We start from the raw sequence: 57,671 nt of genomic DNA on the forward strand, positions 1-57,671 counted from the left end.
GTTACGGGGTCTCAAAAGGGATGGGGATCGGCGGGCCCGGGAAAGGTTCTGGAAGGGATCATTGCCTCTCAGATTGCGAATCCTGTGGTCGTGGTCGACGAGATCGAGAAAGCAGGGGATGTACAATCAATAGGCGGTCAGCGGTATTCTTTGACCGAGGGTTTGCTGCCCCTACTTGAGAGGTCCACCGCGCGTCGTTGGTCATGCCCGTACTTCCGTATTGGCTTCGACATGTCCTGGATCACTTGGGTTCTGACAGCCAATAGCCTGCGCGGTCTGTCAGCCCCTTTCCTTAGCCGATGCCCTCCCACAGTTCTGACGGCTCTGACGCGAGAACACCTGATCGGATTCGCCGAGCGCGAAGGGGCGCGTCGTGACCTTCCCCAAGATGCGGTCGATGCGGTCAAAGAAGTCATCGAAGCGATCCGGACCCCGCATCACGTCAGCCTGCGATCAATTATACGAATGCTCGATGCCGTGGATCAGGCGATGAACCGGCCTGTGTTGCATTGAGTAGATGTCGGCTGGGTTGCGGAGCATCTCGTCCCGCCGGTCTCTCTGTCTTTCCTTCAATCACATCATTAACTTTACTTTGGAGTTCCCCATGACCAATAAAGCCCTTTGGGCCCAGAAATTACGTTCCGCCATCAAAGCTGCCGATGCCGGACCCACCGAAACCGACCTGGTCGACGCACCAATGCTGACATATTGGCGACCGCATGTATCCCGCCTTGGCGCGCCCATCCTGTGGGGGATCGCGTCCGGTCACCCAAGGCTGACCGGCGGCTGGATCACGACCTCGCAGCTTGTCGCGATTGACGTCGACCAAGGCTGGGCGCGCTCGGCATCACGGTGGTATGCGCTGGGTCGTCCATTCGCCGACTATGAGAGGACCATAGCCAAGGATCTCGGGCTGGAAGAGGCACCTTCCGGGTTCGTGCAGATGGACGTACCTGGGTATCGGCCGCTGAACAACTTGTCTTTGCTGGATGAACTTTTGGCAGCTTGGCGGGCACGTATGACGCTCGACCATAAAGGGGAGGGCTGACATGTCCGAAGAAGAAGGCCCCAAGTACTTCGATTTCGAGGAACGGCAGCGGCAGAAAGCGCGGTCACGTCAACGCGATGAAGAGAGGCTGGCGCGGGGGGAGATATCGCCGCGGGAACTCCAGGAGGAGAACATGCCATTTCGGAAGCTGCGACGTGACAAGGTAGCGATCTACCGAGACCGCAAAACCGGGGAGTTCAAGCACATTTCTTTCGAGCGGAAACGTCGTCCGAAAGGTGGCAGTGAGGATTGACGCCCCAGAAGAAGGCCTGCCGCCGCTCGGCGTGTGACAGGCCTTCGGGCCCATGGTGTAGCAGGTGCCAGTTCCACAGTGGCTTGTGTGCTACGGCAAGGGGCGGGGGGAATAACCGCTCTTTGCGGGATTCCGTCGAACTTTGAATCTCTAAACAGGAGACTTCCCGATGTGGACATTAGCTGGAGCCAATCGTTGCCTTCGCAATTAAGGAAAGAGTGCAGGGATAGATATCCTGCGGTGTATTACTCATGAATTACCAATGGAGGAGCCACTGTTTCAATTTCAGGAATTCATCGAAAGATGCGGATACAGCCCTCGGAGCACACGCCTCCTGCGCCATGATGCACGTGGTGGCTTGGCTTGGAGGCGAGGGAAAGGTGTCTTTCTCTGTTTCGCGTCGTTTCAGACACAAGAGAACTCACCCTATAATGGGGCACCATCTCACGCATGTCATTTTGTTCCCATGGTGGAAACCGAAAGTTGATGAATCTCGATCGCAATTTACGGGACTATCAAGTCTCTATTCTCGAAGTAGCCTCCCCTGAGATGTCAGCCGCCGAAATCATCGTAAATGAGGATGCATGGAAAGAAAAACTCGGTGCCCGCGCACATGGCTTGAACGCAAACTGAGTGTTTCGGTGTTCGTTTTCACGTCGGATTGACCCCACTTTTTCATTTGGCGCTGACCCATCTGATAGATGGCAATCTCATGAAAAATAAACACAATTATTGACATCGGCGGGTCTTGGCGTTTCGAAAGGCTGGGTCGATTTTTTGCAGAATTCGACATCCAAAGCGGACTTTTCTCGAAAGCGCAGCATTTTCACGCGACAGGATCTTGAGATTGCGAATGCAGCTGATTTCGGTTTGATTGAAATGTGAAGTTTCAATAGATCGGAAATCTAGCTGTGAGTCTCTTTGACCAAAAAATTGAAGGCGTTCCACAATTTGTGACCTATTTCTCGCCTATTCTCGAAGTACTACGTGATGTTGGTGGGAAGGCGAAGCCACGGGACGTAATGGCCGAAATTGCGCAACGCTACGATATTCCCGAAGAAGACCTTGAAAAAACCAACAGAAACGGGCAGCCAAAATTCTTTAATCGCGTAGCTTGGGCGCGGTTCTATCTAGTAAAAGGCGGCTTCTTATTCTCACCCAAGCGCGGTGTTTGGGCCCTAACAGACAACGGGAAATCAGTGCAGATGACAGATGAACTGGCCGTTGATATTTTCAAACGTGAACACTTGGCGCTGAAAGACGAGGATGACGATCAAGCACCGGAGGGAGAGATCGTCCCTGATGGTATGAACTATTGGTTTGTCGGCGCTGGCTGGAACGATGGCGACCAGACGGCGCGTTTCCTAGATGAGGGTATCTGGGAAAACGGATATGATGAAAAATTCGGGCATCTGGTTAAACAGATGAAGCAGGGAGACCGGATCGCTATCAAGGCGACGTATACCCGTAAGCACGATGTGCCTTTCGAGAACCGTGGCCGGACAGTCAGCGCGATGCGTATCAAGGCAATTGGTACAATCACCGGCAATCATGGTGACGGGAAAATTGTCAAAGTCGCCTGGGAAGAAATCGACCCGCCGCGCGAGTGGTTCTTTTACACCTATCGCACAACCATCGCCCGCGCACGGTTTGAGGATGATGAAATGGCGCGGCAGCTTGTTTCTTTCGCGTTTGATGGTCACGAGCAGGACGTTGATGGCTTTCTTGCGCATCCATATTGGGCTGAAAAGTTCGCCAAAGATGTGGCACCACTCACCGCGATTGAAGACGAAGAGCAGTCGGACAGTGAGACCGAAGCGCCGCCAAATGAGCCCTATGATGTCGAGGGCATCGTCGCGGATGGTGGTTTCCTGCCGCACTCATCGTTGTCCAATATGATCGACCGGCTTGAGATCAAAAAGAACCTTATTCTGCAGGGCGCGCCCGGCACTGGTAAGACGTGGTTGGCCAAACGTCTCGGCAAAGCGTTAATAGGGCGACGAACCCCTAAACCCGAGCAACTGCGATCAGTCCAGTTTCATCCTTCGCTGTCCTATGAGGATTTTGTGCGGGGCTATCGCCCCAGTTCAAATGGCCTGAAACTTACCGATGGTGTGTTCTTGCAGGCAGTCGAGGCTGCGCGTGCGCAACCCGACGTCGCACATGTGCTCATCATTGAAGAGATCAACCGTGGCAACCCTGCGCAGGTCTTTGGTGAGATGCTGACTTTGCTTGAGAACACAAAGCGCAGCCGTGCCGACGCTATAGAACTGGCTTATAGAAAACAGCCAGGCGAACGTGTGCATGTTCCCGATAATCTCTACGTTATCGGAACCATGAATATTGCCGACCGCTCACTAGCATTGGTCGATCTAGCACTCCGTCGTCGGTTCGCCTTTGTCTCGCTTGCGCCTGAACTGAATGATTCCTGGGCGGCTTGGTGCTTGGATCGCGGGTTTGACCAAGAGATGGTGACACTGGTGCGCGCTCGGATGATGGCGCTTAATGAAGAAATTTCGGCGGATAGAACGCTAGGCACACAATTCCGCGTCGGTCATTCCTACGTCACGCCGACCACGCCGCTGGATGACCCGATGAGTTGGTTTAGCGACGTGATAAACACAGAAATCGGACCTCTTTTGGAAGAATATTGGTTCGATGCACCCGAGCGCGCTGCTGAAGCAATGACTCGCTTACGAAACGGTCTTTGATGTCGACCAAGATTCCACTGCGCAATATTTGGATATTGTTTCTATATGCTGCTGATCTTGTGCAACTGCGCGATAGGTTCGAACGCGACGTTGAGAACGCGCGGGATCTGCCTGATCTGGTAGGCCGATTACTTGCCCATGTCGTCGAAGATCGCTTGCGCCGCAATCTGAGCCGGGGGTATCGGACACGTGTCGCAGTCCTGCCACGCGTGCGCGGCCGCATTGACATGCTGGTAACAGAGGCGGGGCAGCTCATGGAACGGGGGCACATCGCCTGCCGATTTGAAGAGCACGTAATGGATACGTCCCGCAATCGACTGGTCCGTGCAGCCCTGGAAAGGCTGGCTGCGTGCGTTTCATCCAAGGAAACGGCGCATCGGTGCCGCGGGCTTGCCGCTGACTTCTCCCGCTCCGGCGTCTCGGCGGGGCGGCCGTCACGAGCTGAACTTGGCGTCGATCAAATCGGGCGCAACGAAAGCGCTGACCGGATGATGGTCGCACTTTCCCAGATGATCTTTGACGGAACAATCCCTACAGAAACGCAAGGGACAGTACTGCAACCAGGTGACGAAACGGGCACACACCTGATCCGACGTCTATTTGAGCGTGCCGTCGGCAATGCACTCCGGATCAAGCTTGAGCCATTGGGTTGGCATATCGCGCAAGGACGAAGGAGTGCCTGGCCCGTGGCGATGGCGACTTCTGGCATATTCGAGATACTTCCAGGCATGCAGACAGACATTGAAATGAACCACGCTGTTTCGCGAAGGCGTATCGTGATTGACACGAAATTCGCGAACATTTTTACGTCCTCAAATTATCGCGAGAATATTTTGAAAAGCGGATACCTCTACCAGATGTACACCTACCTAAGAACACAGGAAAACATATCCGAAACGGCGAGCATGACCGCTGAAGGTCTTTTTCTTCACCCTCAAGTTGGCGGAAGAGTAAATGAAACGATGATCGTTCAAGGGCATCCAATTTCGTTTAGGACAGTCAACCTGACGGCGTCTGCAACTGAATTTGAAAAGCAACTGTGTTCCTCAACCACTATCGAAGAAGAGTTTTCACGTTAAGAACGGCCCAAAGCATGCGTAATTGGGCTGCCCTCTGTTTTGAGGTCGAGCTCCCGATAAGATCACAGGATGACTGTGAACAAGGGAGATGAGAAATGGAATATTTTGCCGGAATAGACGTGTCGCTGCGATCCTGTGCGCTTTGCATTGTTGATGGCAAGGGAACCGTGCTGCTTGAGCGCGAACTACCATGCGAGGTCAGCGACATCGCTGAGTATCTTGGAACGTTTCCCCATCCGATTGAACGGGTTGGTTTTGAAGCGGGCACCATGAGCCAGCATCTGTTCCATGGCCTGAAAGCGAAAGGTTTTGACGTTGTCTGCATGGAAGCGCGTCAGGTGAATGCAGCGCTGTCGGCAATGCGTAACAAGACAGACAAGAATGACGCACGCGGCATCGCTCAAGTCCTGCGCACTGGTTGGTTCAGCCCAGTTCACATGAAGAGCCGCGAAGCGCATGGCGTCCGTGCTTTGCTGAGCACCCGCAAAGCGCTCCTGAAGAAGACGATGGATCTCGCCAACGAGGTACGTGGGCTGTTGAAGATCTTTGGCAGTAGCCTGCCCATGACTGTGAAGCACGGCAGTTTTGACGGTGTTGTTCGACCGTTGATCGAGATGGATGAAGTTTTGGCCCATGCTTTGGTGCCGCTGCTGGATGCACGCGTGGTTTTGTATCAGCACTTTTTGGAACTGGATCGCAGGGTCAAACGCGCTGCCAGCCAAGACGAGGTGTGCATGCGCATGATGACAGTTCCAGGCGTTGGTCCGATTGCATCCCTGACTTTCAAAGCCGCCGTCGATGATCCGACGCGCTTCAAACGGTCACGAACTGTTGGCGCGCATTTTGGCCTGACGCCGAGACGATACCAGTCTGGTGAGCACGACAATCCTGGCCGCATATCGAAAGCAGGTGACAGGGATGTCCGCGCAATTTTGTACGCAGCCGCCAACGCTTTGCTGATGCGAACGATGGCGGGGTCTCAGATCAAATCTTGGGGCATGCGACTGATGCGCACCAAGGGTCGTCGTCGCGCCGTTGTCGCTGTCGCACGCAAACTCGCCGTCTTGCTCCACCGGATGTGGATTGATGGCACGGAATTCCGTCAGGACCAGGTGGGAGGCATGGCATGATCTAAAACGCCAACCACCAATCCTAACGGGGTCGTCCCTCACCGGACGAGGTTCGTGGAGAAAGCCGAAAGTGTCTGCTGCGCAATGTGAAGCGCGTCTCAAAGCAAGGCTCTCCACGTCCGATCCGACATATGCGTGCAGCGGTGCCATCACGGCATCAACCAGACTGCGAAGAGAAGCGTGACCCGGATGAGTGACATTGACCGAAAAGAAAGAAGGAAAACGAGCTTGACCCAAACACCCAATTAGAGAAGCCGACCTTCGTCGCCAAAGAAAACGCTGCTGCGCAGCGCCGCCTAAGCAGACGTTGCCGATAAACTTGTATGGTGCTTTGATTTCGCCTGTGGGCGGGCGCAAATATACCGTCACCTGTAAGGAAACAATTGAAAGCAGATCACCTCTTGTGCAACTCGCCTCCAAAGCTCACACTATCTACCGGTGAGGATCGATAGTAATGAGTGGTGACAGCTGCCGAATTTTGAGTTTGGACGGTGGGGGAGCGAAAGGCTTTTATTCGCTCGGTATATTACGAGAAGTAGAGGCCATATTACCGCAGCCGATCCATGAGACCTTCGATCTCATCTTTGGCACCAGTACCGGTTCCATCATTGCCGCGCTTCTTGCAACTGGTCATTCTGTCGATGAAATCCATGAACTGTATTGCAAGCATGTACCGCCTATAATGCGAGTTTCCGGCAAGGCAGCAAAATCTTCAAAACTGCGTGAGACTGGCGCGACTGTCTTCGGTGACGCGGACTTCGACACAGTTCTGACTGGCCTCGGTATCGTGTCGACTAAGTGGCAACTCGAGACGCCGATGATTTTCAAGAGCAGGGAGACCCAAGCGCACGGACGTCGAGCCACTTTTATGCCTGGGTTCGGATGTAAATTGGCAGATGCGATTGAAGCGTCATGTTCGGCATACCCGTTCTTTGAAATCAAAACCCTGGAAACAAGTTCTGGTGACCTCGTTGAATTGTTTGACGGCGGATATTGCGCCAACAACCCATCACTTTACGCAATTGCCGATGCGACGGTTGCACTCGGGTATGCACCCGAGAAATGTCGGCTACTATCTTTGGGCTGCGGCCAGTATCCGGAACCAGAGCGTGGCTTTATTGCGCGCCGGATCAACAGCTTCCTTCCGGTTCAGTTGCTCCAAAAAACACTTGAAGTGAATACTGCCTCAATGGATCAACTTAGGCGGCTGCTCTACTCAAACGTGCCGACAGTCCGGATCAGCGACTCCTTCGATAAACCAGAAATGGCGACGGACATGTTTGAACATGATCTGAAGAAACTAAACCTCCTACGTCAGCAAGGAGGGGAGTCATTTGCGCGACGTGAAGAAGACATCCGCCAACTACTTTTTGACTAAGGAATAGCAATGGCAATTACTGAGAACCAACTTGATACGTGGTCCCATGTTGGGTCCCAGCAGCAGTCCGCTGCAACTTACCAAGCGATACGCTCCGTCCTGGAGCATCGTGACGCCCCGTATGCCGGTCGGGATTTTGAGATTTTTCTCCAGGGTTCATATGGAAATGACACGAATGTTCGAGGTTCGGAGAGCGATGTAGACGTGGTGATCTGCCTGACGGACGTGTTCAATAGCGACATATCCGGTCTCGATCCGGCGGATAAACAAGCCTATGAAGCAAACCGCTCGCCCGCGAGCTATGGATTTTCGGAATTTAAGGCTGAAGTGTTAGCTTGGCTGGGGGCGAACTTTGGGAGCGGCGTGACGCCTGGAAGGAAGGCAATAGCTGTTCCGGGAGAAGGAAATCGCCGTGATGCAGATGTCCTGGCGTGTATTGAACATCACCGCTACACCTCTTACCGAACCCCTTTGAACAATAGGTATCATGTGGGGGTTAACTTCTTTTCCAGCGACGGCGATCGGATTGTTAACTTTCCGAAGCAGCATAAGAAGAATTGCACCTCCAAGCATCAGGCCACCAACGGCCGCTTCAAGTCAAACGTTCGGGTATTGAAGAACCTGCGCAACGCTATGGTCAACGACGGCTATCTAAAGAAGGGTATCGCGCCATCATACTTCTTGGAAGGAATGCTCTGGAACGTACCAAACCAGAATTTCGTAGCAGGGTACCAACAGAGCTTTGAGAACTACATATGTTGGCTTGAACGCTGCAACGTAAGCGACCTCTCCTGTGCGAACGATCTCCATTGGCTCATCCGAGAGAACTCGAACATATGCTGGAGTTTGCAAGGCTTTCAGACATTCCTCACGGCTGCACGGCAGTATTGGAATAGCTCTGGTCGCTAAGCTTGGCTCTGAGGAATCGCCTTCAAGTTTGCAGCTTGACCATCGACGAAGAAGACAACTTTTTCTGGCGATAGAATGCAGCAGGCATCAACGGTCGTAGACATCGAAAGTGCGAGGGTGCTGTTATATGCCGAACCCATGTTCGGCTCAGAAAACACCGGCTTATGTTGGCTAACGATGCGCATAGACCATGCAGACAGATAGTATACTTCATCTTGTCGGCTTCGTTGAAACAGTATCGCTCCATCATGGATGCTTGAGTTCACTTTGAGGGCATCCTCTAAGTCTTGCACTAAAGCCTTGCCAAACTGCTGCCCGATCTCTGGCGCTGGATCTCTGGGCATGGGTATACAATCTACGTCTGAAAGTTGGCCAGTTGCGAAGACCAGAATCGTTGGGTGGAACGGTCCACCGTTTTGATGTATCCGAAGCAAGGTTCGTTTTAGTTTCTCAAACATGGGTAACGCATTGCTGAATAGGACGACAGTTTCAATACTTCTTATCATCGCCATCGTAGTTTGGGGAGGGTTCCTATGGGTGCTTGGTATCGAGCTGACATGGGATCATGTGCAACCTTACTCCTTCACCCTGGCGGCAATCACTACGTGTTTATGGCTGTTCGATCGGTACATTTGGAGAATTAGGCCTGTATGCAAATTAGTTCGGCGTCCGGACTTAAACGGAACTTGGCGGGTTTCTCTACAATCTTCTTACAAGGTTCCAGGTTTGGATGAACCTGTTGCCGCAGTCGGCGGCTTTGCGGTCATTCGACAGACATTCAGTTCTATGTCGATCAGGTTAATGACAGAACATGCCGAGTCGTTCTTAGTTGCGTCAAGCTTTGACATTCACGCTGACGGTACAACCTTCGTCTATGGTGCCTATCAAAGTGACCCAATTATCCACCTAAGATCCGGTATCAGTGAAATTCACTACGGGAGTTTCCGGTACAAAGTAATTGGCCGACCGCCAGGCCAACTCAGTGGCCACTATTGGACTGACCGCAACACGAATGGTTCAATTTCGCTTTCCGATCGCAAGAACGCTTTGTTCGACAGCTATGTTGATTGTCACTGAGAGCTGACCCGGTAGCCCCATAAATTGTCACTGAGAATTGACCCATGTGAACACACTGCCCCGACGGTTTTGGTTGGGGGGATTTGGAGTGATCGACATGGGATTTTTGAGTGTCATCAGACGCTGGGCATTGCGTGACAAAATGCCGATACGCGAGATCGCCCGGCGGACGGGTTTGTCTCGAAATACGATCAGGAAGTATCGTAAACCTCCGCCGAGGGCCGTCTGGCTGCTGAGCTGTGAGATCGTTTATCGAGTGTCCTTATGGACGCACACGAAGACACCCCCCGCATTCAAGTTTTGTCAGTCTCTGATACCGGCCGCCGCCGGCGTTGGTCTGATGACGAAAAAATCCGTATCGTTGAGGAAAGCTTTGGCGACGGCGTGACAGTGGCGGAGGTAGCACGACGCCATGAGGTATCGCGGTCTCAGCTTTATGATTGGCGTTATCGCCATAAGAATGGATTGCTTGGTTCTGGCCCGCAATTTTTGCGCGTTATGAAGATCGAAGATGCTTCTGATGGGTCTGACACTGCGCCAGCGCCCCAAGCTCCTGTCATGACTATTGATCTTGGCCCGCGGTGTCGTGTGGCGATCCCGTCAGGTTTTGACATGGAAGCTGCTGCGCAGCTGCTTAACGGCTTGATGGTGCGGTCATGATCGCGTTTCCGGCTGGAACGAAGGTGTGGATTGCAGGTGGTGTGACGGATATGCGCCGAGGCATGAATACTTTGGCGCTGACAGTGCAACAGGGGCTTGGGCGTGATCCGCATGCGGGCGAGATCTTTTGCTTCAGAGGTCGAAAGGGTGACCTGGTGAAGCTGCTCTGGCATGACGGGGTGGGCATGTCGTTATATTTGAAGCGTCTTGAGGCGGGGAAGTTCATCTGGCCGGTGAGCCAAGACGGGACGGCTGTTGCGATATCTGCGGCGCAGTTGGGCTATCTTCTTGAGGGGATCGATTGGCGCAATCCACGCTGGACGCAAAGGCCCAACGCGGCTGGATAATTTGTGTTGAAGCGCCTGTTTTTATTGGTATTTAGCGGCTTCTGTGGTAAATATTTGCCATGTCCGACGCCGCTTCCGAAATTGCCAGATTAAGCGCTGCACTTGCCGCGCAGACCGCCCGTGCGCAGGCTGCGGAAACCGAATTGGCGCAGGCTCGCGCTCTGGCCTCCTGCACAGACGCAATGATCCAAGAATTGAAGCTGGAGATCGCCAAGCTTCGGCGTGACAAATATGGCATCACCTCCGAGCGTCGCACGCGGCTGATTGATCAGCTGGAATTGCAGCTTGAGGAATTGGAAGCGGCCGCAACCGAGGATGCGCTGGCAGCTGAGCATGCTGCGGACAAGGCGAACGCCGTGCGTGTCTTCACGCGACGCAAGCCCGTGCGCAAACCGTTCCCCGATCATTTGCCTCGCGAGCGGGTCGTCGTCGAAGCACCTGCCGCCTGCACCTGCTGTGGCTCGGACCGGATCGTAAAGATGGGTGAAGATGTCACCGAGACGCTGGAGGTGATCCCCCGCCAGTGGAAGGTGATCCAAACGGTCCGCGAGAAGTTCACTTGCCGAGCTTGCGAGAAGATCAGCCAACCGCCGGCCCCGTTCCACGCCATTCCGCGCGGTTGGGCAGGGCCGCAACTGATCGCGATGATCGCCTTCGACAAGTATGGACAACATCAACCTTTGAACCGGCAATCCGAGCGCATTGCACGGGAGGGGATTGATCTGAGCCTGTCCACCTTGGCTGATCTGATCGGCCATACCTGTGTGGCGCTGACCCCCATTCATGCGTTAATCGCGCGCCACGTGCTGGATGCTGGCCGTTTGCATGGTGACGATACCACCGTGCCGCTACTGGCGCGTGGTGGCGCAAAAACGGCGCGACTGTGGACCTATGTGCGCGACGATCGACCGTGGGGTGGGGGTGCGCCACCTGCCGCACTCTTCCACTTCTCAACAGATCGCCGGAAAGAACACCCGACACGGCATCTGGCCGAATGGCACGGTGTTCTTCAGTCGGACGTCTATGGCGGCTACAATGATTTGTATCTCGCAGATCGTAGCCCGGGCCCGGTCCGTAGTGCGCTGTGTTGGAGCCACGCAAGACGCAAGTTCTTTGAACTGGCCGACATCAAGGCCATAGCCCGCAAGGGTAAAAAGGTAGCAAAAGAAATCTCGCCCATCGCGCTGGACGCTGTGACGCGGATCGATGCGATCTTTGCGGCCGAGCGTAACATCACCGGCCTGTCAGATGCAGCGCGTCGTGAAGCTCGCCAGCAGTGGGTAGCGCCGATGGTCAATGATCTGCATGATTGGATGCTGGCCGAGCGGGCCCGGATGTCAAAGCACAACCCAGTTGCCAAGGCGATGAACTACATGCTCGAGGGGACAGGTCGCTGGGAAGCCTTCACCGCATTTCTTGACGACGGGCGCCTCTGCCTTACGAACAATGCCGCCGAACGGGCGCTCAGAGGGATCGCATTGGGCAGAAAGTCATGGCTTTTTGCAGGGTCTGAACGCGGTGGCGACAGGGCAGCCTTCATGTATACCCTCATTGTCACAGCAAAGATGAACGACATCGACCCGCAGGTATGGATGGCAGACGTATTGGCACGGCTGCCCGATATGCCTGTGTCACGCTTACCAGAACTGTTGCCCTGGAATTGGAAGGCCGCCATGGAATTGAAGAGGATTGCTGCATGACGCTGGTCGCGCGCATCAAGGTCACATTGTCCGATGTCGAGCCTCAGGTGCTTCGACGCTTTGATGTGCCCCTCATGATCAAGCTGAACCGCCTGCATGATGTGATCCAGGCTGCCATGGGATGGACTGACAGTCACTTGTATGAGTTCAGAGCCGGTGGCAGCGGCTGGGGCGTGCCAGACCCAGATGGTTTTTACGATGGCCCGATGCCCGCCAGCAAAACCAGCCTGCTTGACGTGATCGAAGATGTGGGAACCAAGACCATCCATTACATCTATGACTTTGGCGACAACTGGCACCACGTGATCAAGATCGAGAAAATCGATGGATCTATCGCGGGCGCCGCATATCCACGCCTGGTCAGGGCTATCGGTGCTTGCCCTCCGGAGGATGTGGGTGGCTTCTCCGGCTACGCTGACTTCCTCGATGCCATAGCCGACCCCAAGCACGAAGAACACAGCCAGATGCTGGAATGGTATGGGGGGCAGTTCGACCCGGATGAGGCAGAGATCGGCCGCATCCTCGATAACTTCGAGCGTCTTGCAAAGAAATGGGCCCCGAAACCGCGCAAACCAAAAGCCGCACCCAAACGCCTCTGATCAATACGGCGCGCCCACGGCCTTCGCCGAATGCTTACGAAGTATCTGCGCGAAGGCGCGGTAGAGCCACAGTTCAAGACGCCCAAGCGTCCAAGCAGGCTGGATCCCTACGCGGATCGGCTATCAGCCTGGCTTCTGATCCAGACGCGGAAGTCGCGCAAGGAGCGGCGTACGATCAAGCAAATGCACGCTGATCTTGTGAAGTTAGGCTACGATGGTTCCTATGAACGCGTTGCCGCTTTTGCTCGGGCTTGGCGTGAAGATCGGCATCAAGCGGAGCAGACGACGGGGCGCGGCACCTACGTGCCTTTGGTGTTCGCGCCCGGCGAAGCCTTCCAATTCGATTGGAGCGAGGACTGGGCCAACATCGGCGGTGAGCGCGTCAAACTTCAGGTTGCGCATATCAAACTGTCACACAGCCGCGCCTTCTTGGTGCGGGCCTACCCGCTGCAAACGCACGAGATGCTGTTTGACGCCCACTGGCATGCATTCCGCGTGTTCGGCGGTGTGCCTGGTCGCGGGATCTATGACAATATGAAGACCGCCGTTGATCGTGTGGGCAAAGGCAAGCAGCGGGATGTCAATGCACGCTTCAAGGCTATGGCCAGCCACTACGTATTTGAGCCCGAGTTCTGCAATCCGGCAGCCGGTTGGGAGAAAGGCCAGGTTGAGAAGAACGTGCAGGATGCGCGCAACCGCATGTGGCAGGTCATGCCGGTCTGCGCCGATCTGGCAGAGCTGAACCAATGGCTTGAAGACCGCTGTATCGCCCTTTGGACAGAGACACCGCACAAGGCATTGCCGGGGTCCATCGCTGACGTGTGGGAGGCCGAGAAGCCAACGCTGATGGCACTGCCGCCGGCATTCGATGGCTTTATCGAACACAGTAAGCGTGTGTCACCCACTTGCCTGATCACGTTCGAACGCAATCGCTACAGCGTTCCCGCCAGCTTTGCGAACCGCCGTGTCAGTTTGCATGTCTATCCCGAACGGCTGGTCGTGGTCGCTGAAGGGCAAGCGGTTTGCAAGCATGCGCGGATCATCGAGCGATCTCATCGCAAGCCCGGCAAGGTCATCTATGATTGGCGCCACTATCTCGCTGTTATCCAACGCAAACCGGGCGCACTTCGGAATGGCGCGCCGTTCACGGAGATGCCGGATGCCTTCCGTCAATTGCAGGATCACATGCTGCGTAAAGAAGGCGGTGACCGAGAGATGGTCGACATTCTGTCTTTGGTTCTTCAGCACAACGAAGAGGACGTTTTGCGTGCAGTGGAACTGGCACTTGAAGCAGGCGTCCCCACCAAGACGCACATCCTGAACCTGTTGCATCGATTGATCGACCGCAGACCGACAGATCACCCAGAGGTCGATCCGCCGGACGCACTGGCACTGCAGACAACGCCAGAGGCCAACGTCGGTCGCTATGACGGGTTGCGAAAGACTGAGGAGAAGCGCCATGCGTCATGACCCAGCAGGAGCCTCTATCGTCATCATGCTGCGCAGTCTCAAGCTATACGGCATGGCAAATGCGATTGAAGACTTGGTCGCCCAGGGCGCGCCAGCGTTCGAAGCTGCCACACCAATGCTGTCACAGCTGCTCAAGGCCGAGATCGCCGAACGCGAGGTGCGGTCCATCGCCTACCACACGAAGGTTGCCCGCTTCCCCGCATACAAGGATCTGACGGGCTTCGACTTTGCATCGAGTGAGATCAACGAAGCGACAGTGCGGCAGCTACACCGATGCGAGTTTATCGAAGCGGCCGAGAATGTTGTTTTGATCGGCGGTCCCGGAACGGGCAAGAGCCATACAGCCACGGCAATCGGCGTCCAAGCCATCGAACATCACCGGCGTAAGGTGCGCTTCTTCTCGACCGTGGAATTGGTCAACGCGCTGGAACAGGAGAAGGCACTTGGTAAAGCAGGGAAGCTGGCCGAGATGCTGACGAAGGTCGACTTGGTCATCTTGGACGAACTCGGCTACCTGCCGTTCAGTTCAACGGGCGGGGCGCTGCTCTTCCATCTGCTCAGCAAGCTCTACGAGCGCACCAGCGTCATCATAACCACAAACCTCAGCTTCTCAGAATGGGCACAGGTCTTCGGGGATGCAAAGATGACAACCGCACTCCTCGATAGGCTGACCCACCGCTGCCACATCCTCGAAACCGGAAACGACAGCTACCGCTTCAAGGCCAGCGCTGAGGCTGCAAAGAAAACACGAAAGGAGCCAAAACATTGACCGCGTCATAAACCACGACGCATAACTGAGGGTGGGTCAAATCTCGGTGAAAATACCGGGTCAGCTCTCAGTGACAATCAACACGACAGCTACACCGAAGCACAGGCCTCTTGGGATGCTAACTAACTTTGTTTTGCCAAGAATATTGCAGCTCACCTCCCGGCTACTAATGTCCGCTTTGAAAGAAAGCCACTTTTTCACTCTGGACTGCAGCGAATGTTCGGTTCCCGCCCATTGTGTTGAAAAACTATTTGCTGCAACTGCAAATTTCTAAAAAATGGGAAGCTGTTCTCCGACAAGCTACTTGCGCCCCGAGGTGCCGCCGAAACTCCCATAGTTTGGAATTTTTTTCTGCCGAATTTGGCTTCAGCGCGCTGTAGGAGAGTTTTTCAACACAATCCGCCCTTCTGTCAAAGACCCTCGCAACCGCAGAGCAAACTGATTGGCCGCACCGAACGCGTGGCGCCTGGCCAGGAAACTTCTCGAAAGTATTTTCGGCTCCTCAATCTGTCTCATAGATGTCCGACACGCCGCATCCCTTCCCCGCTCTGTACTTTTGCTCCAGGTTAAAGATCTGAATGAACAGGATTTTGGTTGGATAGCATGTTTAGGAATATATTAGCATCTATAATCAGGGCGTTTAGTGCCACTCTTGGAACAGTCCGCGTAATTCTGATCTTGCTCTTTCTCGGGTTTTTCGTTGCCAGTCACACAATCACAGCTCTGGCTGCTATAACAAGCACTGCAATTTCAGCGGTAGCAGGGACGGCATCTACCGTTCTGGGCCGTTCAAACGCCAAGACCGTAGATCTCGCTTCTGATAATGCGCAGCTAAGGAAGGACCTCGATCGAGAGAGGCGCCGCGCCTCCAGTCACGTCGCGGAGAATGCGCGCCTTCGAAAAGCTGCCGCTGTAAATTTTCGAGGGAAATCAATGACAGTTAAACAGGCTACACAATCAGTCATAGACCGCACTATGATGCGAACGACGCGATCAACCCTCGCGAACGTATCCAGCATCCCAGGAGAAAGCCTGCCATTCTTTGGCATTGCGATTGTCCTTGCAGCAACAACATATGAGCTCAAGACTGCGTGCGATAACATGGTTGATCTCTACGACCTCCAAGTCGCCCTTGATCCTGACACTGCTCGCTCCGATGACAGAAATGCCGTCTGCGCCTTGGAGGTTCCGACACAACAGGAGGTTTGGAGCGGTATTAAAAAATCACCTAAAGAAGCGTGGGAGGGAAGCATCTCCACACTCGAGAGTATCGCTGGCAGAATGAAAAAGATCGAAACGCCCGACTTCGGTGGGGCATGGCACCGCTTTGCCAGTTGGATTGGGGATCGGCTATAAAGGTCGCCGTGGGCACGGTTCCTGCAAGCCGAAAAACCTGAACAGAGCGAACTAAAGAACGCGGAATCAAATGGGAGCAGGTAAATAAGTTAGATGGCCACGCGAATGTATCCACTGTCAGTTGAGAACCCCGACGAAGACGAACATCTACAGGACTTGCGGTTTTAACCGACGCCGCGCCGGTCTAAGTACTCGACAGCACGGAAGCAACTAGCGCTAGAGCATTGTGCCAGCCTTGGGACCGGTACGCGCTCCCAGGGCGTTACTCTTTTACGCCGCTTTACCAGCTCCACGAACCGCCCGCTGGAACATCAACCCCATAAGCATATCCCGTGCCTCCTGATCCTGCATAAAGGCATTACGCATCGCGTTGTCGCGCTGGAAAGCCCGGATTGCACGGCGCATGAATTCTGCATCGAACCGGGGTCGCACATCACGTGGGTCGTTGTTCCGCAGCATCTCTGCCCAGACGTCATCATCGAGAATGTCATTATTCACGGCCTCGAAACGGATATAATCTTCCTCAGAAAACTCAGTGCCATGGCGTGCGTTGAAAGACGTAATGATTTCGGTGAGGGTTTTGGACTCCTCCTCGGTGTAGGGGTTGGCGCCGAAACGGTCGATTGGGGTCAGGTCTTGATGGTCATCCTTACCCAGAGAGGCATTCTGTTCATCACCTTCCTTCTGAAGACGGAAGGCGGCCATTTCGAGCATGTCGTCGGTGACATCTTCACCCTGAGGCGCCTGACGGGACGGAAGAACCTTCTTTAACCATGACCCATAGAGGTGCAGTTTTTCGAGATCGGTGTCCGCCAAGTCGACCACCTGGGCGATAAAGGAGTAGAAGCGCAGGAAGGAAGCAAGCACCTGCCGGAATTCTTCCTGGTCGTCCTCATTCAAGTTCAAATCGAACCGTGGCACCACTTGGCGGACGATCCCTTCGAGAACGGGGCGCTCATCGGCTCGTTTCTTAGCCTCCATGAAGCGGGTGACAAAGCGGTTAATCTCTGCCTCATCAAGAATACCAAATGCTTTGAGGCGAGCCTCCAGATTGTAGACTTGGTTAGGGTCCGAGATATCCTCGAGCCGGGTCACGTTGTAGTAAGGTTTGAAGGAGTCCCGGATTTCTTCGACCGTGTTGCGGAAGTCGAGAATGAAGGTGCGCTCCTTGCTGGGGTAAGTACGGTTCAGTCGTGCCAGGGTCTGAACAGCTTGCAACCCACTCAACCTGCGGTCGATATACATGGCCACCAGCTTTGGTTGGTCAAAGCCGGTCTGGTATTTTTCTGCCACTACCAGGACATTGTAGCTGTCGCCATCGAACTGCCGTGGCAGCTCTGTTTCAGCGAAGCCATTCATGCCGGGTTCTGTATAGGGCTGGCCGTCGATCGTGATCTCCCCGGAGAAGGCCACCAGGGAGGTTACATCCGTATAGCCGTTGTCGGTGATGTATTTCATGATCGCCTGATGCGTCTTGATCGCATGTTCCCGGCTCGAGGTGACAACCATGGCTTTGGCATTTCCATGAAGCTCAGGGAGCGCATGACGCCGGAAATGCTCGACAATCACCTCGGCTTTCTGGATCATCGCCGTCTCATGAAAATCGATGAAGCGGGCTACTTTGCGGGATGATTTCCGCTCAAGGAGCTTAGGATCATCATCGATTGCCTTCTCGAGCTTCGCGTAGGACTTGTAGGTTTGATAGTTGCACAGCACGTCGAGAATAAAATGCTCTTCGACAGCTTGGCGCATCGAGTAGAGATGAAAGGGCTCTGGGCCTCTTTCTCCCATACGCCCGAAGCGCTCCATGGTGACGTTCTTCGGTGTTGCGGTGAAGGCCAGGTATGACAGGTTGGCTTGAGGGCCCCGCAGGCGTTGTAACTCAAGAAGCCCCCGCTCTGTGGCATCGAGCTCCTTTTCATCATTTGTCAAACCTCCGTCTGAGAGAACGCGGGCCATGCTGTCGGCATGTTTGCCGGACTGAGAACTATGTGCTTCATCGATAATGATCGCGAAACGCTTATGGTCCTCGTTCTTCAGAACCGTAAGCTGGTCAGTCGAGAATTTATGGATGGTCGAAATGATAATCTTGGCGCCATCTTGAATCGCCTTCTTTAGCTGCCGTGAAGTGCCATCGATTGGGACAACATAGCCCTCAGTCTGAGCAAAGGACTTGATGGTTTGCTGCAGCTGACGATCAAGAACGACACGGTCTGTGACAACGATGATTGTATCAAACACCGCTTGGTCATGATCATCATGCAATGTCGCCAAATGATGTGCCGCCCAGGCGATCGTGTTGGACTTGCCGGAGCCTGCAGAGTGCTGGAAGAGATAGTTCTGCCCGGCGCCATTTGCCTTGGCATCTTGGATCAGCATGCGGACAGCATCAAGTTGTTGGAAGCGCGGCCAGATCGTGGTCCGTTTCACCTTGCCGCCGGGCTGCTCGACCTCATCTACAAGGACGAAGCGGTGCAGGATCCCAAGAAGGACCTCGCGAGAAAAGACAGCCTTTCGGGCGCCAATGTCCCGATAGAGATAGGCGATGCGGAACTCATCCTCGACATCCGGGTTGCCGGCGCCGCCATCGCGGCCGCGGTTGAAGGGCAGAAAGCGGGTCTTGCCGTTGTTGAGCTGTGTCGTCATCGAGACGTTGTCCTGATCCAGCGCGAAATGCACCAAGGCGCCGCGCTTGAAGGTCAGGAGGGGTTCGCCATTCGGCGCGCGGTCCTTGCGGTACTGCTTTTCAGCCGTCTGATAGGTTGACCCGGTCAGGGTGTTCTTCAACTCCAGCGTGGCAAAGGGGATGCCGTTGACAAAGAGCACCACGTCGATGGCGTTCTCGGAACGCAGGGAGTAACGGACCTGCCGCATCACACCGAGGATATTGCCCTCGTAGGCCCGCAGGGTGGCCGGGTTCAGGCCGGAGGCGGGCTTGAAGGTGCAGAGCGTGATCTTGATGCCAGGCACGATGGTGATGCCCTGGCGCAGCACCTCGAGGGTGCCCACGGACTTGAGGCGCGCCTCGACTTGGCGGGTCAGGGTCTCGCGCTCCTTTCCGGGGTACTGGTCGCAGAGCTTCTTCCAGGCGTCGGGCTGTGTTGTGCGGACGTATTCCTCGATCATTTCGGGGTCGAGGGCGGTCTTGCGGTCGAAAGCCGTGTAGGGACGTTCCCGCCAGCCCTGGCGCGTGACCAATTGGTCGACGAGGTGGAGCTCGACGGCTTCTTCGGTGTGGAGCTTCTCGCGGGAAATGGCTGGGCTGGTCATGTGGATACCGTTTCGCAAAATTGCTTGTAGTGAAATCTGAGTGCGGATGCGGCCAACTTGTGGTCGACGAATTTCCCCCGCAGCTCCTCGTAAGGCGAGCCGTCGAGTTGGGCGGACACCAGGATCGTGCCACTGTCAGGCTCTATGCTCAGCAGAAACAGGTCGAACAGGGCATGTATGTCACGCCGCAAGAGAAGGTTGTTCTCGGAGCGTTCGAATTCTGCTGCACCGGTGTGCGGGATCACGTGGGCCGCCTCGAGGACCGCTTCGACGCCCGTTCCGGTGAAGGCGCATTTTCCACCATGGCGTTCCAGAGACTGCCGCCGGAATTCGGCCTGTCCGGGGCGGGGCTTGATCCAGGACTGCTTTCGTCGGGGAAGCTCGGCTTCGATATCGTCAAGGTTCCGCTCGATAGCCTCACCAATAGGGTCCTCCTGATCTGTTTCCTGGAGGCCACCTGACACGGCGATCAGGTCGTCCAGCACCTCAGTATCGGTATCGGAAAGGCTCCAGATGCGTTCTGGGCGATATGCTTTCACCGCAGCGATGATTTTTGCCGAGGGCGCGTGGGCATATGCACGATCAAAGGAAGCCGGATTTTTCAGGAGTTCCAAGCCGGAGGTGGCCAGGAGATAGCTGTCACTTGCTTCGCTGACATCTTCAACCCGCGCGATGCCGGTCAGTCCATGCCCGCGGGTCTTGGTGCCACTCTCGATGACCCAGATGTAAACGCGATCACCGACCTTTGGCGGGCCTGCCTTCGTCCCGTCTGCTCGCGTGGAGGCAGCGCTCTTGACCAGCTTGGCTGAGAACACCCCGGAGGCCCAGTCATCCTGATTTGCAGGAACATTGATCCCACCAGGGCAGCGCGTGTCGCCGTTGATGCGCAGCAGGAAATCACTCATGCCTGCATCTCCTCTTCGATACGGTCGAGCGTTTCCGAAGTAGTGCCTGCCTTGCCGTAGGTGTCTACGTCGATCTGGCCGGTGACGGCGGCGGTGATCAGGGCGGCGCGGTATTCGCGGAGACGGTCGATGGACGTGCGCACCTTGTCGGTCAGAGCCTCGGTGCGGTTCTGCTCGGCAAAGAACTTCACGGCAGCTTCGTCCTGAACCGAAAGGGAGGGGGCCCACAGCCGATACGAACCGAGGGTTTCGCGGTTGATCTTAGGCATCGCGACGCGCATGGATTCCAGCGTCGCCCAATCGGTGAACTTAGCCGAAAGCAGCTGCATCAGCAGGAACTGAGGGCGAAGACGACGGTCCGGAAGAACCGGATACATATCGGCGCTGCACATGCCTTCCACAGGCGAAACGCACGCCTTTGCCAGATTGGGGCGGATCTTGCTGTAGAGGACTGTGCCCGCGGGGAACGCATATTTTCCGCTGATCGCGCCCTGGTCTGCGGCGCTCTCGGTGCCGAGCAGGCGCCCGGTCTTCGACTCGATATGGTTCGGCGCAATCAGGGGTTTGGCCGCCCAATCCGGATGGGTCGGGTCGACTTGGCCTTCGGTAATGCGGCAAACCCAACGGAATGGGATCAGCTCCTCGTGGATATGCTCCGCTGGCGTCACAAGGCGTTCCAGCTCCGAAAGAAGGCTCTCCTTCAGAACCTCCACCAACCGCTCCTTCTTCGCAATCAGCTCATCAACCCGCGCGGTCTCGCGGTCGAGGAAGGCGGCGATCCGTTTTTGGGTGGGGAGATCTGGGATGGACAGGCGGATGCGGCCCAGAGCACTCCTACTGATCCGCTGCATGGTTGTCCCACGCGCAAGATTGCTCGCACTTTCAAGGTGCTCCGGCGTAGAAAGCAGGAACACAAGATATCGGCGATCAAAGTCATCAGAGGGCCGGACAATCACGTTATCCACCGACGTGACCAGGCGCTGCTTCAAGTCCGGGACGATACACGCACGCCCAACAGGAAGATTGAGGCGAGACACCAGAATGTCGCCTGGGTACACTTCAGTGCAGCGAAGCTTTGAGAACGTCTCTTCGCTAATGTAGCCGGAGCCTTGTTCTTTATAGGTGCCTACGCCGACGTTTCCGGTCGTGAGGTATTTTATGCCGTGGTCTGAAAGATCTTTGCTCTCGATCCAGTCGCCGTCAATGAATACCCCACCTTTATTACGCCCCACGAAGGCCAAAGGAAGAGCCTCGAACCGGATGGAGGTTGCGTTCATGCCACCACCTCTTTCAGCAGCCCGGCAATCTCCGCTTCCAGTGCCTTCAGTTCGGCATCGATCTCCGCCAGCGGCCGCGGCGGCACATACTGGTAGAAATACCGGTTAAAGTTGATCTCGTAGCCCACACGGCCGACCTCACCATCGGAGGCATCCCGATGCGAGATGTCCACCCAGGCATCCGGCACAAAGGGTTCAACCTCGCGGGTAAAATAATCCCGCCAATCCTCCAGGAGCGGCACCAGCTCATGATCGCGCAGCTTTGGATCAGGTTCAGGATCACCATTCTTATCAAGGCAAATCTCTGCATCTTCATGGGTGTCACCAAGAATATCGAGGATCCCTTTCCTCAAAGGAGCCGGAATACTCTTCCCAAATGGTCTAAGCGCCTTGTTCAATACCGGAAGGAACTCAGCCCGATCCATCCATACGGATCCTTCAAGGGCACGCCTCAACCCGTCAAGAAGCATGTCGCCCGCCTCATTTAACTCAGCAAAGCGCCGGTGCTCAGAGATAAGCTGCAGCTTTTCCGGTGTTAACTCAAAGCGCAGACGCAGGGGACGCTCCACCCGGATCTCGCGATATCCAAAGTCCGTGGTATCGAAAGTCTTGGACACATCACCGTAGCCAGCGGCCCCGTTCAAGAACTCACCATAGATCCGCACGATCTCGGCACGGGCGTCATCTCCGATAGCGCGCCGCTTGGAGCCCAGGGACTTGCGCATGGACTGCCAGAACCGCTCGCCCGAAGCATCAATCAGCTGCACCTTGCCGCGGCGTTCTTCTGGCTTCCGGTTTGAAAGCATCCAGATGTATGTCTGGATGCCCGTGTTATAGAAGATGTCCGTCGGCAGGGCGATGATGGCTTCGACATAGTCTTTCTCCAACAACCAGCGTCTGATCTCGCTCTCCCCTGAGCCTGCACCGCCGGTGAAGAGCGGCGAGCCATTCATGACGATGCCCAGACGGGTGCCTTTCTCATCGTCCCGCATCTTTGACACCATGTGCTGGACAAAGAGCAGCTGGCCGTCCGAAATACGGGGTAAGCCCGCTCCAAAACGCCCCTCATCTCCCAGGATAGCAGCTTCATCCTTGATGGGGGTCGAGTATTTCTTCCAGTCAACGCCATAGGGCGGATTGGAGAGCATGTAATGGAACGTCTCGCCCTTGTGCGCATCCTCAGTCAAAGTATTGCCGGGAGCGATGCGGGAAGCATCGTGGCCTTTTACCATCATATCGGATTTGCAGATCGCGAAGGACTCGCCGTTCAACTCCTGACCAAAAAGATCAACGTTGAGTGAGGGGTTGAGCTCCTTCATGGCCTCTTCCGCAACTGACAGCATGCCACCGGTGCCGCATGCCGGGTCATAGACGCGGCGGATGATCCCCTTGCCCGATAAGGCTTCGTCATCATTGGCCAGAAGCAGGTCGACAAGCAGGCGAACAACTTCACGCGGAGTAAAGTGTTCACCGGCGGTCTCGTTAGAGATTTCCGAGAAACGGCGGATTAGCTCCTCGAAAAGGTACCCCATCTCGAGGTTGGACACTTTATCGGGATGGATCTGCAATTGGCTGAACTTATCGAAGACCTGCCAAAGGGAACCCTTCTCATCAAGGTCTTTCAGGATCTCGGTAAACTTGAACTTCTCAATGAAGATGTCACGTACGTTCGGACTGAAGCCGGTCAGGTAGTCCACCAGGTTGCTGCGCAACTGTCCTGTGTCCTGTGAGCGCAGGGTAGAGAAGGTGAAATGGCTGGTGTTGTAGATTTGCCCGCCAGCATCCGCGATCTCCGTCAGAATGGCCATGCGCATCTGCTCGTCCATTTCCTCAGGGAGTCCTGAGGCAGCCTCTAGGACCGCACTTTTTGTCTCCTCAAGAAGGCAGTCAAGACGCCGAAGGATCGTAAATGGAAGAACGATCTTGCCGTATTCTGATTGCTTGAAATCCCCTCGTAGGAGCTCCGCAATAGACCAGATGAATGACGCGTTGTTCTGGATGGTATCCTTACTCAAAGCCGGTCTCCTGAATTCTTGACATGCAATTCTGTGGTTCCTGTTACGGTATGAGGCTGGGTAATGAATTGGAATCTCTGTTTGCGCATAAATTTTGGATTGTCGCTCAATCAATTCGGTGATCTCAGGTGATTAGGCATGCCGAACGTTCAAGGCGAATGTTTCAACACGAATTTTTATGGGCGCGTTCGTGGCCGATAGAAGGCTGAGCGTTTTCCATCGATTGCAAAATATCGGAGGTCTAGGTTTGGCGCGTTATGCACAACCTGCCGCCAACTCTGGCATCCATACTTGGCAGGCAGTTGCTCAGGATGCTGAGCGGTGATCCATTTCTCAGCCGCGACTAGCGGTGCCCATCCTTCATCAGAAAATACCTGGAATGCCTCTTGCAAAGCACGAACAATGTCCGAAGCAATCCAATCTACGGTCCCGTCAGAAGAAAGCCCATTGATTGAACCGTCTCTGAAGGCCTGCGTCTGCATGGTTTCTGCCGCTGCTAGGCGTAGGTTCTGCATATCTTGAGCCCATTCCTGAAGTTGTGTGAGTTGCCTGTCGATGTTAGCGTAGGCCTCCACCAAGGCGTCTTGCGCCCCACGGCACCCATCCGAACTCCCAATGTCGTGCTGGTCTATGAAATGATGGACCAGGTTATTCCTCAGATTGACCATTTTGCTTAGCTCAGACTCTGCCCGCGCGAAATCCGTGACTGGAAGGCCAATTGTCATATGCATAGAGAACCAGTTGGGTGCGTCGGGCGAGTCGGTTATCGCGTCTTCGGGCGATCTGATTTCATCGGCCACAACACACGATCCGATGAACTCGCCAACTAAGGAACCGAGCGTCTTACGGGCCGTGCCGTCAATTCGTCTGGCGCGAACCCGTTCCAATTCGTGAAGCGGTCCTGAGAGTTTATGATGTGCCACCAAAATTTTGATTTGCTGCTCATACTGTTGCAGCCGCAACATACATCTCCCCAGCAATCGTTGAACTTCTTGCTGTAGCTGAGGTAAGTTTTCGTCATTTTGCCCCTGCAAAGCATCATCCTAGTTTGTTCAACTCAAGTGCAACTATACCGCGATGGTACGGAATGTCTTGCCCGACCTGAACAAGTTGGATGAATTGCTGCCGTGGGCCTGGGTGCCGCCGGAGCCTCGCGATTGGCGAGCGTTCATCGCTGCCCAGTTTATTGACGAGGTTGACGCCTACATCCCCTCGTATAACGAAACGCGCATCAAGATGTCCCTTGGTGGCAGAAGCCCAATCGAGCACCATAAAAGCCTCGGCCTTATGTCGTGAAAACAGTCCAAGTTTTTGTCCGCACCCCCACTTTCTCATTTGGCGTTGACCCAACTGACAGATGACAATCTCATGAAAAGTAGGCACAATTATTGACATCGGCGGGTCTCGGCGTTTCGAAAGGTTGGGTCGATTTCTTGCAGAATTCGACAGTTATGGCTCAGGATGATTTCCAGGCTTAATTGACCATTACTGTGCTGCCAGACGGTCGCCGCACGATCATAGCTTCAGGTCAGGCGCTCCAAGATGAAATCTGCCCTGGCCGTGATATCGACCTTTGGCAAGATGACCGGATCATACCCAAGGCCCGCAAAAGCATCGAGCAATCGGTGATACTCGGCTATGCCTTCTTCCAGATCAAACTTGCGCTCGCTGTCTGACCGGTAGATTTCCGGCCACGGCGGAGTCAGGAATACCTGGTGGTGAAAACGGTCCTGATCGGCGAGTGTTTCGGAAACAGCTACCCCGGCCGCATGCTCCAGGGCAACGGCTGCATCGACAAGTCCGCGGTCAAAGAAAACCCAACCATTCAAATCTTTGGCGCGCTCTCTGTCCCGGGCGGCCATCTCGATGGCGCGCCTGGCAAACAGTTTGAGATTGACCCAGGGGAGGTCCTTCCCTTCACCTTGCATTTCGGTCGCGACAATTCTCCTGCCGGGCTCTTCAACGGTCTCGTAGCCCCTGCGTTTCAGTTCGGCCAATAGTGTTGATTTGCCGCCACCAGAGCATCCCGACAGAATGATATGCCGTTCTGAAATGTTGCTGCACATGGCGCTCCTCCGCAAGTTGTGGCCGGCGACGTCAGGATCGCCGGCCATATGGGCGTTTTCATTCAGTGAATTTATTCGTTCCCGAAATACTTCTCACCCTCTCCGACGCCAAAGGTCTCCAGTGCCCCACGGTCCAGCTCCATGCCTTCCGGCCGAACCAACACGTGCGGGATGAAGGGGCCGTTGTAATCCAACACAGGATGGCCTTCATGAGTGCGCAGTTCCCCATTCGCTTCCTGGGCCAGCATGATGTAGTCGACAAGATACTGAACGCCATCGAACAAGGCGCTGCGCTCTGCCGCGGGAAGATCGACGATTGGCTTCAAGTCAATCACCTGGTTCATCAAATCGACGAATTCCTGCTCGGTGAAGTTCTTGGGAAGTTGCTTGGCGAAGTTTGAAAGTTTCTTGGTCGTGCCTTTTGTTAAATGGATGGTGTCAGCGGGTTTCCTCAGCATGGGGATCTGCCCCATGAGGATGTGGTAGGCTGAAATTTCTCGAGAGCACAACAGAAAAATCGGCACAGAATGCCGCTTATCATATTGATTAGATTGCGAAAAAAATCGTCGTCAGCTTTTTCGCAAACATGTTCCTGAATGGTTTGAGTGCGTTAAGCACGGCCACCCGGCGCCATTTAGAGGCAACTTTTATGATATATTTTTTCAGGATCCCACTATGAATTGTTCGAGAAGGGTAAAGTCAGGGATCGTTGTGAAGTTCCGGCAACAAGGTTTGCAAAATTTTGAGGGCCCGCTGGGGCGGATTACATTTTTTCAGTTGGCCCAGACTTGCAGGTTCGGAATGTCGCGCAAGATACGGTAAAAATCTCGCTGGATGAAAACTGCCGGGCGCTGCCCGGTGCTCGGATAGTAGCGATGCGCAGTACGCGGAATTTGAGAACCGTAGGTGGCGATGCCGGGGCACTCAGCATGATCGGCCCAGAGCGGCCATTGCCTCCATCGTCGAACTGGGTTGCAGCGTTCACCGAACCAGCCGTTCGTGCTTCATACAGCATTTTTGCAGGCTGGACGGTAGCACTGCGAGACCTTTCTACCGTTCGCTGCAGGCGCTAAGTTTTCGCTGCGGTTGCGAAGACCTTTGGCGTGAAGAGCGGATTGTGTTGAAAAACTCTTATGCAGCGCGTTGGGGCCAAATTTGGGAGAACAAAATTCCGAACTACTCAGATTTCGACGGGGTCACGCGGCACAATCAGCCCGTCGGAGAACGGTTTCCCACAATCCAGAAATTTGCAGTTGCAGCAAAGAGTTTTTCAACAGAATCAGCGGGAAGAGGTCGTTCGCTGCGGGTGGGAATTTACCGGCGTCGCTTAGAAGGAGCGGACATTCGGGGCAGCTTTGGCACCCCATCCGCGATTTCAAAGAAACTCGGAAAACCTCCGGACGTTTCCGTCAACCGGGTAAGAAGTTAGTTGAAATTCCCCCGGTTTTGCCGTGACACGCTCTACACTAAAAGCCTTTCTGCTCTTCTGAACCGCCATTGCCTTAGCCTCCAATTTGGCAGAGGCTCGCGCGCCAAGAATAACTCCCGCAATTTGGTCTGGATCAATATTTTCGAAGATCGCATTGGCCCCTGCTGGGCCATGAGAAATCACGCGGTATTCTTCCTCATACTCCCATTCAGTTGATTTCGTCCCCAAAACAGGGCCAAGCATGTCGGTCTGTGAACCTGTGAACCATCGCAATTCCGGCACCTGATTTGAGTAGTTCACGTCGCCAAAAGCACACTGGTTTGGTAGCTCTGCCAAAGCATCAACAACACTCGGCTTGTAACAGACGACAAAACCCGAATGAGACGCGCCATAGTGCGCCCACATAAGGTGACTATCCCACTTGCGCGCTAAACATAAGACAAAGGATTGCCCCATGAGCTGTACACGTGGCCAGAAGTTCGTATTGAAATCACTCGTGCTTCCCGAAAAGCTCGACCATGCATTTTCGAGTTCATCAGCTGATCGAAGCGGATCGTATTTTGCATGCCACCGATCGAACTCAACGCGGCTAGGCTTCACTGTGGTAAACTTAAACTCGAATGGGTCATTGCAATGCAATGCAGATGCAAACTTGACTGATCCATCGACCACAGCTTTGTCGAAAACGTCTAGCAGAACGTCTTCCGTACCGCCCATGAACTTATAGAACATGATTTTCTCCAGATACGTCTCCGGCTACGAGATCGTGCCACTGGTCGTGGTTTTGTCTAACCAAGACGTTGCCCCATCAATAAATGCAGCTAAGCGCTCTGCATCTTCACCCTCAAAAGTTGCCGCCTCTTCGAAAGCTTGTGCAATAGGGAGCAGCGCTTCCAGGTCGTATATGTCCACATCGGGCGCTTCCTTGATGCTAAAACTCGTTCCATGGGAGCCAGTGGTTTCCGTAAGTAAGGAAGTTGCCGTTCCCAATAAGAAACCAGCGTCCTCTTGCGCGGACTGTACGACCCACACTTTGCACTGATCTTCGCCAAAAAAATAAGCGTATGCTCGAATGGTCGCCCATGTTTTTGGGTACCTTAGGTATTCCCCGGAAGCCAAGTCCTCTTCAAACAATGGCTTGAGTGCATCCCGAAACACTTCCCAATCCTGCTTTGAGATTGGACTGTCCATCCGCTCTTCGGATACGCCTATTTCGCCCAGAAGCCTGCCATAGTCGTTAAAGGTTTCGACCCCGTATGCAACGTTGCGTTTAGCGGTCAACGCAGCGTTCAAGGCCTTCGCGGCGTCGCCGGGTGAATAGGTTTTCAGGATGTCCGCAATGAGAAGGTAGAGCACCTGTGATGGCCCCAGCATAAAGAACCCACGTTTTGCCTTCATGCGACTGACCGCTTCTCCAATCGAAAATAGTGCGTTCAACAACTCTTGCGTAGGTTTCACTGCGTTAGGTTCGATCATTCGGTACTGGATTTCAGTGAACAGTTCGCCAATCACAGGTTGGTTTTCCGCATCCTTTTTCAGCAACCATTCGTCAAAGAGAGCATGTAGTGCAGCTTCATCATTCAAGTTGTTAAAAACCGTCTGGATCGCAGAAAAGGGAATAGTATCCTCCGACAACCCGAAGGCCATATATGTTTGAAACACATTGACGTGGCCTATCCCTCTGCGCCTGACCACTTGATAGTGTGGTTCACCTATTGAGTGCTCTCGACCTGTTATCTGCTTTGCTCGGGTCGGGAACAAGCATGCCAACAATGGTATGACTGACTTGTCAGAGTGAAGTGCAATCAACTTCGCCAGCACTTCGACTTGTTCGTTCTTCGCGTCATCAGCCCCAAAGCCAAAACTACCCTCGGAAAACAAGAAGTCGCGATTGGCTTTGATCCAGTCAAAAATCTTTGGTTCAAAGAGCCTAAGTCCTTCCATCGCAATGATATCAGCTGGATCAACCTCATTCTCGAGCGCTGGCCAAGTGAATTTCAGAGCATTGGTGTAACGGTTGATGTCTCTTGGTGTCTTCATCCACCGTCTGACCCCATGGGAAACAATTTTGTACCAACGATCAGAGGCCTGAATGCCCTCGGCGATGAAGCCAATATTTTTGTCGAGCAGAGACAAAAGCGCCGATAAAGACGGCTGAGGAAGCGTCAATTCTTGCTGAATGATTTTTTCTGCGAACGTAGGTTCAAGCGGGTCTACTGCTCTCCCCTCTTCAAGTGCGGCCCAAACATGCTTTCTGTCGTAGGATAGCAGGTAAGTCACATACGGAAGCTTTCCGACACTCTTGACCATCTGCATCATCGAACGAATTTCATCCGACGACAAACGGTCGAGGTCGTCGATCACAATTACAATTCGACGTTTTTCCGCCTTTAGACGTTCAACAAGCTGCGCGTAAGTAGTTTGTAGGGAAGGCGTAGACAGCCATCGATCAAGCGATGCATCCAAGCTTCGCTTTCCCATATTCGTTGCAGCCCCCGAAAGTAGGCCTGCGGTTGGATCAACAGTCAGACCAACAGCCGCCACCAAACCCGCCAAACTGTCAGTGTTTTCTTTGGCGAACCTCCCCAAAGAGGTTCCAAGTTTTTTGGCTTTGGTCTCATCGTCTGGAAGGTGTTCGGCCAACACTTGAAAAAATGCCGAGATAAGATCAGTTCGCCCGGAAAAAAGCCAAGGCTCAAAGTCGACCACGGTTACTGGTACACTCTGACCTTTGAGCTCTTGGTTATGTTTGCGCAAGTACGCCTTGGTAAAGTTTAGGGCCGTCGTTTTACCGCTTCCCCAGGATCCACATAGACCAACCACAAATCCGTCGGGCGAAGAAATGCTCAGAATTGTTTGGCTCAGCCGTTTTGCAAAGCCAGAGAAACCAAGTACGTCTTCTCGCCATGGATTTTTCTTTGGCACGTCATTCGACAACGTGGACGTACTATTCTCGTTATTCAATTTTGGCCCTCTATCAATTGGCGATCACGCAGTTAAATCTCATATGCGTCAGGGTTCGTAGCTCTGCTCTCAAACAGTTAATCTAAGACTTAGCTGTCGGCGACCCCAAGAACGGCGTCTTTTTCCGCAGATCACCAGTTTACAGCGCACTCAATTTTGCGTTTGCGGCGAAAGTCCGGTCTGGTGAGGCTGCACCGCAACGCGTGATTACTTTGGAAATGACCGCTTCGGGCCGTGAACGAGGTCGCTGCGGCCCGCCGCTTGTTTGGCTCGCTGCAATGCCGCATCTCTGCTCTGAGCCCAAACTGACCGCGTCTGATTTGCGTAGGTTTGCACTCGCAGCACGGGCGAGACCACCGCGACGCGGCCCGGAGCTGACGTTCGTGTAAGGCGCCGCAGATGGCCGGTCCCAGCCCATTCGTGACATTCGTATCAGCCGAAGCTTAAGCCTTGAGGTGGCCCGATAGCCGTCAATCTTCCAGAGATTGTGGCACTGACCTTAGCCTCAACGCGCTGCGTTGTGACCGTGCCCATGAATTGATCGTGCAAGTCATTCGTTGGAAGACGACAGCGCTGAAGGAAGCAAACGCTTGCGAATTTGGTCGGCCAGTTCGCTGAGATGCGCTGGGAAGCGCCTGTTACGGCGAGCAAGGAGGTGGACGTATACGGATTGGAGTTGAGGCGCTTGAATAGAAACTGCAGAGAGTTGTCCGCTGGCAAGTTCCGCGCTAACGCTGAAGGCTGGCAAGACAGTGATCGCGCGGTCTGCAAGTGCCATGCGTGCGAGCAGAGCGATCGAATTGCTCGTGACGACCGGTGAGATCAAGAGGCCGTTGTTGATCGCTGCCTCGTCAATCATCTGGCGTATACGGAAATTCGACCCCATCAGCGCGAGCGGTTCGGCGCAAAGCTCTTCCATTGTCATGCTACGGCGCTGCGCCAAGCTGTGCTCCGTGTTCATGATTGCCATCAACGGAACAGTTGCGCGATAGCGTGAGACGATCTGCGGATGCGAGACGGGATGAAAACCGACGCCGAAATGCACCTCATCCTCAAGTAGAAGGCGCATCATGCTCGTGGTGTCTGTGACACTGACTGTCAGATTGATCCCGGAATAGTCGTCCATGAAGTGATCCAGCGTGTCGTAAAGCGCAGGTCCGAGGAACCCTTCGCCAATGGCGATCTCGACATGACCGGTTCGCGCCGTCGAAATTTCGAGAAGCTGCCCCTCCAACAGTTCCAAGCCAGTTTGACGGGCACGGTAGTAGTCAATGACTGCGTGGCCCGCGTCGGTCAGGCTGATCTCGCGACGGCCATGTTCGATCAAAGGGGTTCCGATTTCCGTTTCGAGCTGGGCGATCTGTCGACTGACCGAAGAGGGAGCAATCTCCAGTAAATCCGCTGCAGCACGCATCGAACCGCTGCGCCAGGCTTCGTATAGGAAATGGATTCGGTGATCGTTGACTTTCATTTCATCCGGTCGGTCGAGAGGTGGCCTATATTAGCATATTGAAATAATTATAAACATGTTGCGAAGAGCGCAACTATTATTGAGAAATCCCGTTATTGATTGCAACATTTCTCTCGGATGTAATGGTTATTGCCGTCGCGTCGTTCCTGAAAATTGGGGCGAACAGTGCGGCAAGCCTGCGTCAGACAGGCAGACATACCACATACAAAACCACAGAGAGGACACCTAATGGAAACCCGCGAAATCAACCCTTGGAGCTGGCAAGATGCCTTCGGGTTTGCCCATGGCCGCGAAGTGAGCCAGGCAAGCCGTATTCTGACGTTGTCCGGCCAATGCGCCACGAATGCTTCCGGCGCTCCTCAGCATCCCGGCGATATGGCTGGGCAATTGTCCCTTGCTGTCGCCAATCTGGGCGAAGTGCTGAAACAAGCCGGAATGACCTATGCCAACGTGCAGGGGATCCGCATTTTCACAACCGACATGGACGCCACACTGGAGAATTGGGGATCGCTGATCGGCCCGTTCGTGGCCGTGGGTCATCGCCCGGCCAGCACGCTGGTCGGTACAACTCGTCTGTTCTCGCCCAATCTTATGGTGGAGATCGAAGCCACTGCCTGTGCTTGAGGAGGACATGATATGATCCGAGGAATCCATCACCCAAGCCTGACCACCGACGACCTCGACGCTTTATTGTCCTTCTATAGCGACTTGCTGGGGTTTGAGGTTATCTCGTCATTCGGCTGGGAAACAGGAAGCGACCTGTCCGAACTGGCAGGCAACATCACCGGCGTGACTGGGTCCACCGCGCGCTCGGCGCTGCTGAAAGCCGGCAACGCCTATCTGGAAATCTTCGAATACACGCTGCCTCTATCGGCGCGCAGCGACACGCCCGCGCTGTCGAACAAAGGCATCGTCCATATCTGTTTCGACAGTGACGACGTGAAGGCCGATCACGCTCGACTCAGCGCGTCCGGGGTCACCTTCAAATCGGAACCTATCGACGTCGGCCCAATGCGCGTTTGCTACTGTCAGGACCCCGATGGTAATTTTGTCGAATTGCAACAGATCACCGATCCGCAAAGCGGCTTGTGCCTCCCGGGATACAAAGCCTGAACAACATCTTTCGCCTTTCGCCGGAAGGCGCTGCACAAAAACAAAGACCGGCGTAAAAAGACATAACCAACAAGGAGGTTCTTTATGAACCAACCCATTCTTCAGTTCCGAGGGGGACTGGGTATGGCGTTTCTGCCGCCCTTCCTGTTCCTCATCTCCTGTTTCGTATATTTCGTCGTATTCAAGGCCTTCGATATGACTGCATTGGCAATGGGGGGCTTCGTGTCCCTGTTGATCGGCGCAGTTTTCGCGAAGAACTACAAGGAATACTGGGCGCAGGTCATGAAAGGTATCAGTGGCGAAAGCGCGGTTGCCATCGTCGTTATCCTGTTCATGGTCGGCATGATTTCGGCGCTGATCAAGGCGACGGGCGTGGCCTCCGGCTTTGTCTGGCTGGCACAGGAAGTCGGGCTGAACACCGGCTATTATACGGTCTTCGTGTTTGTCGCGGTCAGCCTGATTTCCATGGCGACCGGGTCCTCAATCGGTACGATGTTCACCGCCTTCCCAATTTTCTACGCGGCGGGTCTCGCCATTGGCGCTGCCCCCGGCCCGCTCGCGGGGGCGATCCTGTCGGCGGCCATTCTCGGCGACAACCTCGCGCCGATTTCGGACACCACCATTATTTCCTCGTCGAGCCAGAGGTTCCGTTCGAAAGATGCGGTGGCCGATGTGGGCGGCGTGGTCAAACACCGGGCGCGCTATGCGCTGCTCTCAGCAGTGATCTCCGCTGTCATCTTCTTGGTGGTGGGCATGGCGACGGCGCAGGACACTGGGTTTGCCGAATTCTCCGCAACCGCCTCGCCTTGGCCGTTGCTGATGCTGATCCCGGTTGCGATCATGCTGATCGTTGCGATGATCTCCCGCGACATTTTTCTCGCCGTCACGGTCGGTCTGGTTCTTGGCTCTCTGACAGGGCTTGCGTCCGGTCTCCTGCATGTGAGGGACATTGTCGGTGTTTCAGACGGGGCGCCTTCTGGTTTTCTGTATTCCGGTGTGTCCGGGATGCTGGGCACAGTTGCTCTGGTGATTTCCGTCTTCGGGATCATGGGGGTGCTGCGTGGTGCCGGGATCATGGAAATGGTCGTCAGCAAGCTGACAACCGGCCGACTGGCCTCGACCCCGCGTGGTGTCGAAATCGCCATCGGTCTTGGCGTTTCCGCGACCACCCTGCTCTTCGGGGGCGTGAACTCCGCCTCGATGCTGACTTTCGGCCCGATTGCCGACGAGCTTGGCGCCCGCGTCGGCCTGCACCCTTACCGGCGTGCCAATGTCATGGATTGTTTCGCCCTTGGTCTGGCCTCCGTCGTGCCGGTGCTCAGCGCCTATCTGTTCATCGGAGCGTTGCTGACCTCGGGGTACGAGGGTACGCCGGCGCAATCCACCTTTGCGCTGTTCCCGATGACCATCTACCCGCTGGTGCTGACCGTGGTGATGTTCATCGCAGTGATGACCGGCTGGGGCCGTCGCTTCGAAGGAGCAGACGGGGCCACCAGCAAGACTCAATAACGACCTGACAACGCAGGCACCGAAAGGATTTCCCATGGACCGTAATTCTGTCGACTGGACCGGATATATCCCGGCCATCACCACCCCCTTTGACCGCAAGGGACGTCTCGATCTTGATGCCTTCGATGGGCAGATGGAATGGCTAAGTGCTGAACGTATGCACGGTGTCATTCTTGCTGGCACAAGTGGCGAGTGGTTCAGCATGAGCTCAAAGGAACGCGCGGCTCTCTTCGAGGCCGGGGCGCGCTACCGCAAGGATGGGCTCTGGGTCATCGGTGCCTGCAATTCCTACACGTCTGCCGAGGCGATCACCCATGCGCGTGCGGCGGAAGAGGCGGGGCTCGACGGTATCCTGATCACCCCTCCGCCCTATGTCGTGCCGAACCGACGCGAGATCGTGAATTTTTACCGCGCGGTGTCGGATGCGACCGACATTCCGATGACAGTCTACAACTGGCCGCGCGGCTGTATTGTCGACATGGGCACGGAACTGCTGGACGAGTTGGCGGATATCGACAATGTTGTGGCGATCAAGAACTCGACCGGCAATTTTGCAGGCTTCCTGACCGGCATGTATCGCTTGGAGGACCGGGTGCGCTACTTCGGCCTGCCCACCAGTGAACTGGGGGCCGATCTGGCGCTTCTCGGGCATGGTGACGGTCTGATGGGATCGGGCGGTGTCCTGGGGGCGGATCATCCGGACTTCTGGCGCGCGATTACCGCTGGTGACCGGACCCGTGCGATCGAGTTGGGCGAAAGAGACAGGGTGATTATGACGGAGTGGTTCCGGCCCGATTACGGCGTCCAGTTCGGCAATCAACAGGCGATCATGAAAACCGCCCTGCGTCTGCGCGGCGTTCCGGCCGGCTTCGTGCGTGATCCGCTGATGGAGCTTTCCACCAGCGAGGTGGCGCGGATCGAAGCGACGCTGCACAAGCTGGGAATTAAAACCCAAGCTCTGGCCTGATCGCCCATGACCCGTGGTTACGATACAATTGTCATCGGCGGCGGCCTGCTCGGCTGTGCCACCGCCTGGATGATTGCCCGGGACGGTGGACGGGTCCTCCTGGTTGAACGCGACCAGATCAATCAACACGCTTCCGGCAGCAATGCCGGAAGCCTTCATTTTCAACTCGAATACCGGATGATCGAACGCGGGGTTGAAGCGGCACGCAAAGCCGCGGAAGCGATGCCTTTGCACCTGCAGGCGGCCCAGCTCTGGTCCGACCTGCCGGGCCTCTGCGGACAGGACATCGAGGTCAAGCAGACCGGCGGGCTGATGATTGCAGAAAATGCCCAGCAAGTGGAATTGCTGGAGCGCAAAACCGAGATCGAGCGTAGCTGGGGGCTCGACAACCGGATAATCGACCGGGCGGAAATCGACCGGATTGCCCCCTATCTGTCGGACCGCGTGGTGGCGGCGGCCTTTTGCCCGACCGAGGGCAAGGCCGATGCGCGCACCGCTGGTCCCGCCTTGGCCCGCGCCGCTTTGCAGGCCGGGGCAGAGATCAAGACCCGGACCGAGGTGACAGGGCTCGTCCGTCAGGGAGGGCGCTGGCATGTGTCCGTGGCAACGGCGGAAAGCGCACAGAGGGCCATTGCCGAGAGTGTGGTGATCGCGGCGGGTGTTTGGACGACGCGAATGGGACAGATGATGGGAGCGCATCTGCCGACAATCCCGCTGGCGCTGATGATGACGGTCACGCAGCGCGTGCCGAAACTGATCCCGCATCTCGTGCAACATGCCGGCGGGCGGTTGTCGCTGAAACAGGCGCTGGACGGCAATATTCTGATCGGTGGCGGCTGGCCGGCACGGCTGATCCGTCACCGGGACGGCGAACCGAATTTCGACGCCAAGCCAGAGCTGTTGACGACGTCCCTATCCGGTAATGCCGATATGGCGATCCGGGTGCTGCCCGACCTGTCGCGAATCCCGGCGATCCGCAGCTGGGTCGGCACGACGACAGTGACACCGGATCAATTGCCGCTTGTCGGGCCCGTCCCGGGGCAACCCGGGGCCTTCGTAGCAACCGGGGGATCAGCTTTTACCCTTGGGCCAAGCTTCGCACAGGCGCTGGTTGCTCTGATCGAGTGTCGACTGCCGGAAACGGATTTGCAGGCGTTCGATCCGGCACGCTACGGGAGGCAATAGGACATGGTCAAGGCACGGCGACTGGCAACGAAACGCGGCGGTGAACTGCGGATTGCCTTCGAAGGCGAAACCATCACGGCTTTTGAGGGGGAGACACTGGCTTCGGCCCTGTTGGCCGCGGGCGTTGCCGCCTTCAGTCTGACGCGGACGGGCGAACCCCGACTGCCATTTTGCAACATGGGCACCTGTTTCGATTGTGCCGTACGGGTCGATGATCGGGAGCTTGTACGCGCGTGCCTGACCGACGTGCGTGAGGGCATGCGGGTGAGACGGCAGGAGGTAAAATGACACAGGATTTGGCAATTGTGGGTGCGGGACCTGCCGGAATGGCCGCAGCTCTTGCCGTGGCAGAAGCTGGGTTTTCGGTGGCCGTCGTTGATGAACAGGCGCGAGCCGGGGGGCAGATTTTCCGTCGCCCCCCAGGGGCTTTGGGCGAGCGGCACGGCAGCTACCGTCCGTACCCTTGGGCGCGCGAACTGATTGAGCGTTTCGAAGACCATCCGCGGATCGAGACCCATTTCCGATCGACCGCTTTTGGCGTGTTGCGCGACCGGGAGGGGTTGGCGTCAACCGCTCTGGAGCTGGCCGTCAGCACCCCCACGGGGGGGCGCAAGATCGCGTCGCGGCGTCTCTTGTTGGCCACCGGCGCCTATGACATGCCGGTCGCCTTTCCCGGCTGGACCCTGCCCGGAGTGATGACCGCCGGCGCGGTGCAGTCACTTCTGAAAAGCCAGAAGCTTTTGGCGGGACAGCGGGTCGTTGTCGCGGGATCGCATCCGATCCAGCTCATTCTTGCTGCTCAGCTGCTGGATGCGGGGGCCGAGATCTCCGAGATCGCATTGGCGCGCGATCTGCCGGGATTGGTCGAGATGGCACAAAGCCTGCCGGCCATTCCAGGCCATGTGTCCATCTTCGCCGAGGGAATGCGTGCATTGGCAAAAATTCTGCGCCATCGCGTTCCGATCTCGCGCCGGACGGTGGTAAGCGAAGTAGTGCGCACGGATAATACGTTGGAGTTGCGCCTTTCCCGGGTCGATTCGGATTGGAAGAAAACCGGCGCAGATCACTGGGTTGAGGCCGATGTCCTGGCCCTCGGTTATGGGTTTACGCCGTCAACAGAACTGGCCCGGCAAGTCGGCTGCGATCTCAGCTGGAATTCGGCAGGAGGCGGCTGGACCGTCTCGCATGATGCGGGCTTTCAAAGCTCTGCACCGGATGTTTTCGTTGCTGGTGAGCCGACGGGCGTGGCCGGTGCAGAACGCGCCTGGGCCGAGGGGCATATGGCGGGGCTAACCATTGCAGCTTCGCTCGGCGCGGCGATTCAACCTGCCACGCTTGCGCGGGCCAAACGACGTCTCGCCGGTGCTGCGCGATTTGCCGGCGTGATGCATACGATGTTCGAACCGCGTCGCGCCGCATTGGCCGAATTGTCTCGGCAAGAGGAGACGGTGATCTGCCGATGCGAAGAAATCCGCAACGGGACAATCGAGGATGCGCTGCAAAACAACCCTTTCATGCAATCGGCAAGCGCCGTGAAACTGGAATGCCGCAGCGGCATGGGCCCCTGTCAGGGGCGCTATTGCGAAGGAACTGTAGCGGCACGCATCGCCGCCATCCGCGACGCGCCGATTGAGGCTTCGGGGTATTTCAACGCCCATCTACCGGTGAAACCTGTGCCGCTTCAGGACTACCGAGACATCGGAGACGTATAGGCTTCAAGTTTTGGTGCGGGAAGACACGGAACGACCGATACTTACCGACGCAGACGTCCTTTCGTGCAGACCAATAGCATCACGATGCTGCGTATTACCGCTGTTCGGCCGAGGCGCAGCGAAGGTCCTCTCCCCGGCCCACCTGCATGAGACCCTCCGTTCATCATACCATCAAATATGTGTTCGCTTCGAGCTGAAAACCATCCTTGATGCCCTTATGTCTGAGGGCCCGCTCACCAAGCCGGCCCATCCCCCAGGTGACAACAACGTGCATGGTTGGGAATTGCTTGGTGGCAATACGGTTTCCTGCGGTTCTGAAGAAGGGCACCTGTGTCGGTTTCGCCGCTCTTGATGGTCAGGGCATCGCGGCTGTTTCTGCCAACTACGGGCATGCTTTCGGCTGCGCATTGTCTTGAAGGCGTCCGGTATCGCAAGTGTACGACGTCTGCCGCGATAATGAGGTCCAGCCCACGATGCGTTGTTCAGGCCCGAGGGGGAGGGTGATTAAAATGCAGAACGGTATTCTGTCAGGTATCGACCTGATCCGCTTCGATCTTTTCGGGACGCTAGTCGAGATCACAGATCGTCGCCGCCTCGCGATGACCACGGTTCTGAGTCTGGAGGAAATCGTTGACGCCATCCAGGGTGGTGCGAACATGGACAAAATCTTGAATGCTAAGTCAGCCATCGCACGCGAGGTAGCTTCAACCCGGCTTCGAACTGGTGTCCCGGAGATGCTGTTGGCTCTATCTGTGCCCTATGGGATATGCAGCAATCTGAGCCCGGATTATCTTCCTGCCCTTCCACGTTTTGCTAGGTTGAAACCGGCCTTCAGGATAACGTCGTGCGAAGTCGGCTATATGAAACTCGACCCCGAAATCTACGAGCTGGTGGTCGCGGCCGCCGACTTGCCTCGCCACAAGATCCTGTAATAGGCTTCGCCGCTCCCGGTTTCTGCGAAGCCCACTGCTCACTTACTTTAATCGCGCTCGTTGCTGATAACGACGCCGTGCTTTTCGTAGGCATCGAGCATCATCTGCACATACTCGCTTGTGCTCGTCGTGATGTGTCCCAAGTCAGGCCAGGCGAAGGGAAAAGTCATACTGGTCATCGCGAACTCCAAGCCCACACCGAGCTTGGCTGCCACTGCAATCGCGGCTTCAGGGACTTTGTCTTCAGACCAAAGGTCTTCGTCGAAGGTGATACAGGCGTCACTATCATCGTCGACATTAATCTCCGCCAGCATGGCTCCGAGACGCTCCCCTAGCGTGCCCGCATCTTCAAGTAGGGCGACCCGAAGTAGCATGGAAATGCTCTGCTCATCAAGCTTTAGGGTTGGCCGAGGGTCCACCATTTTAACTTTGGGCTTTGGTGGCTTTCTGTCCTTGGCGTGTTCGAATGCGGTCGGCTTCTGACCGCTGCCGTCCAGCCACCATGGAGACGAGAAGATATCCAAAGGTGACGCATCGCATTTCGGACAATGCCACAAATTCTTAGCGATTTGCGCCCCCTTGATCTGGCTGTCGCAGTGAAGACAATACCACTCTGTCGCGCTATCGCTATAAAGGGGATGAATAACTTCGCCTTTGGCATTGGGCTTGGTAGAGCGACGCGGCCAATCCGAGGCGATTCCAGCGCGCGCCTTCGCGGCCTGTGTGCCGGCAACTTTAACCGCTTTGCCGACAAACCCGGGATCATTGGCTGGACTGCTCTTTCTGCGCGTTGTCTCAATCTCGACCACTGGCTGCGAGGAATCTGCCTCGCCTATGAGAATGCGCCACCCTTCGCCTTCCATGCGAATATCACCGAGGAATTCGAAAACCTGATAAGGGTGACCGTCGATCTCACCGACCTGTATTGGCTCTCCAACTGGCCGCGACATGCTCTGCTCAATAAAATGTGGCCTGCCCTCAAGAGAAGGGAAGTGCTCGCGAACAAAAGCATCAACCTTTCCGAGTTCGTCTTCATCGGGCCTCCAGCCTTGGTCGGCCTTGACGGCAAGTGCCTTCCAATGCGGAAAGCTCAGCTTCGTCGCAATCACATTGAGAGCGTCGATGTGATTTGAGCGCGAGGCATGTGCAAATCGCTTTGCCAGCAATTTTAATCTGTCGATTTCATTCTTGTTGATCATGGTTCAGTTCCCAAACAGGGATCCGATTAGGTGCCCGCTACTAACCAGATCCGGCTATTGGTCTGGGTGCTCATTCAATGTTGAAGTGCTGCATAGCTTTGCGTGGCGGGCACACCGGCATGCACTGAATGCCACAGATAGGTTGCCTGAGATTCCATCTCCCGTCAACAGACCCTATGCCGCCTTAAAATATGGATCCCGCCCGTCGCGGTACGGTCTGGAAGATAGGGCTTTGGCTGCGCTTGCGAATTTGGAAGTTCGACGGACTCGCACCTAGTCTCAAGTGGGCGTGCAATGACCTTGTCCTTCCCGACAAGAACTTCGCGGCCCAAATGGTGAGATCCCAACCTTTTCAAGAATTACAGGAAAATAATTTTCCGGAGCTTTCGATCGTTTTTCGCAAAACCAAAAACCTCAGAAAAGAAGCTGGCGAACTTCCCTGTCAGGGACTGGTTGGGAGCGACCGACCCGACAGGGAAACTTTTGGCCTATCTCGTCAATGGGGCGCAAGCATGCCGACGCGGTCTTTTTTGAATTGTGGCGCTGGAGTCACGCCTTGCCAGCGCCATTTGTTTTCCGACCAGTAGAAATCTTGTCGAGGAGTGGATGGGGTTTCTATGTTTGGGTCATGACACAGAAACGCATCCATAACCCGCCTCGGCTCATACGGTTCATATGATGTGAGTCCGCTTAACCGCACCCTCGCGGTTGGCTCCGAGACTTGGGAATGGACAGTGTATCGATGGCTGTCGAACTCACCCCGAGAATGCACGTGCAGGATTTTGCAGTCCTTTCGCATGGAATCACCGCAAAAAATTTCGGAGTGATTCTCTGAGAACGGACGCAATCAGCGGAGTGATCATCATGGTTTTGCTGCGGAGTATCCCGTGTGAAGGCTTCGTTCAGCCCGTTTCACTTTGCGAAAACGTCAGTGGGAGGCGCAAGACCTCGGTGATCGGGGGGGGGGGGAGAGTGGATCCGCACAAGATGATGTGCCTGCGAAAAGATAGAAAAGATCCACATGTATATTTTTCGCAATATGGTGTGTGATGCCTAACGCTAACCGATTGACTGGAAAAGAAAAAGCCTTTCGAGAGCAGAGCTCAATGGCTACCAAATATCCATCGCCGCAACACAGGAGGCACTGACGATGTAGCAAGAAACGAAAAAGCGATCTGCGCCAACAGACCGCCCTCCCATGGAAAACCGAAGTCCACGGTCTTCATCGAGAAACCTATCATCCAGACAGGTCGGTTTCAAGGACACGGATTCTCCCAGAACATAAAGACCTTCTTTTCCTGCGACGCCTTTGTCGCCACGGGAAAGGTCCGTCCAACGCCGACTAAGCTGAAGCCCGAGAGAGGGCATAGAGGCTGACTGCAAAGGGCGGTTCCAGAAGGTCTCACGCTTTCCGGCCGACCGGGGAGTGCAACCTAATTTGGAAAGAAGAGACTATGTCCTACCATTTTCGCAATCTGGGTCATCACCTTGACGCGCTTCCTGATGAGCTTCCCGGTATCGTCTTGCCGACACCCTCCCAAGCGGCCCGCGATGTTCCTGCCGCATCTTCCGCACACTGCACGGCACACTCAGTTCTTGGCGATGGCGCCGGTGTTCGGATGCAGCACGAGAGTCACCTGGAAATCGACATTTCCTACATTCTAAATTCCGTCCGGAATGTCGCGAGCATGCAGGAACAGGTGATCTTCCACTTTGGGTGGGCTCGGGAAAAGCAGAAGAAGCACATCTTCGACGTGGTTGTGACACTCACGTCTGGGGAACGCATTGCTTTTGCAGTCAAACCGGAAATCCGGCTCTATTCGTCGAGTAAGGAAAGTTTCGAGGAGCAGATGCAGGCCGTCACCTGGTGGGCCTACGAAACGAACTTCGTGGACGAAGTGCGTATCCTTACCGAAGTCGATCTGGATCCGGTCGACCAGTACAATGCGAAGGTCATGGCTGCAGTCCGTGCCGTGGACATTGACGCCGACAATGCCGCGCAACATGCTCTCAGAAGTTTGCCGGCCGGCGGAGGTTTGAGTTTGCGCGAGCTTACCTCGGCCATCGGTCTAGGCGCACGGGGGTATCGAGCGTTGATCCGTCTGCTTCGGGCAGGTGAAGCGCGACTTCATGCGAAAGAGCGGATCTCGCCGGACGCCGTGATCGTAAATGCCAGGGATGAGAAGTTGATCCCGCATCTGCCGGATCGCCCTGTGCTCGTCGCAGAACCGAAACCGGCTCTGACGGTCGTCTAGGCGTAGCGAAATACTCAAGTTTGCCACCCGTGCGCAATGCCGCGCGCGGGAACGGCACCCCTTTGCTCAATCACGGGCGCCAACCGTCATCAGAATAGGAGACTCTCATGTCCCACAACGATCATTACTTTCCCGCCATGGGCCTGCGTAAATGTCGGCGCGGATGTTTTCGTGAAGCCATGGTTAAATCTTACCTTGAGCTGAAAGAGCGGAAAGCCTTCAAAGTCATTGATGAAGAGATTGGTCATGCAATGCCGCTTATCTGCGATGCCGCTGCGGCCTATCTGGCGGAAACATTTCCCGATCCCGAATACAGCCTGAAAGTCGCCAAGTATTTGCGCGGAGACGGGCCGAAGCCCCGCTCGAAAAGTTCTGTCGTGTTGCCTGACAAGGTTTCCGCCAGCACTCTGCGGAAATGGGCGGCTGCGTACAAACGGGGCGGGAAGAACGACCTGATCGACATTGACCACGATATATTGCGCATGATGCAGGAGACCCTCGCATTGGCGAAAGCCTTGAGAGGCAAGGCCCAAGCCGACTGAACCCAACCAGACAACTGAAATTCGCCACCTGCGCTCAATGACGCGCGCGGGAACGGCATCCCCTTGCCCAATAACGGGCGCCAACCTTCGCCTAAACAGGAGACTTCCCATGTCCAAGCACGAAAAATCCTTCATCACCTTCAGCCTCGACAAAGATCATGTGTACTGCATGCATGACGAGAGCTGGGGGTACGCCTACCAGACGAATGGTACGGCCACCTTCTATGCCATTGATGATCCGCACAAGAAGGCCACCTATGACCTCGGCACGCTCAACCGACTGAATGCTAGCGGCGAGATCGAAGTGCGCCCCTATGCGCAACTGCCGGAACATCTACGCCCTGCTCAGGCCAACACGGTTGATGACGTGTTCATGGCCGGCCTCAGCCTTACGAAGCGTAAGCGTGCCAATCAGCGTGAAGCCATGGTCAAATCCTACTTCGAACTGAAGGAGCGGAAAGCCTTCAAAATTGATGATGACGAGATCAATCATGCAATGTCGCAAATCCGCGATGGCGCTGAGGCATATCTGGCGGAAACGCTTCCTGATCCTGAATACAGCCTGAAGGTGGCCAAGTACGAACGTGGCGAAGGGCCGAAACCCCGCTCCAAAAGTTCTGTCGTGCTCCCTGACAAGGTCGCCGCCAGCACTCTGCGGAAATGGGCGGCCGCCTATAAACGGGGCGGTAAGAAGGCCCTGATCGACAACCAGGACAAGCGCGGCAACACCAACAGCTACTTCACGACCGAAGAAATGACCCTGCTCGCCGAAGTGGTGAACAAGGAGTACATGTCCCGTCAGCGCAAGAGCAAGGCAACCGTGCTGGCCGACGTGAAGCTCGCCTTCAAGGAGGAGAATGCTCGCCGCGATGAGGAAGGGGAAGTCAAGCTTCGCACTCCGGGGCGCGATGCGGTGAGCAATTTCATCAAATGCCTCGACAAGTTCCACGTGATGGTCGCACGGCATGGCCACCAGGGGGCCATGAAAAAAATGCGTCCTGTCAACAAGGGGGTTGAGGTCCTCCGTCCGTTCGAGCGCGTCGAGATGGACGAGTGGAAAATCGATCTACTGACGATCCTGAGCAAGAGCAAACTGCTCCTGATGTTCACTCCGGAAGAGCAGGTGGCAATGGGCTTGGACGGAACCTTGAAGCGCTGGTGGATGGTTGGAGCGATCGATTGTCGGACCAATTGTCTGGTGGGCTTGGCACTGACGCCGAACCCCAAGACCAGCAGCGCCCTCAAATGTCTGCGTATGGTTGTCAGTGACAAGGGGCAGTTCGCCGACCAAATGGGTGCGCTGTCGCCTTGGTCGATGTTCGGAACTCCGGAAACGCTCTATGTCGACAACGGTGGGGCGTTCAAGTCTCTACTGTTCACCAATGCCTGCACGGATCTCGGCATTGCGAAAATCCAGACCATTGCCGGCCAGCCTTCGATGCGGGGCAAGATCGAGCGGGTGTTCGGTACGCTGGCGACGACGTTGCTACCGCGTCTGTCGGGCCGTACCTTTGGCAGTGTGGTTGAGCGCGGAACTCACCCTTCCGAGAAACTTGCCTGCCATGCCCTGGAAGACCTAATCTATGCCCTCGTGCGCTGGGTTGTCGATGTTTATCACAATACGCCGCAGGAGTCCCTGGGGCTGCGGACGCCGCTTGAGCAGTGGGAAAAGGACCTTGAAGAGGGGAACTATCCCCTGATGTCTGCCCCGACCCTGCGGCGCAAACGTCTCGCATTCGGATTGCCCCTGCAGCGTGAGCTGCAAAAAGATGGCATCCGCATCTTGAACGTCCGCTACCAGACCGGCGACTTGGCGGCCAAGTATCTGAAGCGTGGCAAGCATCCGGTGAATGTGCGGTGGTTCGAGGAGGATATCGGGACTGTTGAGGTTGAGCTTGACGGTACGTGGTACGCTGTTCCTGCAGTCAGTGACGCCTTCCAAGGGGTCGATGCCTCAACCTGGGTGGCCACGCGCCGCGCACTCCGCTCCCGCGATCAGAAGCGGATGGAGTGGGAAGAAGATGTGATTGCCCAGACCATTGCCGATATCGAAGCCCTGAACGCCGAGCGTAAAGCCGCCCGCGGCATCATCGACCATGGTTGGGATGAGAAACGTTTCAAGGCTGTCGAGCAGGAAGCCATGGCAAGCTTTGATGTTGTTTCTCCCCGCGAGAAACAGGTCTCGGCTTCGGATGGCCTGGGTCGGACCGTGACGCCGGCGGATCAGACCAAGCCCAGCTCCGTGAAGGATACGGCCGGAGATTCCGCTGCGCAGGAAGCGGCTGCGGATACCTGGAAGATGCGTGATTGATCCCCAAGGCGCCTAAAAAAGGAGAAAAATGATGACACTTTCGAACAAAGAAATCGCCGCCGTGCTGAGATCCCTGCGCAAGGCCCACATCGTGACCGACCGTGACAAGGCCTTCGAGAAACAGCTGAGCCGGAAATTCGAACGTGGCGACGATGGTGAGCTCACGCATGAGCCGGTGCGCGTTACCGCGGGCACAGAGACCAGTGGTATTGCCTTCATCGAAGGATCAGGTGGTGGCAAGACTACCGCTATCCTGGAGGTTTTGAGGAATTTTGCGCCTTTGGAACACAATCCCGAAACAAATGCACCGCGCTACCTCCATGTGAAAGTGGAATCCCCTGCGACCTTGCGAAGCCTTGGCGTCGATGTCCTTAAGAAGTTGGGGGTAGATATGGTCGCTGACCGCGCTCGCGTCTATGAGATTTGGGACATGGTGCGTCACCGTTTGAAAATGGCAGGCGTAACTCTGCTCTGGATCGATGAGGCACATGATATGTTCAAATCTGGGTCGGGAAGCGAAACAGAGAACATGTTCAAAATGCTGAAGGGCCTGATGCAGGGAGAGTTTCCTGTGGTTCTTGTCTTGAGCGGGACGGAGCGCTTGTCCGCAATTACGAGCATTGATCCGCAGGTCAACCGCCGGTTCTCGAAGATCCGGCCTGCACCGATGGCTTTTGGTGTGGATAATGCGCGCATCAAGAGCTTAATTCAGGGGTATTCCAGCAAAGCAGAGCTTCAGGTCGCCATCGACGATGACGCGATCAACCGCTTGATCCACGGCAGCCGCTACCGGTTCGGCCGTTGTGTCGTTTGCATTATTGAGGCCATCGAATGTGCGCTATACGATGGGGCTACGACACTGGAGCTGATGCATTTCGAGGATGCATGGGGTGCGCGAGAGGGCTGCTCTATCGACCAGAATGTCTTCACCGCAAACAATTGGATGGCAATTGATCTTGAAGATCAGGGTGAAGAGATTTCCGCAATGCCAGTCGTAAAAAAGAAGATCAATCGGAAGAAGGCGGCCTGACCATGACAATGCTCCCTACGCTTCCTATGATCAGCAATGAAAGTCTGACGTCCTATCTGAACCGCGCCGGAAGTTTCCATGCCGATATGGATGTCTTCAAGTTTCTGGCTTTTATTGGGCTTTCTCAGGGGGCTGCCATGGCCCCCAAAGAAGACACAATGGATAGATTGTCGTTCCTGTTGGGGTTGCCAATCGATGAACTAGAGAAAATGACTTTCGTGCCGCTGGGTGATCGAATGCGTCGGTTCTGCGGCGAGGTGGTACATTCCGAATTCGCCAACTTGGAAAAGACCAGCTTTTGCCCTGCCTGTTTGCTCGAAGATGGCAGTCCTGACAGTCCCTCCACCGGGCATCGGGCCGGAAGGATTCATTGGCGGATCGAGCATGTTCGTACCTGCCCGGTACATGAGATCGGATTGGTGCGACGCAAGAACGCAAACCATACGGAGAAGTTTCAACTGATGTCCGCTGTCGCACCTTGTGACGAGGCGTTGTCCTCAATGGTCAGGAGTGCCCCCAAACAAAGAGTGTCGAAGCTCCAGACATATATCATGGAGCGATTGGCGGGCAGGGCGGGACCGGCATGGCTTGACAGTCAACCGATTGATCTGGCCGCGCGAGCCTGTGAAATGCTGGGTGTTATTCTCTCAGCCGGAACGCATGCGAACTTGAAGCTGCTGACCGATGTTGAATGGAACGATGCGGGGCATGTCGGTTTTGGCTACGCTTCGCGAGGAGAGAAGGGGGTTTGGGAGGCCCTGCGATTGGTTGTTGATCGCTTTGAACAGGCTGATCTGCGTGGTGGTCCGCAGAAAGTCTTCGGACGCCTATATCAATGGTTGCAGTTCAGCAAAAACAAAAAGGCGGTTGGTCCTATCCGTGATGTTGTGCGTGAGTTTGTCTTGGATAATTTTCCAATTGAAACGGGCAGCGATCTTTTTGGAGAGCCAGTTGAACAACAGCGTGTGCATTCCTCTTACTCCCTCGCGAATCTGACCGGAGATCACCCTAAAACCATCAATCGCGCAATGGTCTTGTCAGGATTAATGGAAGGGAACCCTGATAAGGTATCTGCGAGCAAAGTATTTGATGCAAAGGCCGGTGAGGCCATTATGGAGCGAATTCGGACATCAATTCCGGTCAAGCATCTGCCTGAGTTTCTTAACTGTAACCGCGTTCAGGCTCAGCAACTTGTGTCTACGGGGGTGATCCCACGCCTAATTTCCGACACTAAAAACGTCAATGGTTTGCTGAGACAGGTCGCACTAAAGGATGCAGATGCTTTCCTCGCGCGATTTATGGGGGCGGCAAAACGGGTCAAGCGGGCATCCGCGGGCGTAACGGATGTCGTGTCGGCTTCGGAAGTAGCGCGCTGGCCGGTCATTGATATCGTGAATGGGATCTTGACGGGGTTGTTTGGCACGATTGAGCTGGTTGAACCAAGTTTGAAATTCAAGGGCATCCTTGTCGACCCAGTGGAGGTTCGCGAAGCATTGTCGCGTGAAAAGTCGCAGGGCCGCGTCGGTCTTGATCAAGGTGCGCGGATCATTGGCATGCCCAACCATGGCCTTTCGGCATTGGCCAAGATGCGCAATGCTCATGGGGCTCCTTATGTGGTTGAGCATTTCGAGGAGAACTCGAAGGGTGCTACGATCCGGTTGTTTGATGCGGAAGCTCTTGAGAGTTTTCGGCTCGAACATGTTTCATTGAAAGAGATCGCAGAGCAGCAATCGTGTTCTTCCAAGGTTATGAAGATGAGATTGGATGCTCGTGGGGTGGTGCCATTGGCACCTAAGTTTGAGCTCGGCCGAGTCTGGTATCGGCGTCGGGATTTGCCAACCTTCTAATCCAGAAACAATCCCCAACTCAATCCAGGTCGCCGTTGGGCGGCCTTTTTTGATGCTTTTAAGAAATTTTTTTGGCAGTTTTATACTCACCCGACTGGCACTTTTGCCTGCGGGGCCTCTTAAAAAGTATAATGAAATCAATGACCTTTTATCCGGAGTGTCCCTCAATTGGCCGTAATTTCATGTGAGACCCGGCATAAAATGACCATCTTCCAAGAAATTTGACCATTCCGACACAGATCAAATGACCACCGCCAACCCGGGTTGGCGGTGGTTTCTTTTTATTTCAAATACTTAAGATCGTTGCGTCGGTTTGCGCCGACTGACTTTGGCGTGGGCTCGGGGAGTGCCCGGGTGCCGTTGACCTGGGAAGCGCCATGTTCTCATAACGTTCTCAAGGACCCGGATCCTCTGACTGAAACCCCTGGCAGCCCCGCGCTGCCGAATGCTGGCCGCCTGTGGATGGCGGAGCGGCTCAGAGAGGACACCCAATGCCCCGAATACCGTTTGCCGATGTCAGGTTCCCTCCCGAAGACCTGCCAACTGAGTTCGAGCTCAATACGCGCCTGAAACGTTTCCTGTGGCGTTACAGGGAAAACATGGAGAATCCTCCAGATGATTTGGGCTTGTCGGAAGAGGACCGCGCGAAGATAGAACACCGAACACAGAAATACCTCCGCGCGGTCGCGAACCAATCCGGGTTGGCGCACCTCGACAGGAAAGACCGTGCGCGGCTCGAGGTTTTTCGGAATGGTGCAATGCTGATGCCGGTCGAGACCGAGCACCACGCTGACGAGATCGCCAGCGCCATTCACACCGCCATGCCGTGGATGGCCCCGGCCACCGATCGTCTTTGGCGGGACATGCGCGCTTCGGTCCGCAACGGCGATCCTGCGCCTCTTGTCCAGCCGATGCTCCTCGTTGGTCCGCCAGGGATCGGGAAAAGCCACTGGGCGCGCCTACTGGGGGACCTACTCTCCGTTCCAACGACAATCATCGAAGCTACAGGGGAGCCTGCCTCGTTTGCTGTGACGGGGTCTCAACGAGGCTGGGGATCGGCGAGCCCGGGTAAGGTTTTGGAAGGGATCATGGCGTCTCAAATAGCCAATCCTGTGATCGTGATTGACGAGATAGAGAAGGCTGGGGATGTGCAGTCATCGGGCGGTCAGCGGTTTTCTTTGACCGAGGGTCTTTTGCCGCTCCTTGAGAGGACTACCGCGCGTCACTGGTCATGTCCGTACTTCCGCATCGGCTTCGATATGTCCTGGATTACCTGGATCCTGACAGCCAATAGCCTGCGTGGTCTGTCAGCACCTTTCTTGAGCCGCTGTCCACCCACGGAACTGGCTGCCCTGACGCAAGAACACTTGATCGGATTTGCCGAACGGGAAGGAGCGCGTCGCGACCTTCCTCAGGATGCCGTTGATGCGGTCAAGGAGGTCATCGAGGCCATCCGGACTCCGCACCACGTCAGCCTGAGATCGGTCATTCGAATGCTGGATGCTGTCGAGCAGGCAATGAACCGCCCTGTGTTGCACTAAGAAGAATTATCGCGAGGGGATGGCAATGCCCCCCCAACCGCCGTCGTCCATCAAACACGCCTTTTTCAATTTGGGAGTTCCTCGTGAACAAGAAACCTGCGCAGCCCCACTGGGCCAAAAAGATACGTTCCGCCATCAAAGCCGCCGATGGTGGCCCTTCCGAAACTAACCTCGCCGAGGCACCTGTGCTGAACTACTGGCGACCCCACGTATCTCGCCACGGCGCACCAATCCTTTGGGGTATGGTGTCGGGGCACCCGACACTTGCGAGCGGTTGGATCACGACCTCACAGCTTGTCGCGATTGACGCCAACCGGGGATGGGCACGCACGGCATCCCGGTGGTATAAGCTGGGTCGCCATTTCTCCGACTATGAGAGGTCCATAGCCATGGGGCTCGGGATGGAAGAGGTACCTTCCGGATTCGTGCAGATCGACGTGCCTGGGTGTCAGCCGCTCGATGACTTGTCGTTGCTTGATGAACTGTTGGGTGCCTGGCGAGAACGTATCGTGTTCAACGCCAAGGGGGAGGGCTGACATGCGCGACGAGGATGGTCCCAAGTACTTCGATTTCGAGGAGCGGCAACGGCAGAAAGCTCGCGCTCGGCAACGCGACGAAGAGCGGTTGGAACGTGGGAAGATTTCCCCCGCCGAGTTGCAGCGTGAGAACATGCCGTTTCGAAAACTCAGGCGCGACCGGGTGGCGATCTACAGAAGCAAGAAGACCGGCGAGTTTGTATGGATGTCCTTTGAGCGGAAGCGGGGTCCCGAAGGTAGCAATGAGGATTGACGATTGCGCACAGGAGCCTGCCGCTGCTCGGGGTGTGACAGGTCCTCGAGCATGAGGTGTAACAGGGCGCGGCGACGCGGCCCCTCCCCGCCGCGTCGCTGCCTTCGGTGATCCCGCGCTCTGGTAGGTAGATGGTCCGAGGCTATTCTGCCTCCCAGCCGGGGGCGCACCCGCGCGCCCACTGCGTGTGAACGTCTCCGCTGGGGGCCCGGAAGATTGACATGCGGAAATTAGGATGCGCCAATTGCCATATAGAGGTCAGGCAGTTGGGTTCATGATGTTCGGCACTTTGAAGAAACTTTTCGGCGCGGGGAAGACTACAGTGCGTGATGAGGAGGTCCCCGCCATCCGCGAAACGGCCGACTCAGGCGGTGAGCGCCAGAGCCGCTTCGAGGACTTCGAACGGGAAACGAGGGAGCGTCTTGAGGCACAATCCCATGAGATGCCGGGGCAGGCTTACTTCAGCCAATTGCAGGCCCTGCAGGAGAGTATATCAGATCGCAGGTACACGGACGCGGCAACTGCAGCGCGCAAGAGCCTGCCGCTCATTCGCAAGTGGCTTGAGGATATCAGGGGCAACGGCAAGAGGCTCAGCCTGAACATGCCCGCGCTTACTCAGGGCGGCACCATGCTGGCCATCACCGGCGACCGGAAGGGACTGGCGATGCTGCATGATCTGGTATCGGAATTCGATCATCTCGAGGAATACCGCGCTGATGCCGAAAAGCATCTCGCCGCCATCGACCTCTTCGACGCCATTCGCAAAGCCGTCGCAGCAAAGCCTGGCATCCTGCAGAACAAGATGAAGTCGGAGGTGGGCGCCGAGGATGGCCGCCTTGTTAGCAACCTGATCTCGTGGCTGGAGAAGGCTGGCGAGATCACCCGCGCCAAGAACGGAAAGACCTACGCGCTCTACGTAGATGGCATCGAGATGAGCGCCAAGGACGCTTCGGCAGTCTACACCGAGCCGCCGCGCCCCGGGTCTCACCAGGCCAGATCCAAGCCGGGGAAGCCCATCGAGCTCAACCTCGAAAAGCTGACCTTGGTGCCGCTGCCACCATCTCCGGAGGCCTGGACCAGTCAGGTTACGCTGCCTGCAACCAATGAAAAATTCGAGGATGCCGAAGGCGCTTGGCGTGAACTCACTGTAGAGGCGATCGCGCCCGGGGATCGCCCGGACCCTGCCTTCCGAAAACACTTCACCACACGTGGCGGTGTCCTTTCCTTCGATGATCTTGCAAAGTCCGAGGCAAGCATCGGTGCGCCGGGCGCAGTGATGTTCACCTCCGAGCAGGGCGGCCCCACGATGATCGAACGACTGAAGCGTCCAATCTATGCGCTTGATGTCCATCCCGAGGGCCAGGGCTTCGCGACACGGTCGAAAACGAACATCCTGACCGTCTACGGCGCAGACCTGAAGGTCGATTTCGAGACCGATCTATCCGCCACGCCCGAAGTCGCAGCGGGGCGCCGCCGTCTCGATCCTGACGTGGACGGAGGTATTCTTTGGGGTGAACCCCATTGGGCGCTCAACTGCATCGCACTCAGCCCCAGCCGGGACAGATACCTTTACACGTTTGTTGATGATGCCTGGTGCATCGATCAGTGCGGAAAGCTTCTGTGGGGCGTCCGTATGCCTGAGCGCCCCGTGGAGACCTATCATCATACCTTCGAAGTGGGCGACATGGGCAGGCATACGCGAACCGCCGTGGAAATCGAAGAGGCACTGAAGGAGCTTGAGCTTGCGCTGCCAGTAACGCCGGATGAGATCCGGCAGAAATACCGAAGCTTAGCGCGTCAGCTGCACCCGGACCTCAATCCGGGTAGCGAGGACCAGATGAAGGTAGTCAACGCGGCTTACGAGACACTGACCGGGGCCAGCCACGAAGAACTGCAGGGCAAGGAAAACGCTGAGGACTTACTGACGTTCTCTGCCACCGTGACTTTCACGACCGGCGGCGGCCCTGACCGCCTTCAGGCTGCGACCTTTTCAGGGCGTGGCGACACGGCGTTACTGGGAACCACCCAAGGGCGGGTCCTGCGCATCGATGGTTCCGGCAAGCCGATCGCCCTCTACGATGTGGGCGCCGTGCCAGTCAGGATCCTGGAGACGGATCGCTATCTCTATATCCAGACATTCACCCGTCTCTACGTCCTTGAGGGCGACCGCCTTGTGGGGTTGCAGGACTGCACGACCAAATGCGACCTCCTTGTAGAGGAGGGCTTGGTCTTGCTGGTCGAGAACAAGGGTGTGCGGGTGTTGACGGAGGCGGGCAAACCGCTGGGCATCGCCCTGACCAAAGCGCCCATCCGTCGGGCTGGGATCGAGGATGGCGTGCTCGTCGTCGAAACACGAACCCATCGTGGCCGGTTCAGCAGCTTCAAGGGATAAAGCGAGTTACCCGTTCAACGACCAACCATAACAGACGGTCCGCGTCCATTTTCGGCCTGGAGATGCACTTGAGTAGGTCAGTTCAATGCTGCAGTCGAAGTCCACTTTTCTGACATTCGTACTGAGGTAATAAAATTAGCTATTCGAATGCCTTAACCCTGGCTTCTCGCGAGCATCTGCCCACTTGTCGAAAGGGGCGTCACTTGATTTCGGTGTGGGCGATGCCGTTGGAGCGATGAGGCTTACGGGCATTCTTAGGCTCTCACCGAAGGCAACGGCGTTCCGACGAGCAAGGCCAGAGATTCTTTTCACATCTCGTCTGTCCGCCCATTCGCTCGATGCTTGAACTGCCGCCAAGTCTCTATCTGATGCCAGCCGGAACGAAATCCAATTGCCGCATTGAGAAAGAACGGTTTGAGATATCTCCGAAGGACGTTGAGTGCTCAACCAAAGCGCCAATCCAAACTTCCGACCTTCTTTTGCCAGACGTTCATAAGCCAAAGAACTGCCGGTGTCGCTTTCCCCGATAGCCATGGGTCTTAGATAGTGGTGTGCTTCCTCTAACACTAAAAGGGTGGGAACCTTCCGATCTTGGCCTCGCTCGAAGATCTCAAACGCGAATAATTCCAGCAATGATCCAAGAATAAACGGCATCAGGTCATGGGCCACCCTGCGCAGATCAACAATATGCACCCTCCAGTCTGAGTTCTCATCCCCGAATATGTTTGCAACTAAATCTGAGGCCTCGCGACGCCAGTCGAGCTGCGTAGTGCAGGGCTTTCCATTCGTGTCGACTACAGCTGAAAACATAGGGTCTTCAACAAACCTGTGGATGCGGTTTATCAGCGGGGCCACATTTCCATATTGAAATGCGTTTCGCTCCCAGCCATTTCTGCCATTTGTCAGCGAATAGCTTTCCGCAACCAATGGGCCCAGAGCCTTCATCGGGGGCCAGATGGATACTTCGGGCGCAGTCTTGTTCTGTAGCGCCGAAATTCTTTCTTGTGCTTGCGTTGCATTCCCGCTTCGGCAGTCATCGAACAAAAATGGTGTGGTGTCAGTTGTTATTCCGACACCATTACCGACATCGATCCATTTGACCCGATTGAGCGATTCTAAGGCGAACATCAGTGCTGGCCTCTGCGTCTTCTCGCTTGGCATTAGGAGCCTTTGGAGGCCGTGCCGACCAAGCGCAAAGTAGGGAATTTTAAGGCCGCCCTCTCCAAGCTTTGTAGTTCTGACCCAGCCCGGCTCTACGTTTTCTGAGAAGGCTTGTTCATACTCACCGTTGATATCGAATATGACTGTCCGAGAGCCTGGAAGCTTAACAATTTGCTGAAGTATAGCGGCTGTAAAACAGCTTTTTCCCTGTCCTGAACTACCGAGAACGGCTACGTGTTTGCTTATCAGGCTTTGAATGTCCACGTGGACCGGTGCGCCGCTGCGCAACTCATTTCCCAAGTGAATCGATGTAGGCGCGTTGTCGTCGCGACCAAGAACTGTCTTTTCCTCATCCGAGATCAGCGGATAGACCATTGCCCCTAAAGCGGGGGTGGACAGTGAGTCCGACACAAATTCAAGGTCACCGGTTTTTCGCGTGAGTTTTCCTACGACGATGCCGACAACATGGCGCAAAGGTTCAGCCGAAAGTGAGCTACTTCCCATGGATCGGCGATGAACCTCATTTGGTTCAGCAAAACTGATCGATCTAACCCTCAGCAAAAGCAAGCGGTCGCCCGCATCAATCCCCAAAAGGCTGCCAATCTCCGCGACCATCGACACACCGTGAGAATGTCCTGCGACCATTCCCCGGTGGTGATCCAAGACGTTTAGAGTGATTTCCGCTCCATCAATCCGAACTACATACCCAATTGGTGAACGACCGATCATGATGAACCACCCGCATTTGGGTTTGCGGCTGCATGAAGCGCTCTTAGCCTTTCTTGAAGTTGGCGGAGGTCTTCGTTGTAGATTGATGGTTCGGGAAGGTGTTCGACAAAGCTCCCGAAATAGGCGTCTCCACCACCCCCCACAAATGTTACACGTGGGTTTTGTAGAGAAAGCAACTTTTGCGCTGCAGCTGGAAGTTTAGACACGTCTTCCAACCCGGAAAACTCGGGGAGATAGACAACCAACTGGAAAGTCGGATAGAGCAACGCTGACAAAAGTAACCTGTTTATATGCTCATCTCCAAAGCCATATCCTGACACTAATAGGGTAGACTGTGGACGAGCCAGAAACTCAGAGTATCTGCGAAACAGTTCACCAAGTACGAAGCCAACAGTTTGAATGTACTTTGCGGCACTGGGGAGAACTGTAAAAGCAAGCTTATCTGTTTCGCCTTTTGCAAAGGACCGGATTTCGCCCTGCGCCTCAGTCGCTTGAATTTCATAGAACTGTCCAGAAACTTCCTTCCAAGTCAGTGAGCCATGGAGCTTAGCCAGATAGACATTGTAAGACCCAAACTGTGCCTCTCCCTTTGCCTGAACATTCCGATATCCCAGATCGAAGCTTTGGGGTGTAAAATGGCGCGAATGGAGACCCAAGAAGCCGTTGATGACGTTCATGTCAATTGAGTCAGCCGCCCATTCAATGGCGAGATCATAGTTGGTTGTGAACAGCCAAGGAGATGATTGTCCCGGTTGCCTGGCGGACGTCAACCGCTGCAAAAGTAGCCTGTGAGCGGACAGCCTGTCCTCGCTGTGCGCGACTCCCTCTGGAGTATTCCACCAGCTTTCATCCAGAAAAGACGCTCTGACTAACGCTCGATAGATCGCAGCACGAGCCTTCTTTCCCTCAACCATCTCTATCGAGCCTGCCCGCTCCCACTCGGCCAAAGCAATTGCCAACGTGTCCAAAAGGCTCTCAACATTTGGCGTTGGAGGTTGAGGTGCGCCGGGTGGCGTTGGGGCGGGCATAGGAAGGCCGGATGGCATCGGTTCGGCTTTAGGTGTGCCGGCTGGGGTAGGGATGGCTTGAGGCGTAACGGGTGGCATAGGGGCATCTATGAACTTATTGCGGCAAAGCCATTGGTATTCGCTCGGAGATGACGCCTTAAAGTCTTCCCAAAGTTGAGCCATAGTCTTCCCGCCGCATCCTACGGACGCACCTGCCCCAAGCAAAACACCTATATTTTCCATACGTAGGAGGGTTGCTAAATGCGCCGTCAATTCAATCTCATCACTGAGAAGAACGTTACCTCTATATGCTATCAAATGAATCCCCCGGCATTATAGTTTCAAAGTCTCGTTCAGCGCGCACCTGAAAAAGCTCCGCTCTGACAAGTCTACTGCAACTTGTTCCGGTTGACACTATGCGCACGGATGCTTTCGAAGTGTTCCGGGGGCGTTGTTTGCATCCGCATCCAATGACTGCGCACGCCCTTTTTGTAGGGAGCCTGATCCATGGCGGACGATGCATCAGTCGATCTTCTGCTTTCCCAAGCTCATCGAGCTATTCACCCGTAGCCTCACCTCTGAGAATGTCCAGCGCCTTGACGACATCATCGACCCTGTAGTGCGCTCGACCATCCACCATCGGAATGTTCGATCCCATGCAATTCTCCTCAATGATCTCGACAATCCTCTCAGGGAGGTGTTCTGGATCGACAGGCTGTCCAGCCCCGAGCGCAGCGCGAATGATCGACACCGTGACCAGCGTATTCGCATAAATCTCATCAGCCTCGGTCAACTTTCTTGGCATCTTCGGTCCCCGTCGGGGCTCAGGAGGGCCGATGAAGCTCTCTTGCTTGCGCCGGATGTCATCAAAGGTGGGGCGGTCACTCATGAGCTGTCTGTCGCTTCTCCATGGTAAGCCTTGACGCCAACGCCATCACGGCAATGATCTTGGTATTGGCGACCAGGTAAATGTTGTCAGTCGTGCTCAGGGTATGTCCTATGGCAGCTTGCCGCCATAGGCCTATTCATCCCCGAAATACTTGTCGGCCTCCCCAACACCGAAGGTCTCCAGTGCTTTGCGGTCCAGTTCCATGCCTTCCGGCCGAACCAACACATGCGGGATGAACGGACCGTTGTAGTCCATCACAGGCTGGCCCTGATGGGTACGCAGCTCCCCATTCGCTTCCTGGGCCAACATGATGTAATCAAGGAGGTACTGAACGCCATCGAACAAGGCGCTGCGCTCTTCCGCGGGAAGGTCAACGATTGTCTTAAGGTCGATCACCTGGTTCATCAAATCGACGAACTCCTGTTCGGTGAAGTTCTTGGGACGTTGCTTGGCGAAATCGGAGAGGTTCATAGGGATGGCCTAACATTCTTAAGGGTGGGTGTGGTCTTTCGGGTATGGTCGAAATTGATCGTCGGTCGTTTCACGCCCGAAAGTATGTATAGGGCGCGCCCTGTGGCAAGTGGTAATTCGAGGATTTATCCATTTAAGCCACTGTATTTGTTGCGAAAAGTAGAGCATCTGTTGATGCTCGCATTGTTCGTTCGTGTCACTCCGCCA

At 55.4% G+C, this 57,671-nt stretch carries 50 protein-coding genes and 2 pseudogenes (1 of these 52 only partly in view); 36 read left to right on the forward strand and 16 right to left on the reverse strand.

Features of this window, described 5'->3' with window-relative positions; genetic code table 11:
* From J7392_RS08835 to J7392_RS08875, 9 genes are all read left to right on the forward strand, one after another.
* Positions 1–513, forward strand: partial view of an AAA family ATPase gene (locus tag J7392_RS08835; RefSeq protein WP_209217206.1) — the final stretch only. It extends 537 nt beyond the left edge of the window; 513 of the gene's 1,050 nt are visible here — the last part of the coding sequence; its start codon lies off the left edge, out of view; the stop codon is at positions 511–513.
* Between the two features lie 91 nt (positions 514–604).
* Positions 605–1,048, forward strand: a complete 444-nt coding sequence (locus J7392_RS08840) for a DUF6634 family protein (protein ID WP_209217207.1) — start codon at positions 605–607, stop codon at positions 1,046–1,048.
* A gap of 1 nt (position 1,049) precedes the next feature.
* Positions 1,050–1,301, forward strand: coding sequence for a hypothetical protein (locus J7392_RS08845; protein WP_209217208.1), 252 nt, complete (start codon positions 1,050–1,052; stop codon positions 1,299–1,301).
* Positions 1,302–1,784: 483 nt separating this feature from the next.
* The gene (locus J7392_RS08850) at positions 1,785–1,934 is read left to right on the forward strand and encodes a hypothetical protein (protein ID WP_209217209.1); all 150 of its coding nucleotides are present in this window, start codon (positions 1,785–1,787) and stop codon (positions 1,932–1,934) included.
* A 278-nt stretch (positions 1,935–2,212) separates the two neighbouring features.
* Positions 2,213–4,012 carry an AAA family ATPase gene (locus J7392_RS24440; protein WP_209217210.1) on the forward strand — a complete coding sequence of 600 codons (1,800 nt, stop codon included), beginning with the start codon at positions 2,213–2,215 and terminating at the stop codon, positions 4,010–4,012.
* Positions 4,012–5,091: a hypothetical protein gene (locus J7392_RS08860; protein ID WP_209217211.1), complete on the forward strand. Its 1,080-nt coding sequence runs from the start codon at positions 4,012–4,014 to the stop codon at positions 5,089–5,091. Before J7392_RS24440 ends, J7392_RS08860 begins: the two co-directional genes overlap by 1 nt.
* A 95-nt stretch (positions 5,092–5,186) precedes the next feature.
* Positions 5,187–6,221, forward strand: a complete 1,035-nt coding sequence (locus J7392_RS08865; protein ID WP_209217212.1) for an IS110 family transposase — start codon at positions 5,187–5,189, stop codon at positions 6,219–6,221.
* 454 nt (positions 6,222–6,675) lie between these two features.
* Positions 6,676–7,599 carry a patatin-like phospholipase family protein gene (locus J7392_RS08870; protein ID WP_209217213.1) on the forward strand — a complete coding sequence of 308 codons (924 nt, stop codon included), beginning with the start codon at positions 6,676–6,678 and terminating at the stop codon, positions 7,597–7,599.
* Positions 7,600–7,608: 9 nt separating this feature from the next.
* Positions 7,609–8,508, forward strand: coding sequence for a nucleotidyltransferase (locus J7392_RS08875; protein WP_209217214.1), 900 nt, complete (start codon positions 7,609–7,611; stop codon positions 8,506–8,508).
* Here the strand turns inward: J7392_RS08875 and J7392_RS08880 are convergent.
* Positions 8,505–8,966, reverse strand: coding sequence for a hypothetical protein (locus J7392_RS08880; protein WP_209217215.1), 462 nt, complete (start codon positions 8,964–8,966; stop codon positions 8,505–8,507). The genes J7392_RS08875 and J7392_RS08880 overlap by 4 nt on opposite strands.
* Here J7392_RS08880 and J7392_RS08885 point away from each other — a divergent pair.
* The 9 genes and pseudogenes from J7392_RS08885 (at position 8,965) to J7392_RS08925 (ending at position 16,486) form a co-directional block, all read left to right on the forward strand.
* Positions 8,965–9,585, forward strand: a complete 621-nt coding sequence (locus tag J7392_RS08885) for a hypothetical protein (protein ID WP_247744513.1) — start codon at positions 8,965–8,967, stop codon at positions 9,583–9,585. The two genes, J7392_RS08880 and J7392_RS08885, sit on opposite strands and share 2 nt — an antisense overlap.
* An 88-nt stretch (positions 9,586–9,673) precedes the next feature.
* Positions 9,674–9,793: pseudogene (locus J7392_RS08890) on the forward strand (helix-turn-helix domain-containing protein); the annotation flags it as partial.
* 56 nt (positions 9,794–9,849) lie between these two features.
* Entirely contained in the window at positions 9,850–10,245 is a 396-nt protein-coding gene (locus tag J7392_RS08895) for a transposase (protein ID WP_209217217.1), read from the forward strand.
* On the forward strand, positions 10,242–10,592 hold the full coding sequence (tnpB, locus tag J7392_RS08900) for an IS66 family insertion sequence element accessory protein TnpB (protein ID WP_009827084.1): 351 nt from the start codon (positions 10,242–10,244) through the stop codon (positions 10,590–10,592). The genes J7392_RS08895 and tnpB overlap by 4 nt, the downstream gene beginning before the upstream one ends.
* 59 nt (positions 10,593–10,651) lie before the next feature.
* A complete protein-coding gene (locus J7392_RS08905; protein WP_209217218.1) occupies positions 10,652–12,292 on the forward strand; it encodes an IS66 family transposase in 1,641 nt (546 codons plus the stop codon).
* Complete coding sequence (locus tag J7392_RS08910; RefSeq protein ID WP_209217219.1) at positions 12,289–12,891, forward strand: plasmid pRiA4b ORF-3 family protein; 603 nt, start codon at positions 12,289–12,291, stop codon at positions 12,889–12,891. The genes J7392_RS08905 and J7392_RS08910 overlap by 4 nt, the downstream gene beginning before the upstream one ends.
* Positions 12,892–12,894: 3 nt before the next feature.
* Positions 12,895–14,361, forward strand: coding sequence for an IS21 family transposase (istA, locus tag J7392_RS08915; protein WP_209217303.1), 1,467 nt, complete (start codon positions 12,895–12,897; stop codon positions 14,359–14,361).
* On the forward strand, positions 14,351–15,130 hold the full coding sequence (gene istB / locus J7392_RS08920; protein WP_209217220.1) for an IS21-like element helper ATPase IstB: 780 nt from the start codon (positions 14,351–14,353) through the stop codon (positions 15,128–15,130). Before istA ends, istB begins: the two co-directional genes overlap by 11 nt.
* 933 nt (positions 15,131–16,063) lie before the next feature.
* Positions 16,064–16,486 carry a hypothetical protein gene (locus J7392_RS08925; protein ID WP_209217221.1) on the forward strand — a complete coding sequence of 141 codons (423 nt, stop codon included), beginning with the start codon at positions 16,064–16,066 and terminating at the stop codon, positions 16,484–16,486.
* Positions 16,487–16,756: 270 nt separating this feature from the next.
* Here J7392_RS08925 and J7392_RS08930 read toward each other — a convergent pair whose 3' ends face one another.
* The 5 genes from J7392_RS08930 to J7392_RS08950 form a co-directional block, all read right to left on the reverse strand.
* Positions 16,757–19,756: a type I restriction endonuclease gene (locus J7392_RS08930; RefSeq protein ID WP_209217222.1), complete on the reverse strand. Its 3,000-nt coding sequence runs from the start codon at positions 19,754–19,756 to the stop codon at positions 16,757–16,759.
* Positions 19,753–20,661, reverse strand: coding sequence for an HNH endonuclease (locus J7392_RS08935; RefSeq protein ID WP_209217223.1), 909 nt, complete (start codon positions 20,659–20,661; stop codon positions 19,753–19,755). The genes J7392_RS08930 and J7392_RS08935 overlap by 4 nt, the downstream gene beginning before the upstream one ends.
* Positions 20,658–21,938 (reverse strand): restriction endonuclease subunit S, encoded by a 1,281-nt coding sequence (locus J7392_RS08940; RefSeq protein ID WP_209217224.1) that lies wholly within the window; start codon positions 21,936–21,938, stop codon positions 20,658–20,660. The genes J7392_RS08935 and J7392_RS08940 overlap by 4 nt, the downstream gene beginning before the upstream one ends.
* Positions 21,935–23,953 carry a class I SAM-dependent DNA methyltransferase gene (locus J7392_RS08945; RefSeq protein ID WP_209217225.1) on the reverse strand — a complete coding sequence of 673 codons (2,019 nt, stop codon included), beginning with the start codon at positions 23,951–23,953 and terminating at the stop codon, positions 21,935–21,937. Before J7392_RS08945 ends, J7392_RS08940 begins: the two co-directional genes overlap by 4 nt.
* 176 nt (positions 23,954–24,129) lie before the next feature.
* The gene (locus tag J7392_RS08950) at positions 24,130–24,987 is read right to left on the reverse strand and encodes an OST-HTH/LOTUS domain-containing protein (RefSeq protein WP_247744514.1); all 858 of its coding nucleotides are present in this window, start codon (positions 24,985–24,987) and stop codon (positions 24,130–24,132) included.
* A 115-nt stretch (positions 24,988–25,102) separates the two neighbouring features.
* On the opposite strand from J7392_RS08950, the pseudogene J7392_RS08955 reads away from it, so the two are divergent.
* Positions 25,103–25,249: pseudogene (locus J7392_RS08955) on the forward strand (IS3 family transposase); the annotation flags it as partial.
* A 227-nt stretch (positions 25,250–25,476) separates the two neighbouring features.
* Here J7392_RS08955 and J7392_RS08960 read toward each other — a convergent pair.
* From J7392_RS08960 to J7392_RS08980, 5 genes are all read right to left on the reverse strand, one after another.
* Positions 25,477–26,067 (reverse strand): AAA family ATPase, encoded by a 591-nt coding sequence (locus J7392_RS08960; RefSeq protein ID WP_247744515.1) that lies wholly within the window; start codon positions 26,065–26,067, stop codon positions 25,477–25,479.
* A gap of 23 nt (positions 26,068–26,090) precedes the next feature.
* Complete coding sequence (locus tag J7392_RS08965) at positions 26,091–26,543, reverse strand: hypothetical protein (protein ID WP_247744516.1); 453 nt, start codon at positions 26,541–26,543, stop codon at positions 26,091–26,093.
* An 851-nt stretch (positions 26,544–27,394) separates the two neighbouring features.
* Positions 27,395–28,180 (reverse strand): DUF2971 domain-containing protein, encoded by a 786-nt coding sequence (locus tag J7392_RS08970; protein ID WP_209217227.1) that lies wholly within the window; start codon positions 28,178–28,180, stop codon positions 27,395–27,397.
* A 24-nt stretch (positions 28,181–28,204) separates the two neighbouring features.
* The gene (locus J7392_RS08975; RefSeq protein WP_209217228.1) at positions 28,205–30,412 is read right to left on the reverse strand and encodes a P-loop NTPase fold protein; all 2,208 of its coding nucleotides are present in this window, start codon (positions 30,410–30,412) and stop codon (positions 28,205–28,207) included.
* Between the two features lie 550 nt (positions 30,413–30,962).
* The gene (locus J7392_RS08980) at positions 30,963–31,883 is read right to left on the reverse strand and encodes a LysR family transcriptional regulator (RefSeq protein WP_209217229.1); all 921 of its coding nucleotides are present in this window, start codon (positions 31,881–31,883) and stop codon (positions 30,963–30,965) included.
* Positions 31,884–32,111: 228 nt separating this feature from the next.
* On the opposite strand from J7392_RS08980, the gene J7392_RS08985 reads away from it, so the two are divergent.
* The 8 genes from J7392_RS08985 (at position 32,112) to J7392_RS09020 (ending at position 39,301) form a co-directional block, all read left to right on the forward strand.
* Positions 32,112–32,507 carry a RidA family protein gene (locus J7392_RS08985; protein WP_209217230.1) on the forward strand — a complete coding sequence of 132 codons (396 nt, stop codon included), beginning with the start codon at positions 32,112–32,114 and terminating at the stop codon, positions 32,505–32,507.
* Between the two features lie 12 nt (positions 32,508–32,519).
* Complete coding sequence (locus tag J7392_RS08990) at positions 32,520–32,996, forward strand: VOC family protein (protein ID WP_209217231.1); 477 nt, start codon at positions 32,520–32,522, stop codon at positions 32,994–32,996.
* Positions 32,997–33,080: 84 nt separating this feature from the next.
* Complete coding sequence (locus J7392_RS08995; RefSeq protein ID WP_209217232.1) at positions 33,081–34,505, forward strand: Na+/H+ antiporter NhaC family protein; 1,425 nt, start codon at positions 33,081–33,083, stop codon at positions 34,503–34,505.
* Positions 34,506–34,539: 34 nt separating this feature from the next.
* Positions 34,540–35,472, forward strand: a complete 933-nt coding sequence (locus tag J7392_RS09000; protein ID WP_209217233.1) for a dihydrodipicolinate synthase family protein — start codon at positions 34,540–34,542, stop codon at positions 35,470–35,472.
* A 6-nt stretch (positions 35,473–35,478) separates the two neighbouring features.
* Positions 35,479–36,657 (forward strand): FAD-dependent oxidoreductase, encoded by a 1,179-nt coding sequence (locus J7392_RS09005; RefSeq protein ID WP_209217234.1) that lies wholly within the window; start codon positions 35,479–35,481, stop codon positions 36,655–36,657.
* A gap of 3 nt (positions 36,658–36,660) precedes the next feature.
* Positions 36,661–36,945 carry a (2Fe-2S)-binding protein gene (locus J7392_RS09010; protein ID WP_209217235.1) on the forward strand — a complete coding sequence of 95 codons (285 nt, stop codon included), beginning with the start codon at positions 36,661–36,663 and terminating at the stop codon, positions 36,943–36,945.
* Complete coding sequence (locus tag J7392_RS09015) at positions 36,942–38,369, forward strand: NAD(P)/FAD-dependent oxidoreductase (RefSeq protein ID WP_209217236.1); 1,428 nt, start codon at positions 36,942–36,944, stop codon at positions 38,367–38,369. The genes J7392_RS09010 and J7392_RS09015 overlap by 4 nt, the downstream gene beginning before the upstream one ends.
* A 509-nt stretch (positions 38,370–38,878) precedes the next feature.
* Positions 38,879–39,301: a hypothetical protein gene (locus tag J7392_RS09020; RefSeq protein WP_209217237.1), complete on the forward strand. Its 423-nt coding sequence runs from the start codon at positions 38,879–38,881 to the stop codon at positions 39,299–39,301.
* Between the two features lie 47 nt (positions 39,302–39,348).
* On the opposite strand, the gene J7392_RS24210 is transcribed toward J7392_RS09020, so the two are convergent.
* Complete coding sequence (locus tag J7392_RS24210; protein WP_247744517.1) at positions 39,349–40,500, reverse strand: hypothetical protein; 1,152 nt, start codon at positions 40,498–40,500, stop codon at positions 39,349–39,351.
* A 1,454-nt stretch (positions 40,501–41,954) separates the two neighbouring features.
* Here J7392_RS24210 and J7392_RS09030 point away from each other — a divergent pair.
* The 9 genes from J7392_RS09030 (at position 41,955) to J7392_RS09070 (ending at position 53,207) form a co-directional block, all read left to right on the forward strand.
* Entirely contained in the window at positions 41,955–42,755 is an 801-nt protein-coding gene (locus J7392_RS09030; RefSeq protein WP_209217238.1) for a hypothetical protein, read from the forward strand.
* 107 nt (positions 42,756–42,862) lie between these two features.
* Positions 42,863–43,297 carry a hypothetical protein gene (locus J7392_RS09035; protein WP_209217239.1) on the forward strand — a complete coding sequence of 145 codons (435 nt, stop codon included), beginning with the start codon at positions 42,863–42,865 and terminating at the stop codon, positions 43,295–43,297.
* Positions 43,298–43,406: 109 nt separating this feature from the next.
* A complete protein-coding gene (locus J7392_RS09040) occupies positions 43,407–45,608 on the forward strand; it encodes a Mu transposase C-terminal domain-containing protein (protein WP_209217240.1) in 2,202 nt (733 codons plus the stop codon).
* A gap of 31 nt (positions 45,609–45,639) precedes the next feature.
* A complete protein-coding gene (locus J7392_RS09045) occupies positions 45,640–46,638 on the forward strand; it encodes a TniB family NTP-binding protein (protein ID WP_209217241.1) in 999 nt (332 codons plus the stop codon).
* A 2-nt stretch (positions 46,639–46,640) separates the two neighbouring features.
* Positions 46,641–48,485: a TniQ family protein gene (locus J7392_RS09050; protein WP_209217242.1), complete on the forward strand. Its 1,845-nt coding sequence runs from the start codon at positions 46,641–46,643 to the stop codon at positions 48,483–48,485.
* Positions 48,486–48,976: 491 nt separating this feature from the next.
* Positions 48,977–50,026 carry an AAA family ATPase gene (locus J7392_RS09055; protein ID WP_209217243.1) on the forward strand — a complete coding sequence of 350 codons (1,050 nt, stop codon included), beginning with the start codon at positions 48,977–48,979 and terminating at the stop codon, positions 50,024–50,026.
* A gap of 83 nt (positions 50,027–50,109) precedes the next feature.
* Positions 50,110–50,562 (forward strand): DUF6634 family protein, encoded by a 453-nt coding sequence (locus tag J7392_RS09060; RefSeq protein WP_209217244.1) that lies wholly within the window; start codon positions 50,110–50,112, stop codon positions 50,560–50,562.
* Position 50,563: 1 nt separating this feature from the next.
* Complete coding sequence (locus J7392_RS09065) at positions 50,564–50,815, forward strand: hypothetical protein (RefSeq protein WP_209217245.1); 252 nt, start codon at positions 50,564–50,566, stop codon at positions 50,813–50,815.
* Positions 50,816–51,089: 274 nt separating this feature from the next.
* Positions 51,090–53,207 (forward strand): J domain-containing protein, encoded by a 2,118-nt coding sequence (locus J7392_RS09070; protein ID WP_247744518.1) that lies wholly within the window; start codon positions 51,090–51,092, stop codon positions 53,205–53,207.
* A gap of 135 nt (positions 53,208–53,342) precedes the next feature.
* Here the strand turns inward: J7392_RS09070 and herA are convergent, their stop codons facing one another.
* The 4 genes from herA to J7392_RS09090 form a co-directional block, all read right to left on the reverse strand.
* The gene (gene herA / locus J7392_RS09075) at positions 53,343–55,097 is read right to left on the reverse strand and encodes an anti-phage-associated helicase HerA (protein WP_209217246.1); all 1,755 of its coding nucleotides are present in this window, start codon (positions 55,095–55,097) and stop codon (positions 53,343–53,345) included.
* Positions 55,094–56,422, reverse strand: a complete 1,329-nt coding sequence (locus J7392_RS09080) for an SIR2 family anti-phage-associated protein (protein ID WP_348540694.1) — start codon at positions 56,420–56,422, stop codon at positions 55,094–55,096. The genes herA and J7392_RS09080 overlap by 4 nt, the downstream gene beginning before the upstream one ends.
* Positions 56,423–56,660: 238 nt before the next feature.
* Complete coding sequence (locus tag J7392_RS09085; RefSeq protein WP_209217248.1) at positions 56,661–56,993, reverse strand: hypothetical protein; 333 nt, start codon at positions 56,991–56,993, stop codon at positions 56,661–56,663.
* 132 nt (positions 56,994–57,125) lie between these two features.
* Positions 57,126–57,464, reverse strand: coding sequence for a hypothetical protein (locus tag J7392_RS09090; protein ID WP_209217249.1), 339 nt, complete (start codon positions 57,462–57,464; stop codon positions 57,126–57,128).
* Positions 57,465–57,671 lie beyond the last annotated feature (207 nt).

The organism is Sulfitobacter sp. R18_1 (assembly GCF_017743915.1).
GTDB classification, from domain to species: Bacteria; Pseudomonadota; Alphaproteobacteria; order Rhodobacterales; family Rhodobacteraceae; genus Sulfitobacter; species Sulfitobacter faviae.

What these genes read in the sequence shown, in the direction of transcription:
- J7392_RS08840 (WP_209217207.1), top strand. Translation starts at nt 605, where the DNA reads ATGACCAATAAAGCCCTTTGGGCCCAGAAATTACGTTCCGCCATCAAA.
- J7392_RS08845 (WP_209217208.1), top strand. Translation starts at nt 1,050, where the DNA reads ATGTCCGAAGAAGAAGGCCCCAAGTACTTCGATTTCGAGGAACGGCAG.
- J7392_RS08860 (WP_209217211.1), top strand. Translation starts at nt 4,012, where the DNA reads ATGTCGACCAAGATTCCACTGCGCAATATTTGGATATTGTTTCTATAT.
- J7392_RS08865 (WP_209217212.1), top strand. Translation starts at nt 5,187, where the DNA reads ATGGAATATTTTGCCGGAATAGACGTGTCGCTGCGATCCTGTGCGCTT.
- J7392_RS08870 (WP_209217213.1), top strand. Translation starts at nt 6,676, where the DNA reads ATGAGTGGTGACAGCTGCCGAATTTTGAGTTTGGACGGTGGGGGAGCG.
- J7392_RS08875 (WP_209217214.1), top strand. Translation starts at nt 7,609, where the DNA reads ATGGCAATTACTGAGAACCAACTTGATACGTGGTCCCATGTTGGGTCC.
- J7392_RS08885 (WP_247744513.1), top strand. Translation starts at nt 8,965, where the DNA reads ATGGGTAACGCATTGCTGAATAGGACGACAGTTTCAATACTTCTTATC.
- J7392_RS08880 (WP_209217215.1), bottom strand. Translation starts at nt 8,966, where the DNA reads ATGTTTGAGAAACTAAAACGAACCTTGCTTCGGATACATCAAAACGGT.
- J7392_RS08895 (WP_209217217.1), top strand. Translation starts at nt 9,850, where the DNA reads ATGGACGCACACGAAGACACCCCCCGCATTCAAGTTTTGTCAGTCTCT.
- tnpB (WP_009827084.1), top strand. Translation starts at nt 10,242, where the DNA reads ATGATCGCGTTTCCGGCTGGAACGAAGGTGTGGATTGCAGGTGGTGTG.
- J7392_RS08905 (WP_209217218.1), top strand. Translation starts at nt 10,652, where the DNA reads ATGTCCGACGCCGCTTCCGAAATTGCCAGATTAAGCGCTGCACTTGCC.
- J7392_RS08910 (WP_209217219.1), top strand. Translation starts at nt 12,289, where the DNA reads ATGACGCTGGTCGCGCGCATCAAGGTCACATTGTCCGATGTCGAGCCT.
- istB (WP_209217220.1), top strand. Translation starts at nt 14,351, where the DNA reads ATGCGTCATGACCCAGCAGGAGCCTCTATCGTCATCATGCTGCGCAGT.
- J7392_RS08925 (WP_209217221.1), top strand. Translation starts at nt 16,064, where the DNA reads ATGACAGTTAAACAGGCTACACAATCAGTCATAGACCGCACTATGATG.
- J7392_RS08930 (WP_209217222.1), bottom strand. Translation starts at nt 19,756, where the DNA reads ATGACCAGCCCAGCCATTTCCCGCGAGAAGCTCCACACCGAAGAAGCC.
- J7392_RS08935 (WP_209217223.1), bottom strand. Translation starts at nt 20,661, where the DNA reads ATGAGTGATTTCCTGCTGCGCATCAACGGCGACACGCGCTGCCCTGGT.
- J7392_RS08940 (WP_209217224.1), bottom strand. Translation starts at nt 21,938, where the DNA reads ATGAACGCAACCTCCATCCGGTTCGAGGCTCTTCCTTTGGCCTTCGTG.
- J7392_RS08960 (WP_247744515.1), bottom strand. Translation starts at nt 26,067, where the DNA reads ATGGCCGGCGATCCTGACGTCGCCGGCCACAACTTGCGGAGGAGCGCC.
- J7392_RS08970 (WP_209217227.1), bottom strand. Translation starts at nt 28,180, where the DNA reads ATGTTCTATAAGTTCATGGGCGGTACGGAAGACGTTCTGCTAGACGTT.
- J7392_RS08980 (WP_209217229.1), bottom strand. Translation starts at nt 31,883, where the DNA reads ATGAAAGTCAACGATCACCGAATCCATTTCCTATACGAAGCCTGGCGC.
- J7392_RS08985 (WP_209217230.1), top strand. Translation starts at nt 32,112, where the DNA reads ATGGAAACCCGCGAAATCAACCCTTGGAGCTGGCAAGATGCCTTCGGG.
- J7392_RS08990 (WP_209217231.1), top strand. Translation starts at nt 32,520, where the DNA reads ATGATCCGAGGAATCCATCACCCAAGCCTGACCACCGACGACCTCGAC.
- J7392_RS08995 (WP_209217232.1), top strand. Translation starts at nt 33,081, where the DNA reads ATGAACCAACCCATTCTTCAGTTCCGAGGGGGACTGGGTATGGCGTTT.
- J7392_RS09000 (WP_209217233.1), top strand. Translation starts at nt 34,540, where the DNA reads ATGGACCGTAATTCTGTCGACTGGACCGGATATATCCCGGCCATCACC.
- J7392_RS09005 (WP_209217234.1), top strand. Translation starts at nt 35,479, where the DNA reads ATGACCCGTGGTTACGATACAATTGTCATCGGCGGCGGCCTGCTCGGC.
- J7392_RS09010 (WP_209217235.1), top strand. Translation starts at nt 36,661, where the DNA reads ATGGTCAAGGCACGGCGACTGGCAACGAAACGCGGCGGTGAACTGCGG.
- J7392_RS09015 (WP_209217236.1), top strand. Translation starts at nt 36,942, where the DNA reads ATGACACAGGATTTGGCAATTGTGGGTGCGGGACCTGCCGGAATGGCC.
- J7392_RS09020 (WP_209217237.1), top strand. Translation starts at nt 38,879, where the DNA reads ATGCAGAACGGTATTCTGTCAGGTATCGACCTGATCCGCTTCGATCTT.
- J7392_RS24210 (WP_247744517.1), bottom strand. Translation starts at nt 40,500, where the DNA reads ATGATCAACAAGAATGAAATCGACAGATTAAAATTGCTGGCAAAGCGA.
- J7392_RS09030 (WP_209217238.1), top strand. Translation starts at nt 41,955, where the DNA reads ATGTCCTACCATTTTCGCAATCTGGGTCATCACCTTGACGCGCTTCCT.
- J7392_RS09035 (WP_209217239.1), top strand. Translation starts at nt 42,863, where the DNA reads ATGTCCCACAACGATCATTACTTTCCCGCCATGGGCCTGCGTAAATGT.
- J7392_RS09040 (WP_209217240.1), top strand. Translation starts at nt 43,407, where the DNA reads ATGTCCAAGCACGAAAAATCCTTCATCACCTTCAGCCTCGACAAAGAT.
- J7392_RS09045 (WP_209217241.1), top strand. Translation starts at nt 45,640, where the DNA reads ATGACACTTTCGAACAAAGAAATCGCCGCCGTGCTGAGATCCCTGCGC.
- J7392_RS09050 (WP_209217242.1), top strand. Translation starts at nt 46,641, where the DNA reads ATGACAATGCTCCCTACGCTTCCTATGATCAGCAATGAAAGTCTGACG.
- J7392_RS09055 (WP_209217243.1), top strand. Translation starts at nt 48,977, where the DNA reads ATGCCCCGAATACCGTTTGCCGATGTCAGGTTCCCTCCCGAAGACCTG.
- J7392_RS09065 (WP_209217245.1), top strand. Translation starts at nt 50,564, where the DNA reads ATGCGCGACGAGGATGGTCCCAAGTACTTCGATTTCGAGGAGCGGCAA.
- J7392_RS09070 (WP_247744518.1), top strand. Translation starts at nt 51,090, where the DNA reads ATGATGTTCGGCACTTTGAAGAAACTTTTCGGCGCGGGGAAGACTACA.
- herA (WP_209217246.1), bottom strand. Translation starts at nt 55,097, where the DNA reads ATGATCGGTCGTTCACCAATTGGGTATGTAGTTCGGATTGATGGAGCG.
- J7392_RS09085 (WP_209217248.1), bottom strand. Translation starts at nt 56,993, where the DNA reads ATGAGTGACCGCCCCACCTTTGATGACATCCGGCGCAAGCAAGAGAGC.
- J7392_RS09090 (WP_209217249.1), bottom strand. Translation starts at nt 57,464, where the DNA reads ATGAACCTCTCCGATTTCGCCAAGCAACGTCCCAAGAACTTCACCGAA.